At 67.0% G+C, this 57,671-nt stretch carries 52 protein-coding genes, 1 tRNA gene and 3 pseudogenes (2 of these 56 only partly in view); 33 read left to right on the top strand and 23 right to left on the bottom strand.

Features of this window, described 5'->3' with window-relative positions:
• From aceE to OG716_RS40465, 8 genes are all read left to right on the top strand, one after another.
• Positions 1-1,417 carry the final stretch of a pyruvate dehydrogenase (acetyl-transferring), homodimeric type gene (gene aceE / locus OG716_RS40500; RefSeq protein WP_327146668.1) on the top strand. The gene continues 1,466 nt to the left of window position 1, outside the view, so only the last 1,417 of its 2,883 coding nucleotides appear in the window; its start codon lies beyond the left edge, outside the window; the stop codon is at positions 1,415-1,417.
• 45 nt (positions 1,418-1,462) lie between these two features.
• Positions 1,463-2,761: a PucR family transcriptional regulator gene (locus tag OG716_RS40495; protein ID WP_405140264.1), complete on the top strand. Its 1,299-nt coding sequence runs from the start codon at positions 1,463-1,465 to the stop codon at positions 2,759-2,761.
• Positions 2,762-2,889: 128 nt separating this feature from the next.
• Positions 2,890-3,804 (top strand): ACP S-malonyltransferase, encoded by a 915-nt coding sequence (locus tag OG716_RS40490; protein WP_405135441.1) that lies wholly within the window; start codon positions 2,890-2,892, stop codon positions 3,802-3,804.
• A 117-nt stretch (positions 3,805-3,921) separates the two neighbouring features.
• Positions 3,922-4,221: a meromycolate extension acyl carrier protein AcpM gene (gene acpM / locus OG716_RS40485; protein ID WP_297616963.1), complete on the top strand. Its 300-nt coding sequence runs from the start codon at positions 3,922-3,924 to the stop codon at positions 4,219-4,221.
• 9 nt (positions 4,222-4,230) lie between these two features.
• Positions 4,231-5,481, top strand: a complete 1,251-nt coding sequence (locus tag OG716_RS40480) for a KasA/KasB family beta-ketoacyl-ACP synthase (RefSeq protein WP_355127080.1) — start codon at positions 4,231-4,233, stop codon at positions 5,479-5,481.
• A 179-nt stretch (positions 5,482-5,660) separates the two neighbouring features.
• Complete coding sequence (locus tag OG716_RS40475) at positions 5,661-7,091, top strand: acyl-CoA carboxylase subunit beta (protein WP_405135440.1); 1,431 nt, start codon at positions 5,661-5,663, stop codon at positions 7,089-7,091.
• A 123-nt stretch (positions 7,092-7,214) separates the two neighbouring features.
• Entirely contained in the window at positions 7,215-7,901 is a 687-nt protein-coding gene (locus tag OG716_RS40470; RefSeq protein ID WP_405135439.1) for a hypothetical protein, read from the top strand.
• A gap of 61 nt (positions 7,902-7,962) precedes the next feature.
• Entirely contained in the window at positions 7,963-8,937 is a 975-nt protein-coding gene (locus OG716_RS40465; protein WP_405135438.1) for an esterase/lipase family protein, read from the top strand.
• 7 nt (positions 8,938-8,944) lie between these two features.
• On the opposite strand, the gene OG716_RS40460 is transcribed toward OG716_RS40465, so the two are convergent.
• The 6 genes from OG716_RS40460 to OG716_RS40435 all read right to left on the bottom strand — a co-directional run bounded on the left by OG716_RS40460 (position 8,945) and on the right by OG716_RS40435 (position 15,731).
• Positions 8,945-9,358, bottom strand: coding sequence for a hypothetical protein (locus tag OG716_RS40460; protein ID WP_405135437.1), 414 nt, complete (start codon positions 9,356-9,358; stop codon positions 8,945-8,947).
• A 46-nt stretch (positions 9,359-9,404) separates the two neighbouring features.
• A complete protein-coding gene (locus tag OG716_RS40455) occupies positions 9,405-9,941 on the bottom strand; it encodes a DUF3145 domain-containing protein (protein ID WP_355127083.1) in 537 nt (178 codons plus the stop codon).
• A gap of 117 nt (positions 9,942-10,058) precedes the next feature.
• Entirely contained in the window at positions 10,059-10,871 is an 813-nt protein-coding gene (locus tag OG716_RS40450) for a serine hydrolase domain-containing protein (RefSeq protein ID WP_405135436.1), read from the bottom strand.
• Between the two features lie 10 nt (positions 10,872-10,881).
• Positions 10,882-12,312: an amino acid permease gene (locus tag OG716_RS40445; RefSeq protein ID WP_405135435.1), complete on the bottom strand. Its 1,431-nt coding sequence runs from the start codon at positions 12,310-12,312 to the stop codon at positions 10,882-10,884.
• A gap of 1,397 nt (positions 12,313-13,709) precedes the next feature.
• On the bottom strand, positions 13,710-15,218 hold the full coding sequence (locus OG716_RS40440; protein ID WP_405135434.1) for a DUF222 domain-containing protein: 1,509 nt from the start codon (positions 15,216-15,218) through the stop codon (positions 13,710-13,712).
• Positions 15,219-15,362: 144 nt separating this feature from the next.
• A complete protein-coding gene (locus OG716_RS40435; protein ID WP_405135433.1) occupies positions 15,363-15,731 on the bottom strand; it encodes a MerR family transcriptional regulator in 369 nt (122 codons plus the stop codon).
• 45 nt (positions 15,732-15,776) lie between these two features.
• Here OG716_RS40435 and OG716_RS40430 point away from each other — a divergent pair, with 45 nt between their 5' ends.
• From OG716_RS40430 to OG716_RS40420, 3 genes and pseudogenes are all read left to right on the top strand, one after another.
• The gene (locus OG716_RS40430) at positions 15,777-16,538 is read left to right on the top strand and encodes an alpha/beta fold hydrolase (RefSeq protein ID WP_405135432.1); all 762 of its coding nucleotides are present in this window, start codon (positions 15,777-15,779) and stop codon (positions 16,536-16,538) included.
• A 533-nt stretch (positions 16,539-17,071) separates the two neighbouring features.
• Positions 17,072-18,262 carry a serine hydrolase domain-containing protein gene (locus tag OG716_RS40425; RefSeq protein ID WP_405135431.1) on the top strand — a complete coding sequence of 397 codons (1,191 nt, stop codon included), beginning with the start codon at positions 17,072-17,074 and terminating at the stop codon, positions 18,260-18,262.
• 44 nt (positions 18,263-18,306) lie between these two features.
• A pseudogene (locus OG716_RS40420) lies at positions 18,307-19,323 on the top strand (agmatine/peptidylarginine deiminase); the annotation flags it as partial.
• Here the strand turns inward: OG716_RS40420 and OG716_RS40415 are convergent.
• A complete protein-coding gene (locus OG716_RS40415; RefSeq protein WP_405135430.1) occupies positions 19,320-19,916 on the bottom strand; it encodes a DinB family protein in 597 nt (198 codons plus the stop codon). The pseudogene OG716_RS40420 and the gene OG716_RS40415 overlap by 4 nt on opposite strands.
• Before the next feature lie 213 nt (positions 19,917-20,129).
• Positions 20,130-21,194 (bottom strand): phosphotransferase family protein, encoded by a 1,065-nt coding sequence (locus tag OG716_RS40410; protein ID WP_405140262.1) that lies wholly within the window; start codon positions 21,192-21,194, stop codon positions 20,130-20,132.
• 138 nt (positions 21,195-21,332) lie between these two features.
• Between OG716_RS40410 and pabB the strand changes: the two genes are divergently transcribed.
• Positions 21,333-23,435 carry an aminodeoxychorismate synthase gene (pabB, locus tag OG716_RS40405; protein WP_405135429.1) on the top strand — a complete coding sequence of 701 codons (2,103 nt, stop codon included), beginning with the start codon at positions 21,333-21,335 and terminating at the stop codon, positions 23,433-23,435.
• Positions 23,436-23,680: 245 nt separating this feature from the next.
• On the opposite strand, the gene OG716_RS40400 is transcribed toward pabB, so the two are convergent.
• Complete coding sequence (locus tag OG716_RS40400; RefSeq protein WP_405135428.1) at positions 23,681-24,166, bottom strand: hypothetical protein; 486 nt, start codon at positions 24,164-24,166, stop codon at positions 23,681-23,683.
• 125 nt (positions 24,167-24,291) lie between these two features.
• Between OG716_RS40400 and OG716_RS40395 the strand changes: the two genes are divergently transcribed.
• Entirely contained in the window at positions 24,292-26,187 is a 1,896-nt protein-coding gene (locus tag OG716_RS40395) for a TerD family protein (RefSeq protein ID WP_405135427.1), read from the top strand.
• A 238-nt stretch (positions 26,188-26,425) separates the two neighbouring features.
• Here the strand turns inward: OG716_RS40395 and OG716_RS40390 are convergent, their stop codons facing one another.
• A complete protein-coding gene (locus tag OG716_RS40390) occupies positions 26,426-27,214 on the bottom strand; it encodes a hypothetical protein (protein WP_405135426.1) in 789 nt (262 codons plus the stop codon).
• A 78-nt stretch (positions 27,215-27,292) separates the two neighbouring features.
• On the opposite strand from OG716_RS40390, the gene OG716_RS40385 reads away from it, so the two are divergent.
• From OG716_RS40385 to OG716_RS40375, 3 genes are all read left to right on the top strand, one after another.
• Positions 27,293-28,525 (top strand): MFS transporter, encoded by a 1,233-nt coding sequence (locus OG716_RS40385; RefSeq protein ID WP_405135425.1) that lies wholly within the window; start codon positions 27,293-27,295, stop codon positions 28,523-28,525.
• Between the two features lie 3 nt (positions 28,526-28,528).
• Complete coding sequence (locus OG716_RS40380; protein ID WP_405135424.1) at positions 28,529-28,903, top strand: ArsR/SmtB family transcription factor; 375 nt, start codon at positions 28,529-28,531, stop codon at positions 28,901-28,903.
• 200 nt (positions 28,904-29,103) lie between these two features.
• Entirely contained in the window at positions 29,104-30,717 is a 1,614-nt protein-coding gene (locus OG716_RS40375; RefSeq protein ID WP_405135423.1) for a flavin-containing monooxygenase, read from the top strand.
• Between the two features lie 61 nt (positions 30,718-30,778).
• Here OG716_RS40375 and OG716_RS40370 read toward each other — a convergent pair whose 3' ends face one another.
• The gene (locus OG716_RS40370; RefSeq protein ID WP_405135422.1) at positions 30,779-31,819 is read right to left on the bottom strand and encodes an alpha/beta hydrolase; all 1,041 of its coding nucleotides are present in this window, start codon (positions 31,817-31,819) and stop codon (positions 30,779-30,781) included.
• 219 nt (positions 31,820-32,038) lie between these two features.
• On the opposite strand from OG716_RS40370, the pseudogene OG716_RS40365 reads away from it, so the two are divergent.
• A pseudogene (locus tag OG716_RS40365) lies at positions 32,039-32,308 on the top strand (serine hydrolase); the annotation flags it as partial.
• Positions 32,309-32,371: 63 nt separating this feature from the next.
• On the opposite strand, the pseudogene OG716_RS40360 reads toward OG716_RS40365, so the two are convergent.
• A pseudogene (locus OG716_RS40360) lies at positions 32,372-33,073 on the bottom strand (BTAD domain-containing putative transcriptional regulator); the annotation flags it as partial.
• A 162-nt stretch (positions 33,074-33,235) separates the two neighbouring features.
• Between OG716_RS40360 and OG716_RS40355 the strand changes: the two are divergent.
• The 5 genes from OG716_RS40355 to OG716_RS40335 all read left to right on the top strand — a co-directional run bounded on the left by OG716_RS40355 (position 33,236) and on the right by OG716_RS40335 (position 37,226).
• On the top strand, positions 33,236-33,646 hold the full coding sequence (locus OG716_RS40355) for a PaaI family thioesterase (RefSeq protein WP_405135421.1): 411 nt from the start codon (positions 33,236-33,238) through the stop codon (positions 33,644-33,646).
• 92 nt (positions 33,647-33,738) lie between these two features.
• On the top strand, positions 33,739-34,815 hold the full coding sequence (gene mraY / locus OG716_RS40350; protein ID WP_355127098.1) for a phospho-N-acetylmuramoyl-pentapeptide-transferase: 1,077 nt from the start codon (positions 33,739-33,741) through the stop codon (positions 34,813-34,815).
• Between the two features lie 73 nt (positions 34,816-34,888).
• On the top strand, positions 34,889-35,869 hold the full coding sequence (locus OG716_RS40345; RefSeq protein ID WP_405135420.1) for an aldo/keto reductase: 981 nt from the start codon (positions 34,889-34,891) through the stop codon (positions 35,867-35,869).
• 158 nt (positions 35,870-36,027) lie between these two features.
• Positions 36,028-36,885 carry an Ig-like domain-containing protein gene (locus OG716_RS40340; RefSeq protein ID WP_405135419.1) on the top strand — a complete coding sequence of 286 codons (858 nt, stop codon included), beginning with the start codon at positions 36,028-36,030 and terminating at the stop codon, positions 36,883-36,885.
• Positions 36,886-36,944: 59 nt separating this feature from the next.
• Complete coding sequence (locus OG716_RS40335) at positions 36,945-37,226, top strand: hypothetical protein (RefSeq protein ID WP_405135418.1); 282 nt, start codon at positions 36,945-36,947, stop codon at positions 37,224-37,226.
• Between the two features lie 116 nt (positions 37,227-37,342).
• On the opposite strand, the gene OG716_RS40330 is transcribed toward OG716_RS40335, so the two are convergent.
• Positions 37,343-37,416, bottom strand: a tRNA-Ile gene (locus OG716_RS40330).
• Between the two features lie 184 nt (positions 37,417-37,600).
• On the bottom strand, positions 37,601-37,981 hold the full coding sequence (locus OG716_RS40325) for a DUF4234 domain-containing protein (protein ID WP_405135417.1): 381 nt from the start codon (positions 37,979-37,981) through the stop codon (positions 37,601-37,603).
• A 129-nt stretch (positions 37,982-38,110) separates the two neighbouring features.
• Between OG716_RS40325 and OG716_RS40320 the strand changes: the two genes are divergently transcribed.
• The 3 genes from OG716_RS40320 (at position 38,111) to OG716_RS40310 (ending at position 40,277) form a co-directional block, all read left to right on the top strand.
• A complete protein-coding gene (locus OG716_RS40320; protein ID WP_405135416.1) occupies positions 38,111-38,539 on the top strand; it encodes a nitroreductase family deazaflavin-dependent oxidoreductase in 429 nt (142 codons plus the stop codon).
• A gap of 208 nt (positions 38,540-38,747) precedes the next feature.
• Positions 38,748-39,773, top strand: coding sequence for a TerC/Alx family metal homeostasis membrane protein (locus OG716_RS40315; RefSeq protein ID WP_405135415.1), 1,026 nt, complete (start codon positions 38,748-38,750; stop codon positions 39,771-39,773).
• Positions 39,774-39,776: 3 nt separating this feature from the next.
• The gene (locus tag OG716_RS40310) at positions 39,777-40,277 is read left to right on the top strand and encodes a hypothetical protein (RefSeq protein ID WP_405135414.1); all 501 of its coding nucleotides are present in this window, start codon (positions 39,777-39,779) and stop codon (positions 40,275-40,277) included.
• A 602-nt stretch (positions 40,278-40,879) separates the two neighbouring features.
• On the opposite strand, the gene OG716_RS40305 is transcribed toward OG716_RS40310, so the two are convergent.
• The 9 genes from OG716_RS40305 to OG716_RS40265 all read right to left on the bottom strand — a co-directional run bounded on the left by OG716_RS40305 (position 40,880) and on the right by OG716_RS40265 (position 51,470).
• On the bottom strand, positions 40,880-42,646 hold the full coding sequence (locus OG716_RS40305) for an SDR family oxidoreductase (protein WP_405135413.1): 1,767 nt from the start codon (positions 42,644-42,646) through the stop codon (positions 40,880-40,882).
• Positions 42,647-42,666: 20 nt separating this feature from the next.
• Positions 42,667-43,776: a PDR/VanB family oxidoreductase gene (locus OG716_RS40300; protein WP_405135412.1), complete on the bottom strand. Its 1,110-nt coding sequence runs from the start codon at positions 43,774-43,776 to the stop codon at positions 42,667-42,669.
• Complete coding sequence (locus tag OG716_RS40295; RefSeq protein ID WP_297620541.1) at positions 43,773-44,678, bottom strand: metal-dependent hydrolase; 906 nt, start codon at positions 44,676-44,678, stop codon at positions 43,773-43,775. Before OG716_RS40295 ends, OG716_RS40300 begins: the two co-directional genes overlap by 4 nt.
• Positions 44,679-44,871: 193 nt before the next feature.
• Entirely contained in the window at positions 44,872-46,734 is a 1,863-nt protein-coding gene (locus OG716_RS40290) for an amino acid transporter (RefSeq protein ID WP_327146673.1), read from the bottom strand.
• A gap of 210 nt (positions 46,735-46,944) precedes the next feature.
• Complete coding sequence (locus OG716_RS40285; RefSeq protein ID WP_405135411.1) at positions 46,945-47,733, bottom strand: N-acetylmuramoyl-L-alanine amidase; 789 nt, start codon at positions 47,731-47,733, stop codon at positions 46,945-46,947.
• Between the two features lie 37 nt (positions 47,734-47,770).
• Positions 47,771-48,190, bottom strand: a complete 420-nt coding sequence (locus tag OG716_RS40280) for a MarR family transcriptional regulator (protein WP_327141397.1) — start codon at positions 48,188-48,190, stop codon at positions 47,771-47,773.
• The gene (locus OG716_RS40275) at positions 48,180-49,556 is read right to left on the bottom strand and encodes an MFS transporter (RefSeq protein ID WP_405135410.1); all 1,377 of its coding nucleotides are present in this window, start codon (positions 49,554-49,556) and stop codon (positions 48,180-48,182) included. The genes OG716_RS40280 and OG716_RS40275 overlap by 11 nt, the downstream gene beginning before the upstream one ends.
• Positions 49,553-50,380 carry a hypothetical protein gene (locus tag OG716_RS40270; protein ID WP_405135409.1) on the bottom strand — a complete coding sequence of 276 codons (828 nt, stop codon included), beginning with the start codon at positions 50,378-50,380 and terminating at the stop codon, positions 49,553-49,555. The genes OG716_RS40275 and OG716_RS40270 overlap by 4 nt, the downstream gene beginning before the upstream one ends.
• 100 nt (positions 50,381-50,480) lie before the next feature.
• Positions 50,481-51,470 (bottom strand): zinc-binding dehydrogenase, encoded by a 990-nt coding sequence (locus tag OG716_RS40265; RefSeq protein ID WP_405135408.1) that lies wholly within the window; start codon positions 51,468-51,470, stop codon positions 50,481-50,483.
• 316 nt (positions 51,471-51,786) lie between these two features.
• Here OG716_RS40265 and OG716_RS40260 point away from each other — a divergent pair, with 316 nt between their 5' ends.
• The 8 genes from OG716_RS40260 to OG716_RS40225 form a co-directional block, all read left to right on the top strand.
• The gene (locus OG716_RS40260; RefSeq protein WP_297620524.1) at positions 51,787-52,005 is read left to right on the top strand and encodes a hypothetical protein; all 219 of its coding nucleotides are present in this window, start codon (positions 51,787-51,789) and stop codon (positions 52,003-52,005) included.
• A 75-nt stretch (positions 52,006-52,080) separates the two neighbouring features.
• Positions 52,081-52,440 carry a hypothetical protein gene (locus tag OG716_RS40255; protein WP_297620521.1) on the top strand — a complete coding sequence of 120 codons (360 nt, stop codon included), beginning with the start codon at positions 52,081-52,083 and terminating at the stop codon, positions 52,438-52,440.
• A complete protein-coding gene (locus tag OG716_RS40250; protein ID WP_405135407.1) occupies positions 52,437-53,111 on the top strand; it encodes a hypothetical protein in 675 nt (224 codons plus the stop codon). The genes OG716_RS40255 and OG716_RS40250 overlap by 4 nt, the downstream gene beginning before the upstream one ends.
• A 233-nt stretch (positions 53,112-53,344) precedes the next feature.
• Positions 53,345-55,366: an ATP-binding protein gene (locus OG716_RS40245; protein ID WP_405135406.1), complete on the top strand. Its 2,022-nt coding sequence runs from the start codon at positions 53,345-53,347 to the stop codon at positions 55,364-55,366.
• Positions 55,363-55,818: a roadblock/LC7 domain-containing protein gene (locus tag OG716_RS40240; RefSeq protein ID WP_405135405.1), complete on the top strand. Its 456-nt coding sequence runs from the start codon at positions 55,363-55,365 to the stop codon at positions 55,816-55,818. The genes OG716_RS40245 and OG716_RS40240 overlap by 4 nt, the downstream gene beginning before the upstream one ends.
• On the top strand, positions 55,815-56,171 hold the full coding sequence (locus OG716_RS40235; RefSeq protein ID WP_327141406.1) for a DUF742 domain-containing protein: 357 nt from the start codon (positions 55,815-55,817) through the stop codon (positions 56,169-56,171). Before OG716_RS40240 ends, OG716_RS40235 begins: the two co-directional genes overlap by 4 nt.
• The gene (locus tag OG716_RS40230; protein WP_405135404.1) at positions 56,152-56,754 is read left to right on the top strand and encodes a GTP-binding protein; all 603 of its coding nucleotides are present in this window, start codon (positions 56,152-56,154) and stop codon (positions 56,752-56,754) included. The genes OG716_RS40235 and OG716_RS40230 overlap by 20 nt, the downstream gene beginning before the upstream one ends.
• Positions 56,751-57,671 carry the 5' portion of a cytochrome P450 gene (locus tag OG716_RS40225; protein ID WP_405135403.1) on the top strand. It continues 333 nt past the right edge of the window, so only the first 921 of its 1,254 coding nucleotides appear in the window; it begins with the start codon at positions 56,751-56,753; its stop codon lies beyond the right edge, outside the window. Before OG716_RS40230 ends, OG716_RS40225 begins: the two co-directional genes overlap by 4 nt.

The following is a 57,671-nucleotide window of genomic DNA, read 5'->3' as shown; positions in this document are numbered from 1 at the left end:
CCGGCGCGCGAACCTGGGCGGTTTCGTCCCCGAACGACGTACTGCAGCAAAGCCTCTGCAACTTCCGGGCGACGAGGCCTACCGCAGCGTCCGCAAGGGCTCGGGCAAGCAGAGCATCGCGACCACGATGGCCTTCGTGCGCCTCATGAAGGACCTGTTGCGGGACAAGGAAATCGGCAAGCGCATCGTGCCGATCATCCCGGACGAGGCCCGTACCTTCGGTATGGACTCGTGGTTCCCTTCGTTGAAGATCTACAACCGTAACGGTCAGTTGTACACATCCGTCGACGCCGAGTTGATGCTTGCCTACAAAGAGTCGGCCACCGGACAGATCCTGCACGAGGGCATCAACGAGGCCGGTTCCACCGCATCCTTCACCGCGGTGGGCACCTCGTACTCCACGCACGGCGAGCCGATGATCCCGCTCTACATCTTCTATTCGATGTTCGGATTCCAGCGCACCGGTGACGGTCTCTGGGCCGCCGCGGATCAGATGGCACGCGGATTCGTACTCGGAGCTACCGCCGGGCGAACCACACTGACCGGTGAGGGCCTGCAGCACAACGACGGTCACTCGCTGCTGCTGGCGTCCACCAATCCGGCGTGTGTCCCCTACGATCCGGCGTTCGCCTTCGAAATCGCCCACATCGTGCGGGACGGCCTGCGCCGGATGTACGGCGGCGGCGTCGGCACCACCGGTTATCAGGAGGCCCTGCCGGGCACCGATCCCGAGGCGCATTCGGTGCACCACGAGTTCGGCGGCGAGGACATCTTCTACTACATCACCCTCTACAACGAGCCCCAGCAGCAGCCGACCGAGCCGGAGAACCTCGATGTGGAGGGCCTGCTCAAGGGCATCTACCTCTACAAGCGCGGTGGCGAGGGCCAGGTGCGCGCGCAGATCCTGGTGGCGGGCGTGACGATGCCCGACGGTCTGCTCGCACAGCAGATGCTGGCCGACGAGTGGGGTGTGCAGGCGGACGTGTGGTCGGTGACCTCATGGGGTGAGCTCCGAAAGGACGCTCTCGCCAAGGAGATCGCCAAGCTGCACCACCCGGATGTCGATCCGGGCCTGCCGTACGTCACCAAGGCACTCGGCACGGCGGGACCGGCCTCGGGCCCGTTCGTGGCCGCCTCGGACTGGATGCGTGCGGTGCCGGATCAGATCCGCCAGTGGGTTCCGGGCACGTTCATCTCGCTCGGCACCGACGGTTTCGGATTCTCCGACACGCGTCCGGCGGCGCGCCGCGTTTTCAATGTCGATGCGGCGTCCATCGTGGTCGCGGCACTCGCCGGTCTGGCCGAAGCCGGAACGATCGACCAGGCCAAGCTGGTCGAGGCCGCTGCCCGCTACCGCATCGACGACGTCAACGCCGCGCCGAAGGCGGCACCCGGTACCGAAGGTGGCGACGCATAACGCACCATAAGCACTGTGGAACGTAAACCGCCGAGGCCGCGCCGGATCAACGAAGGCTCCTCAGAACACGAGGTCTACCTTCCCACCGGCGCGCTCTCGCCGAATCGGCAGACACGCGACCCACTACCGGACACCCTCCTCAAGCGGGTGAAGCAGTTCTCGGGTCGCCTGTCCACCGAGGCGGTCTCCTCGATGCAGGAGCGGTTGCCGTTCTTCGCCAATCTGGATGCCGCCCAACGGGCCGGTGTCCAGATGCTGGTGCAGACGGCGGTGGTGAACTTCCTGGAGTGGTTGCAGGATCCGGAGAGCGACATCAGGTTCAGTCTCGATGCGTTCCAAGTGATTCCGGACGATCTGGCGCGGCGCCTGACGCTGCGCCAGACCGTCGACATGGTCCGGGTGGCCATGGAGTTCTTCGAACAGTGGCTGCCGGCGCTGGCGCGCAACGACCGGCAGCTGGTGGCGCTCACCGAGGCGGTGCTGCGATACGGGCGTGAGCTCGGTTTCGCGGCCGCCTCGGTGTACGCCAGCGCCGCCGAATCGCGCGGCGCCTGGGATACCCGGCTGGAGGCCCTGGTCGTCGACGCCGTGGTGCGCGGCGATACCGGTCCCGAAATGCTTTCGCGCGCCGCGACTCTCAATTGGGATGCCAGCGCGCCCGCCACCGTACTGATCGGCACTCCCCCGAAAGATCAAGTGGCAGTGGTCGGTTCGGTGCACTCGGTGGCAGCCCGACACGGCCGCAACGCACTTGCCGTGGTGCAGGGTTCCCGCCTGGTGATGGTTGTCAGCGGCCATCTGGGCGACACTCTGTATCCCTCACCGTTCCTGGCCGATCTGCTCAGCGAGGCCTTCTCCGACGGTCCCGTGGTGATCGGCCCGACCACCCGCACCCTCGGTGTCGCACACATCAGTTCGGTGGAGGCGATGGCCGGAATGGAGGCGGTGGTGGGCTGGCGCAGCGCGCCGCGCCCGGTGCACGCGACGGAATTGCTGCCCGAACGAGCACTGCTCGGAGATCGTGCCGCGGTAACCGCCCTCAACGAATTGCTTGTGCTACCGTTGGCCGCTGCTGCGGGCGAGCTGTCCAATACTTTGGAGGCTTACCTGGACTGCGGCGGGGCCGTCGAGACCTGTGCGCGGCAACTGTACGTTCATCCAAACACCGTCCGGTATCGGTTGAAGCGCATCGCCGACATCACGGGCCGGGATCCGATGAATCCGCGCGATGCCTACGTGTTACGAATCGCCTCCACTATAGGAAGGCTGACTCGAACACGTAACGAATCGCACACTTCAGCCCCAGATGTTGCGTCCGTCACAGATCCCAAGGACGGGCTGTAACGCAATTCGCGAACCGGACGATCGGCTCGACTCACTTGCCCTTTTGTGGACACCTCACAAAAGACCCCCCAAAGCTTCATTCGCGCCGACATCTCGTGAGAGCGCCCTCACAGTGTTGTCTTAGAGACGTGATCGCGTTGCTTGCCCCAGGACAGGGGTCTCAGACACCCGGCATGCTCACCCCTTGGCTCGAACTGCCCGGCGCGGCTGATCGAATCGCGTTGTGGTCGAAGGCCTCGGGACTGGACCTGCTGAGGTTGGGTACCACCGCTACGGCCGAGGAGATCACCGATACGTCGGTGACCCAGCCTCTGGTCGTGGCGGCCGCACTGCTGGCGTTCGCGGAAATCCCCCCGGATGCACTTCCCGCGGATACGATCGTCGCCGGACACTCGGTCGGTGAACTCGCCGCCGCTGCCATCGCCGGAGTCATCTCCCCTGATGACGCGGTGGCCCTGGCTGCACTCCGTGGCGCGGAGATGGCCAAGGCATGCGCACTCGAGCCGACCGGTATGTCGGCGGTGCTCGGCGGTGACGAAGCCGCCGTGCTCGCCCGGCTCGAGGAACTCGGCCTGATCCCGGCCAACCGCAACGCGGTCGGCCAGATCGTGGCGGCGGGTAGGCTGGACGCGCTCGCGGAACTCGCGAGCAACCCGCCCGAAAAGGCTCGTGTCCGAGCCCTTCCGGTCGCCGGCGCCTTCCATACCGCGTTCATGGCACCTGCCCAGGACGCGGTGGCGGAGGCTATCGCCAGGATCGCTCCCAGCGAGCCGATCCGGGTATTGCTGTCGAATTTCGACGGTAAGCCGGTCACCTCCGGCCAGGATGCGGTAGACAAGCTTGCTGCCCAGGTCACCCGGCCCGTGCGCTGGGACCTGTGCACCGAATCCATTCGTACGGCGGGAGTTTCCGCAGTGGCAGAGTTGCCACCGGCGGGAACCTTGGTCGGCATTGCCAAGCGGGAGCTCAAGGGCACCCCGAATCTGGCGCTGAAGACCCCGTCGGACCTCCCCGCGCTGGCCGAACTCACCACCACGGACTAGCTTGACTCGCGGTCTTGCTTCGTCAACGGCGACGGGCACGGTGACTTTCCAGTGACCGGACCGCAAGCACCAGAAAAATCCCAACCATCGACATGAATTAAGAAGGGAGCCACCACAGTGGCCGCTCTGACCCAGGAACAGATCGTCGAAGAGCTCGGCAAGATCATCGAAGAGGTGACCGGTATCGAGCCCTCCGAGGTGACCATCGAGAAGTCCTTCGTCGACGACCTGGACATCGACTCGCTGTCGATGGTCGAGATCGCCGTTCAGACCGAGGACAAGTACGGCGTCAAGATCCCGGACGAGGATCTGGCGAGCCTGAAGACCGTCGGCGACGCGGTGTCGTACATCCAGAAGCTCGAGGCCGAGAACGCCGAGGCCGCCGAAGCCATGAAGTCCAAGTTCGGAAACGAGTAGGACCGACCTGTGACCACTCCTTCCACCTTGAATGGGAACTTCCCCAACGTCGTCGTCACCAGCATGGCGGCGACCACGTCGATCGCTGGTGACGTCGATGCGACGTGGAAGGGCCTCCTCAACGGCGAGAGCGGCATCGACGTTCTCGAAGACGATTTCATCGCGGAGTACGACCTTCCGGTTCGCATCGGCGGACACCTGAAGGTCGCGCCGGACACGCTGCTCACTCGGGTCGAGTGCCGGCGGATGGCTTACGTCGAGCAGCTCGCGACCGTTCTCGGTCGCGAGGTGTGGAAGAACGCCGGTTCTCCGGAGGTCGACCCGCTGCGTCTGGGTGTCGCTATCGGCACCGGTCTCGGCGGCGGCGACGCGCTCATCGATTCGGTCGACAAGCTGAAGAACGGTGGCTATCGCAAGATTTCGCCGCTGGCTGTTCAGATGGTCATGCCGAACGGTCCGTCGGCGGTTGTCGGTCTCGAGCTCAAGGCCCGGGCAGGAGTGATCACTCCGGTCTCGGCGTGTTCGTCGGGTTCCGAGGCAATCGCCAATGCGTGGCGCATGATCGTCATGGGTGACGCGGATATCGTTGTCACCGGTGGCGTCGAGGGCTTCATCGATGCGGTGCCGATCGCGGCATTCTCGATGATGCGCGCGATGAGCACCCGCAACGACGATCCGAAGGGCGCCTCGCGTCCCTTCGACAAGGATCGTGACGGCTTCGTCTTCGGCGAAGCGGGCGCGCTCATGGTCATCGAGACCGAGGAGCACGCCAAGGCTCGTGGCGCCACGATCCACGCTCGATTGCTGGGCGCGGGCATCACTTCCGATGGTTTCCACCTGGTCGCTCCCGATCCCACGGGTGACGGTGCGGCGCGTGCGATGACACGGGCGATGCAGACTGCCGGTCTGACCAAGCAGGACATCACCCACATCAACGCCCATGCGACTGCCACCCCTATCGGTGACGCCGCGGAAGCGAACGCGATCATCAAGGCCGTGGGCAACCACGCCTCGATCTACGCACCGAAGTCCGCCCTGGGCCACTCGATCGGCGCCGTCGGCGCGCTCGAGTCGGTACTCACGGTTCTGGCGATTCGGGACGGCATCGTCCCCCCGACGCTGAATCTGGAGAACCAGGATCCGGAGATCGACCTTGATGTCGTGCACGGCGAGGCTCGCCGTCAGGACATCCAGTACGCGATCAACAACTCGTTCGGTTTCGGTGGGCACAATGTCGCGCTCGCCTTCGGCCGGTACTGACGCACTGATGAACTAACAGGTTCACCATCAGCGCCGGTTTGTAAGACAGGTGGTCCCGGCGGGGACTCGGATCGAGAACCCGCACCCCTCTGGGTTCTCCAGCAGAATCCCCGCCGGGACTTCGACATTGGCAGCCGCTCTCTAGCGACCGCACTTCCTTAATCCAAGGAGAGTTTGCGATGACCATCATGGCTCCCGCGCACGCGGATACCGTGACCGATCCCCGTGACCCGCTGGGTCGGTTGCAGCGTTTCTTCGATCCCGGAACCGTTCTACCGCTGCACCCCCGCGACAAGTCCGGCGTGCTCGCCGCGATCGGTGAGGTCGACGGCGTTCGCACCGTCGCCTACTGCTCCGACGCGACCGTCATGGGCGGCGCCATGGGTGTCGACGGCTGCAAGCACATCGTCGATGCGATCGATACCGCGATCGACTCCAAGACTCCTGTTGTCGGCATCTGGCATTCGGGCGGCGCCCGGCTCGCCGAAGGTGTCGAAGCATTGCACGCTGTCGGCCTGGTCTTCGAGGCCATGGTCCGCGCGTCCGGCCTGGTCCCGCAGATCTCCGTGGTGCTCGGCTTCGCCGCCGGTGGCGCCGCGTACGGTCCTGCCCTGACCGATATCGTGATCATGGCCCCCGAGGGCCGTATCTTCGTCACCGGCCCCGACGTGGTCCGCAGCGTCACCGGTGAGAACGTGGATATGGCGACCCTGGGCGGGCCGGTCACCCACGGCAAGAAGTCCGGTGTCTGCCACATCGTCGCCAATGACGAGGCCGATGCGCTGCACCGCGGCCGTCGCCTGGTGTCCATGTTCGCCGAGCAGGGCGAGTTCGATCTCGTCGCTGCCGCGCACGGCGATGTGGATCTGAAGGCCATGCTGCCGGCTTCGGCCAAGCGCGCCTACGACGTGAAGCCGATCGTCAACGAGCTGCTCGACAATGTCGACGGCGAAAGCACTTTCGAGGAGATGCAGGGCGGATACGCCCGCAGCATCGTCACCGGTCTGGGCCGTCTCGGCGGCCGCACCGTCGGTGTGCTGGCCAACAACCCGATCCGCATGGGTGGCTGCCTGAACTCCGAAAGTGCCGAGAAGGCAGCGCGTTTCGTGCGCCTGTGCAACTCCTTCGGTATTCCCCTCGTGGTCATCACCGACGTTCCCGGCTACCTGCCCGGCGTCAGCATGGAGTGGGAGGGTGTGGTGCGCCGCGGCGCGAAGCTGCTGCACGCCTTCGCCGAAGCCCGCGTCCCGCGTGTCACCCTGGTGACCCGGAAGATCTACGGCGGCGCCTACATCGCCATGAACGCGCGCTCGCTGGGCGCCACGGCCGTGTACGCCTGGCCCGAGTCCGAGGTCGCCGTCATGGGCGCCAAGGCCGCGGTCGGCATCCTCCACAAGAAGGCCATCGCGGCCGCCCCGGAGGAGGAGCGCGAGGCCCTCATCGAGCGTCTCACCGCCGAGCACGAGCAGATCGCGGGCGGCGTCGAGCGCGCTGTCGCCATCGGCGTCGTGGACGAGATCATCGATCCGGCCAAGACCCGCTCCATCGTCGCCGCCGCACTGGCCGCGGCCCCGTCACGGCCGAGTCACCTGAAGAACATTCCGCTGTAAGTCCTTATGCGGCAACAACTGTGGGCGGTCTCCCCGGAGGCCGCCCACAGTTGCCGGTCCCTGCGGCTATCTTGCTTCGTATGCAGGACACCGAAGGCTATTCAGGACACCGAAGGCACTGCCGTGCGGCGTAAGCCGGTCGTGGTGACGGGATTCCATGAGCCGCAGCCCCTCTCGCTCGCCTGGGAGGACGGCGAACAAGCCGTGTGGGCCGCGATCGATCTCGACAATCGGAACTGGCGGATGCCGGGTGATTGGCAGAAGTCCATCGACAGCGAGCTGAAGTACCCCACCCCGAGCGGTATGCGGCTGTCCTACATCCTGGCATTGGCGCCCGGCGATATCGCCCTGCCCTATCTTCGCCGGCCGCCGTCGGTCAGCCCCGTGGTCCCGATTCAGCCGCTGTGCCGGCTGCTGGCCCGTTTCGGCACGGAGGCAATCGATTTCGTCCTCGCCATCGCGCAGACCAGACGGTCCTTCGTCCCCGCCGCCATGATGCCGATCACCGGATCGGCCATGACCCGGTGGATGGCCAACTGGCTGAACGGCAGGAACTACCACGAGTCGGCTCAGGCCTGGTTCGATCGCCATATCGACTGGGCCGCAGCGGATCTCATCGCCACCACACTCGGCAAGCCCGGCCGGGACCGAAGGTCCGCCGAAACCGCCTTGCGCACACTCGCACTCGTCGATGCCTATCGCGACCTGTTCCTGGCGGTGGCAGCGGATTTCGGACCGGCGGTGGCCGCGCCCATCACAGCGCTCCTCGACCCAACTGACCTCGAGAGCGGTATCGCCTTGTCAGTCTGACTAATCTCTTTGTGCCGCACGCCCATAGGCGCAGTGACGCGCGTCGCATAACTTAGGAAGCATGCGTTCTCTAAATTTGTGGCTCACGCCGCTCCTCGCGGTCCTCGCGGTGCTCGGTTACGGACCGGGCCGCGCCGCCGCCGAGCCGCCACCGTTCCATGTCCCCTGGGGGCCAGTCGAGAACCTGGCCGCGATCCTGCCGAATGTCGTCGACTTCCGCGGCACACCGCCCGGAACGAACGACTGGAGTTGCAAACCCACTGCGGCACACCCGGAACCGGTGGTCCTGGTCTCGGGCACCAGCGCCGGGCCCTCGCAGAACTATCGCTACATCGCGCCCCTGCTGGCCAATAACGGCTACTGCGTCTTCACACTGACCTATGGCATCGACCCGAACACCGTAACCGGCATGCTCGGCGGTCTCGCCCTACCCGGCAATGCCGATATGCGTGCGGTCGCCGCGGGCGAGTTCGCCCCTTTCATCGATCGAGTACTCGCCGCTACCGGCGCCGCCAAGGTCGATCTGATCGGACATTCGCAGGGCACCATCATGCCGCGCTGGTACATCCAATTCCTCGGCGGCGCAGAGAAGGTCGCCAAATCGGTGAATCTGGCTCCGCTGTGGGACGGCACTACCCTGTACGGACTGTCCGCATTGCTCGATGCGATGAAAGCAGCGGGGCTCGCTCCGCTGCTCAGCACGGTGGCAGGGGTTTTCAGCCACTCGGTGCTCGACTTCTTCAGGGGCTCGGACTTCATGAACGCGGTCAACGCGAACGACCCGTTTCCCGCGAGCATCGAATACACCGATATCGTGACCCGCTACGACGAAGCCGTTGTTCCCTACACCAGCGGGATTGCTCCGCCCGGCCCGAACATCACCAATATCGTCCTGCAGGACGCATGCCCGAACGACTTCAGCGAGCATCTCTTCCTGGCCGCCGATCCGATTGCGGGCCAATATATTCTGAATGCGCTCGATCCGGAGAACGCCCAGCCGATCGACTGCACCGGAATACCGCGCAACAGCGGCTAGCGCCGATTCACGAGTAGAGGCGGACCTTTTCGGCGGATTCGTTCTGGCTGGCGCACTCCTGGTAGGAGTTCGGGCTGCCCTGCCGCTCACCGCACACCCAGCGAATGTTGTTGACGGTGACGGGGATGTCGCCCTTGGGCTGGGCTTTGCGCGCGTCGCCGTAAGCATTGGTGACCGCGAGGGCAGTCGCGCAGAAGTCGGTGCCCTTGGTGGTGAGCGCGACAACCGAGAGACCGTTCACGCCGGGACCGCAGTCGACCGCACCATCGGAGGTGACCGTCGGATAGGCATTGTCGCTCGGCGCGGCACTGGACGGAGAGGGTCCCTGGATGGCCTCTTTGGTCGCAGGTGCGCCGTTGCAGGCCGCGAGACTGAGGGCCACGGCGCCGACTAGGGCGAAGGTGGCGACGGTGCGCCGCATGGGAGCTCCTTGATCGAAGGGAGGTGGGCCTGCCGTGCGGGGTGTGTCAGCCGACGTCGCGGCGCAGCCAGGTGACCTCCGCGCCGCCTTCGTCGCCGAGTCGGAGGGGTTCGAGTGCATCGTCCCAGGCGGTGCCGAGGGCGCGGTCGATTTCGGCGGCAATGTCGGTGGCGCTGCCCTGGCCGCGGCCGCGGGCCTCGGCGACGATGGCGCGCAGTCGCATCTCTCCGACCATGACGTCACCGCTGGCGCTGGTCGCGCCGTGCCACAGGCCCAGGCCGGGCACAAAGCTGTAGCGCTCGCCGTCGACGCCTTCGCTGGGTTCCTCGGTGACTTCGAAGGCGAGCACGGGCCAGTCACGCAATGCTCCAGCTAACCGACCGCCGGTACCGACCGGGCCGTACCAATCGGTGGTGGCCCGCAAATTCCCGGGGGCCGCCGGCTGCGCGGTCCAGCGCAGTTTGGCCGGGGCCTTGAGAGTCGAGGTGAGCGTCCATTCGATATGTGGGCACAGCGCGGCAGGCGACGAATGAATGTAGACAACACCAGACGTCGCGTCGGCGAACTGACTAGATCCGCGCACTACTAACACCTCCGGCTTCGACGGGTGCGTCTTCCCCAACGACCCTTCGAGCCAGCGTTGCCCGAGTGTACTGGAGTGCCCGGTGTTGCGTGTGTTACTTATTGTCCGTGTCGGATTTCAAGCAAACTCCGCGATCACAGCGTCACTGAACTTCGGCCACGCCACGCGCGCCCAGTCTCCGAAATTTTCGTCCGTCAGCGCGAGACACGCCATGCCGACTTCCGGATCGATCCACAGAAAAGTGCCGGATTGCCCGAAGTGCCCGTAGGTCCTGCCGGAATTCGCGCCACCGGTCCAGTGCGGGACTTTATGGTCACGAATTTCGAAGCCCAGACCCCAATCGTTGGGCCGCTGCGACCCGTAACCGGGAAGTACACCATTGCGTCCCGGGAACTGCACTGTGCTTGCCTCGGCGAGCAATTCCGCACTCAGAATAGCGGGGTTCAGCAATTCTTCGGCGAATCTTACGAGATCTGCGACCGAGGAGTTCGCCGCATGACCCGCCGGGCCGGCGAGCACCGACGATGCCATGCCGAGCGGCTCGAATACGCCCTCGTGCAGGTAGCGGTCGAACGGGATTCCGGTCTGCTGGGCCACGAAGTCCGCCAGGACCTCGAACCCGGCGCTGGAGTAGATGCGCCGCACGCCCGGTTCGGCGAGCACCTCGCTGGTATCGAAGGCCAGTCCGGAGGTATGCGCGAGCAAATGCCGCACGGTGGCGCCGGGCGGGCCCGCGGGCTGGTCCAGCTCGATCGCGCCCTCCTCCACGGCCACCAGGACGGCGTATGCGACAAGCGGTTTGGTCACCGAGGCGAGCCGGAACACCCGATCGAGGTCGCCCGCGGTATCCAGCACGCCCTTGCCGCGGACCACAACACCCGCCGCGGCATTCCGGACCGGCCACTCTCGAATCTGCTCCAGCGCTCGCACAGGAACGAGCCTACGAGTCGGCATGCACCGCGGCCGGCCGGGGCCGATTCAGCACGGACCGGCGGCGGCCGTAGGTGAAGTAGACGACCAGGCCGACCGCCGACCACAGCGTGAACGCCAGCCAGGTCACGCCGGGCAGATGTGCGAGCAGCCAGACGCACATGCCCACGCCGAGCAGCGGCACCACCGGCACCAGCGTCCGGAAGGTGCGCGGCAGATCGGGTTTGGTGCGGCGCAGCACCAGCACGCCGATATTCACCAGGCCGAAGGAGACCAGCGTGCCGATATTGGTGGCGTTCACCAGTTCGCCCAGCGGAACCAGCGCGGACAGCACCGCGACCAGGCCGCCGACAATGAGGGTATTGGTCGTCGGCACCCGCTTGGCGCCGACCTTGGACAGCACCGTGGGCATGAGCCCGTCACGGGACATGGCGACCAGAATGCGGGTCTGCCCGTACAGCACGGTCAGCACAACGGAGGCGATGGCGATCACCGCGCCTGCGGCCAGAATCGTTGCGGGCCAGCCCCTTCCGGTCACCTGCTCGAGGACGGTGGCCAGCGAGGCTCCGGAACTGCTCACATCGCCGACGCCGACTGCGGCGACCGCGGTGAGTGCGACCAGCACGTACATGAGGGTGACGATGCCGAGCGAAATGATGATGGCGCGCGGCAGATCCCGCTGCGGATTCTTGGCCTCCTCACCCGCGGTGGAGGCGGCGTCGAAACCGATGAAGGAGAAGAACACCATCGACGACGCCGCACTGATGCCCGCCACGCCGGCCGGGGCGAAGGGATGCAGATTCCCGGAATCGAACGCGGTGACCGCCACGACCACGAAGAAGACCAATACCGCGATCTTGATCATGGTGGTGACGGTGGTGACGCGCGCACTCTCCCGAACTCCGCCCAGCAGCACCACGGTCGCGAAGAGCACCACCACCGCCGCGGGCAGATTGACAACCCCGCCCGCACTGGGCGCGGAGGACAGCGCATCCGGAATCCGCCATCCGACGGTCGATCCCAGGAATTCGTTCAAATACGCACCCCACCCGACCGCGACAGCCGCGACCGACACCCCGTACTCCAGCAGCAGGCACCATCCGCACACCCAGGCGACAATCTCCCCGAGCGTGGCATAGGTGTACGAGTAGGCAGACCCCGAGACCGGCACGGCCCCCGCCAATTCTGCGTACGACAGCGCCGAGAACAAGGCCGCCAACGCCGCGACCGCGAACGAGATGACCACAGCGGGCCCGGCCAAGGGCGCGGCCTCACCGAGCACCACGAAGATGCCGGTGCCCAGCGTCGCACCGACCGACAGCGAAATCAGCGCAATGAGCCCCATACTGCGACGCAGCGCGGTGTGCTCCCCCTCCGACGTGAGCTGTTCCACCGGCTTGGTCCGCAGCAACGATGTGGCGATTCGAGGTAGTCGTGGCACGTTCCGGCACGCTACCCGGTCAATGCACCGAATTTCGAAAGCAGCACCCACGCCCCAGTAGCGTCGCGCAACCATTCGGCATTCCCACCCACACTCACACCGAGCACCGCAAACAGCCGCTACACCCGAGACAGCAAGACCCGCCACAGAAGATCGAGCCGAATGCCCGTCCCGTCGTTCTCAATCTCGAGAACAGGACCACAGCCGGTCGACCCCGCCGGTACCGCAGGTATCTCCTTGGCCCGGAAGGTCAATCGGGTACCTCTCCCGACGTGCCCAGCACGGCCATCTCGGGCTTTGCCCGCACCCCCTGCTGACCAACCCTGCCGGGGGAGGCAAGAAACCCAGGTGCACCGACCGTTTCGGCATAGAAACCGTCCGCTGCCGGGGATGGAACAGCGGGTCTCTCAGCGGCACAAAGGGTTATGGGGTCGGTGCCGCGCGGACACCTGCTGTGCGGTCCGGGAGAAGTCCTGTGCGCTGCCCGCTTCGGAGGGATTCGAGGCCGAGATAAGCCGGTGCACCTGGGTTGCTTGCGCCGAGGGGCGGTGGTGGGTTTCTGGGTGCGGGCAGGGCCCGAGATGGCCGTGCTGGTGACCTCGGGTAGGGGTACCCGGTTGACCTTCCGGGCCGAGGAGATACCTGCGGTACCAGCCGGGTCGACCGGCTGTGGTCCGGTTTCACAGACACCACACGAAAAGACAAGAGCCGAAAGACAAGGACGCCTGGAAACAAGGAATCGAAGAACAAGAACCCAGAAGGCCACGTCGGGCAACGGCGTGCAGCAGGAGCGGGAATCAGGCCGACAGGGGGGGCAGCGGCAACGACAACGGCAACGGCAACGGCACCGGCAACGGCACCGGCAACGGCACCGGCAACGGCACCGGCAACGGCACCGGCAACGGCACCGGCAACGGCACCGGCAACGGCACCGGCAACGGCACCGGCAACGGCACCGGCAGGGGCAGCGGCAGCGGGCAGCGGCAGCGGGCAGCGGCAGCGGGCAGCGGCAGCGGGCAGCGGCAGCGGGCAGCGGCAGCGGGCAGCGGCAGCGGGCAGCGGCAGCGGGCAGCGGCAGCGGGCAGCGGCAGCGGGCAGGGGCAGCGGGCAGCGGCAGCGGGCAGGGGCAGCGGGCAGGGGCAGCGGGCAGGGGCAGGGATGACTCGCGGTCTGGCGTGGTGGTGTGGTGGTGTGGTGGTGTGGTCCGGTGGGCGGGCAGAGTCGGTGCTGGCCCTCGGTGGTGTTGCCGCCCTGCGGGTACCCGTCCGGGGCGGGGAAACCTGTTGTCGCGGTCGGGTTGTCCTTGTTCGGCGAGCGAACCGGCCTGAAAGCCGATACGGCAACGACCTCCAGCACCGACAGGAACAACCTGCCGGTGACACCAGAGGCGGGGGAACCTATTGTCGCGGTGGGGATGTGACGACCCGGCCGAGCACCCGGTACCGCACCGGTGACAATCCCGAGGCACGACACACCCTGCGAGGCCGCAGCGACGGCGGAACCTCGGTCAACAACTCACCAGGGTGGTGCAGGTGATTGACCCGCGGCGTCCGGGACGGATCCACATGCGCCGGAGCGATCCACGCCGTCCGGCCCGGAAAATCCGAATCATCACCGAGTTTGATGGTCTTCCACCCGCGTGGCCCGTCCTTGACCAAGGCATGGCAGTGATCACACGCCAAGGTCAGGTTCTCGATATCGGTCGGGCCGCCCTTGCTGAACTCAGTCACATGATGGGCCGCGGCCATACTCGCCGGAGCGCTGCAACCCGGGCGGGTGCACCCGCGTTCGGTGGCGATCAACGCCAGCCGTTGTGCCGGGTTCGCCAACCGGATTTCCCCGATATGCAACGGCATCCCGTTCTTGTTCTTCACGAGCACGAACGTCTTGCAGTGGCGGGCCATCAACCGGAGGGCGTTCTCGACCGGGACCTGCCCACCGGTGGCGGTGGTGGCCACCCCCGCAGCGCGTTCGACATCCTCGATGCTCATCGTCATGATCGTGGAGACCGGCAACCCACGGTGCGATCCCAGCTTGGCGGGGTTGAAGTCCGGGTGCAACACCGCCAGCAACGCATCATGCTGGCGTTGGGCCTTGCTGCGCTCATCACGGGCCGCGCACGCCTCCAGCACATCCCGGGGCACCGGGTTGTCCTCATCCTCGGCCCACGGGCTTTCCTTGTCCGCCGGGTTGCACATCCCCGGACGCGCCAGCTTCGCCATCACCGCATCGAACGCCGCACGAGCATCCGGGGTGAGCTCGACAGTCAGGGTGGACATCAGGTCATAGCGTTGCGGGCTCAGAACCGCACTGCGCTGGTTCTGCCGATCCGCGTCCTCGGTCAGCTTGCCGTCCGGGTCCAGGAAACCCAGGATCATCTCCCCGATCCTCGGCAGATGCGTCGGATCCAGGGCACGCGCCTGGAAGGCGAGTTGCTTCTCGGCGTAGGCGCGGGCTTCGGGAGCGACCTTGCCGGGCAACCGGTTCATCACCTGCCGGATGACCCGCACATGATCGAGCGAAATCGCCCCCTCGTCCAGGGCTTGGGCCGAACACGGCAGCACCGGGGCCGGGTCGGGCTCGTCACCGACGCGATGCCACACCGCGAGATCCTCCGCGCTACGCCACCGGTTGATCGCATCCCCGTGCGAGATATGCAGCACCGCTTGCAAATACAACGCCGGGCTACCGGACCCGTTGAGAGCGGGCAAAGACCGGGCGCAGGCTTGCACGATCAGATCCCGTTGCACCGACGCCAACCGGCGAGTGCAGGTCTCGATCTGCTGCATCAACGCCACGATCTCGTTGTCCGGCACAGGAATCAAAGGCAGAGTGGTGAGGGATTCGACCGCAGCGGCCAGCGCTTGCGCACCGGTCGCGATTGCGGTTTCTCCCCCTGATTCCATGCCTCTATTCTACTCCCGGAAAACAGACCCGGAAAGGCGAATTCCGTTGTGATATAAGGCTATTCAGACTATCCAATCTTTACCATTCGCCGCCCATCGTCCTGTCTCTTCTCGTTTTCTTCCTTCTTCTCCAGGCATCTTTTGTCATCTGTCCTCCCCACCCCGGACCGGAAAATGTCGGGTCAATAGTTCACGTTGGTGCCGGAGTTCGGCGATCTGGTTGTCGAGGCGAGTCAGTCCGTCCTGTGCGACCTTTCGGGAGTGGTCGCAGTGCAGGTAGCCGGCAGCGGTGGCGCAGGGGAGCAGTTCGCGGATGGCGCGGGTGGGGAGTCCGGCGTCGAGGAGTTCGCGGATTCGGTGCACTCGTGAGGTGGCGGTGTGGTCGTAGGTTCGGTAGCCGTTCGAATCACGTTGGGGGACAAGCAGTTCCTGCTCCTCGTAGTAGCGCAGCAGGCGGGCGGGTACGCCGGTGGCGCGCGACAGTTCGCCGATCAGCACTGTGATCCCCTGCACATCGAATTGACCTTCACACTCATGTGAATCCTTAACGTCGCTGCTATGACGAACATTTCACTCTCGACCACAAGTACCGGCTCCGGCCCCGCGATCGTGCTCGCGCATGGTGCGGGCGGCGGTGTAGCGGCCAATTTCGGGTCGCTGATCCCGGTGCTGGCCGAGCACCACACTGTGATCGGCTCCGACTATCCCGCCGACGGCACTGTGCTGGACCTCGATGCGCTCGCCGATGCACTGGTCGCCGAGGCGGTCGGGGCGGGAGCCGCGGAGTTCAGCATTATCGGATTCTCTCTCGGCGCGGCCGTCGCGGTGCGTGCCGCGGTCCGGCACCCTGAGCGAGTGCGCGGCCTGGTGCTCACTGCCGGGTTCGGGCGCGCCGACAGTCGGACGCAGGTGATCGCCGATCACTGGCAGCGAACTCTGGCAGCCGATGACCGCGAAGGCTTCGCCCGCATCGTGCTGCTGACCGGTTTCAGCGCGGAGTTCGTGAATGCCCTCTCCCCCGAACAGGTTTCGGCAGTTCTCGGAGAGATCGCCGCCACTGTTCCCGGCGGCACCGCCGCCCAGGCAGCCTTGGTCGCCACTGCCGATGTCACCGCGGATCTGGCGCATATCGCCGTACCCACCCTCGTTATCGGCCTCACCGGCGATCTCCTGGTCGATCCCGCCAATGCCCGCCGACAGGCCGCGGGCATCCCCGCCGCGGAGTATCTCGAACTGCCCGGCGGCCACGTCGTCATGGTCGAACACCCCGAGCTCTGGCACACGGCGATCACCGAATTCCTCGCCCGCCAGGAAGCGTGAGCACGGGCAAGCACTCACCGTCGGCGGTCAGCTCGCCTTCGCGAACACGTGCGCCAGGCAGCCACGGCCAGTTTCGTCGCGGGCCACAGCAGACTCGCCTTCGCAAACAGGTGTGCCGGGCAGGCACTGCCAGTTTCGTCGCGGGCAGCAGCAGACTCGCCTTCGCGAACCTGCGCGCCGGCAGGCACGGCCCGTGTTGTCACGGTCGGCGGCGGACTCGACTTCATGAACCTGTGCGCCGGGCACGCACCTCCGGTGTTGTCACAGTCAGCGGCGGACTCGACTTCATGAACCTGTGCGCCGGGCACGCACCTCCGGTGTTGTCACAGTCAGCGGCAGACTCGACTTCATGAACCTGTGCGCCGGGCACGCACCTCCGGTGTTGTCACAGTCAGCGGCAGACTCGACTTCATGAACCTGTGCGCCGGGCACGCACCTGCGGTGTTGTCACGGTCAGCAACGGATTCGCGGGCGTGAGCCCGGTGTGCCGTCCGCACGGCAGCGGGTCTCGCCCGGCTAGCATCGGATGCACCATGAGTGAGCAGGTCACGGTCCACGGTCAGGTGGACAGCGGGTTCGGCCCGGTAGCGGATGCATTTCGGCGCAATTTCGAGCAGCACGGGGAGATCGGGGCTGCGGTCGCCGTTTATGCCGGGGATCGGCCGGTGGTGGATCTGTGGGCGGGGTCTCGTGATCGCAAGCGCAGGCTGGGGTGGGAGCGCGACACCATGGCCCCGGTGTGGTCCTCGACCAAGGGGATGACGGCTTTTGTAGTGGCATCGGCGGTTTCGCGGGGGCTGCTCGATTACGAGGCGCCGGTGGCGAAGTACTGGCCGGAGTTCGCGGCCCACGGCAAGGAGTCGATCACCGTCCGGCAGCTGCTGGATCATCAAGCCGGACTGGCGGCGCTGGACCGGCCGGTGCGCCTGCGGGAGATGGCCGATCTGGACGGCCTGGCGGTGCTGCTGGCGGATCAGAAACCGCTGTGGCAGCCGGGAACTCGGCAGGGCTATCACCCGATCACCGCGGGGCTTTACCAGGGTGAGCTGATTCGCCGGGTCGATCCGGCGCATCGCACGCTGGGCCGGGTGTTCGCGGAGGATTTCGCCGCGCCGCTGGGCCTGGACTTCTATATCGGCCTGCCGGAAGAGATCTCGCTGGATCGGGTGGCCACGCTCTCGGCGACTCAGGGCCTGGACATTCTCAAGTACGAGCGGGATCTGCCGCTGCGCATCGGCGCTCAGCTGTACGCCAAACGCGGGCTGTCCTTCCGTGCCTTGAACAGCCCGCAGGTCGGTGCGCCCGCGCGGGCCACGCGCCGCGAATTCCTGGAGGTCGAATCCCCGGCCGCGGGCGGTGTGGGTACCGCGCGCTCCCTGGCCCGGGTCTACGGCGCGGCGGCGGGCGATACCGGAGAACTGCCGATCGACTCGGACCTGTTGCAGCGCTTGGCCGCCGCCGAGACCGCGCAGGACGTCCCGGCCGATGATCTGGTCCTGCTCACCCGGAGCCGGTATCACCTGGGCTTCCGGAAGTCCTGCGGCAGTTTCCGTTTCGGCGCCGACGCGCGTGCGTACGGCACCACCGGTTACGGCGGCTCGTTCGGATTCGCCGATCCGGCAACGGGTCTCGGCTTCGGCTACACCATGAACCGGCTCGGCATGGCCGTCCTCGACGATGTCCGGGCCCGCAATCTCCGTCAAGCTCTGCGCCGCTGTCTCTGACCGCTCCCGGCCGGGAGCGCGACCACCTGATGTGAGGAGCGATTTCGATGCCCTGGGAGATGCCCGACGAAGGCAGGCCGCACCGGCGCACCTGGATGGCATTCGGTGCGAGCGAACGGGTCTGGACCGCCGACCTGCTACCGCTGACGCAGCAGACCCTGGCGAATATCGCGCGCACCATCTCCCGCTTCGAGCCGGTGGCCATGCTGGTGCGCCCGGCGGAGCTGGAGCTGGCGCGAAACCTGCTGGGCCCCGGTATCGAACTGTTCGAGGCTCCGCTGGACGATCTGTGGTTGCGCGATTCCGGCCCGACCTTCGTCGTCGATCCGGACGTGCCCGGAGCCAAAGCCGGCGTCGACTTCAATTTCAACGGCTGGGGCGGCAAACAGGAGCACAGCGAGGATGCGCTCGCAGCCAGCCTTGTCACCGCGCACGCCGGTGCAGACGCCCTGCACACCGAACTGGTGCTGGAGGGCGGCGGCATCGAGGTCGACGGTGCGGGCATGGCGATCCTCACCGAAAGTTCTGTGCTGAAGGACAATCGGAATCCGGACTGGACCAAGCCGGAGGTGGAGCGGGAGCTGCAGCGACTGCTGGGCATCGAGCGGATTCTGTGGCTGCCGGGCATCGCGGGACGCGATATCACCGACGGGCACACCGATTTCTACGCGCGCTTCGCCGGGCCCGGTGTGGTGGTGGCGGGGCTGGAGAACAATCCGGACGCGTACGACTACGAGATCACCCGCATCCACCTCGACATACTGCGGGAGTCCAAGGATCTGTACGGCCGGCCGCTGCACGTCGAGGTGATCGAGGGCCCGAATACCGTGCGGCCGGAGTGGGTGGACGAGGATTTCGCGGCGGGCTACATCAATTTCTATCTCTGCAATGGCGGGGTCATCGCACCGCAGTTCGGTGACGAACCCGCCGATGCCGCCGCCCAGGCCACGCTCGAACGGCTGTATCCGGATCGCGAGGTGGTGCAGATCGAGATCGATGCCATCGCGGCCGGCGGTGGCGGCATCCACTGCACCACCCAGCAGGAACCTGCGGTGCGTTAGGTCGTTGCGGCGCTGCGCTTCTCGACGTCGTGGGCGTGGTGCACCACATCGTGGGTGAAATAGCGCGCCAGTGATTCCACGGTGAACAGCGAACCGTTGCTGCGTTTGGCGGGCCGCTCGCGCTCGCCGGCGGCAACGGATTCGAATGCGCGAGAAGTGGTTTCACCGGCGGCGCGCAGTTCGGCGGCGACCTGTGCCGGGTGCTGCGCGCCGTAGTTCTCCGCGAGCGCGGTGACGTCCTGATCCCAGTCGGCGAACACGGGAATGCCGGAATCGTCGACGACGACCGAGGTGTCGTATCCGCCGATCGGCGGTCCGGGGCGCGCCGAACCGGTGCGGGTGATGTCGAGGCGATGCTCGAAGATGCGGCACACATCGCGGACATGTGCGGCGTACTCGAGCGGCGACCAGGTCGAATCATCCGGCCGCACTGCGGCATTCGGACGATCGAGGGCGGCGGCCAGTGCGGCGGCGCTCGCACGCACCCGCCCCGGGATCGACTCGTACGTGATGGTGTCCGGGTCGAATCCGCATTCGGCGCAGGTGCGTTCGAGCACCCAGGTCCAGTCCTTGGCATCGGGAGCGATCGGCATGCCCATGAACCTAATGTGGCAATAACTTACCGTCCACCAACATTCAGCCACCCGTCGCCAAATTAGCGACAAATGCGCCAGACCTGCGCAGCGGTGCCGCGCGGAACACCCCACCGCAGTTGACTCCGGATCGTTACGCGTAGCACCAGACAGCCATCTGGTGCAGGACGACGCCCCGCCCGCGCGATGCGAATGGGGCGCACCCGCACAAGCTCACTCCATCAACTGATGCGCCAGATCGAACAGCTCCAGCGTGATCGCGTGCAGGAAATCGCCGACCTGCTTGGGCGCCTTGCCCGCACACGCGCGCGCATGCGTGCCCTCCAGCACGATGCCGAGCTTGAAGCAGGCCAGCACCGTGTACCAGGTGACATTGCTCAGATCGCGGTCGGAGAACTTGCCGTAGTGCGCGATCATCTCCTCCGGCGTGGGCAGCCCGCCGACCGCGCCGAGGGTGCCGATGAGCGCCGAACCGGTGGTGCCGGGGCGCGGCCGGGTCGCGATCTGCCAGCCGAGGTCCAGCAGCGGGTCGCCGATGGTGGACATCTCCCAGTCGACGAGGGCCGCGACCTGCGGGCCGTCGTAGGAGAACATGATATTGGCCAGATGGCAGTCGCCGTGCAGGATGCCGGCTTTCCATGCGGCGGGCCGATTGCGGTCCAGCCAGGCGCCGACGCGGTCGACGCCCGGAATCTCGGGCCCGGGGTAGCCCTCGTTGACGCTGTAGGACTCGAGTTCCCTGGTCCAGCGCGGCACCTGCCGTTCCAGGAAGCCCTCGGGCTTGCCGTAGTCGGCCAGGCCGAGCGCCTCGTGATCGAGCGAGCCGAGCCGGGCGATGGCCTCCACCGCGGACAGGCCCATCTGCCGCCGGATCTCCGGATCGCCCGCGTGCAGGTCCGGCAGTTCGGTCTGCGGATTGAAGCCGATGATCGGCTCCATGAGGTAGAACGATGCGCCGATGAGGGATTCATCCTCGGCGGCGGCGATGACCTTGGGCGCGCGCACGCCGGTGCCGTCGAGGGCGCCGAGTATGCGGGATTCGCGGCGGATGACATTGTTGCTGGCGGTGCGCAGATGCTTGGGTCCGCGCCGCAGGACGTAGTCCTGCCCGCCTCGGCGGAACTGCAACATGACGTTCTGGGTGCCGCCGCCGAGCGGTTTCACCCCCTCGAATTCCCCGCTGGGCAAGCCCTGCTCATCCATCCACTTCCCGACGACTGCGAAATCGACGAGGTCGCGATCAACATCGACCGGCTGCACTTCAGACATGCCCCACATTGTGCCGTAACCGTCCAGTGCAACTGAAGGCATATGCCAGCACAAGTGGCGCGCGCCTCGTTCACGCAGGTCAGGCATGACTATTCGAGCGCGGTGGTGCGCGGAGCACGCGCGGCGGTGGCGTAATGTGCCTGCCAAATGCGCACGCTGCTGATCGACAACTACGACTCGTTCACCTACAACCTGTATCAGCTGATCAGTGAGGTGAACGGGGTGGAACCCGTGGTCGTGCGCAATGACGAGGCGGCCGAGCTGTCGGCGCTGGATCTCGAATCCTTCGACAATATCGTCATCTCCCCCGGTCCCGGGCGGCCCGATATCCCTCGCGATTTCGGCATCTCCGCCGCGGTGATCGCACACTCGAATCTGCCGTTGCTCGGAGTGTGCCTCGGGCATCAGGGCATTGTGATCGCCGCCGGTGGCCTGGTCACTCCGGCGCCGCAGGCCCGGCACGGCTTCCCGGACCGTATTACACACGACGGCCGCGACCTGTTCGCCGATGTGCCGCAAGACTTCACGGCCGTCCGCTATCACTCGCTGTGCGCGGCGCGGCCGCTGCCGCAGGAGCTCGAGGTCACGGCGACCACCTCCGACGGCGTCATCATGGGTGTGCGGCACCGGACCCGGCCGCAGTGGGGTGTGCAGTTCCATCCCGAATCCATCGCGAGTTCGCACGGGGCGACGCTGCTGCGAAACTTCAAGGCGCTCACCGCCGCTCACGGTGGGTCGCGGCGGTTGCGCGGGGAGACGGTGACTGTTCGACCTTCGCCGAATGAAACCCGCACTCCCCCGGTCGATTACACGGTCGAGCAGACGGTCGTGGAGCGGGCCGTGGATGCCGAGGCGATATTCCTGCGGCTGCACCGGGATTCGCCGACGGCGTTCTGGCTCGACAGTGAGCATGTGGAGCCCGGGCTCGATCGGTTCTCCTTCCTCGGAGACGCGTCGGGGCCGCTGGCCGAAACGGTGCGATACCGGGTCGGATCCGGGCAGGTGGAGGTCGAGTCGGCGGCCGGGCGGCGGATCGTGCCGGGCGGAGTACTGGACTATCTATCCGATGAGCTACGGCGGCGGCGGATCGAATTCCCGAATGTGCCTTTCGATTTCGTCGGCGGCTATGTCGGATACCTCGGCTACGAGATGAAGTCCGAATGCGGGGCGAGCGCCGCGCACCACGCAGCCACCCCGGATGCGCAGTGGCTCTTCGTCGATCGGCTGATCGTGGTCGATCACGAGGCGGGCCGCACCCACCTGCTGAACCTGGCCGAGCCGGATTCCCTTGCCGCCGCGCAGGATTGGCTGGCGACCACGCGCACCCTCGTGGAAACCCTTCCGAACTGGGAAAATCCGCCGGATCTCGAATTGCGCGCCGAGGAACGCACGGTGGCCCCGCTGCTGACGCGGGGCCGGGAGCGCTATCTCGCCGATGTGCGCGCCTGCCAGGACCAGTTGCACGCGGGCGAGTCCTACGAAATCTGCATTACCGACAGCGCGTATCTGCCCGCCGACAGCGACGGTCTGAGCGTCTACCGCACGCTGCGCCGCTGTAATCCCGCGCCGTACGCGGCTTTCCTGCGCTTCGCCGATCTGGAGGTGGCGTCCGCCTCGCCGGAGCGCTTCCTCAAACTCGATCGCGCACGCACCGTGGAGAGCAAGCCGATCAAGGGCACCGCTCCACGCGGCGATACGCCCGCCGAGGACGAGCAGCTCGCCGCCGAACTCGCGCGCAATCCCAAGACCCGCGCCGAAAACCTGATGATCGTCGACCTGCTCCGCAATGATCTCGGCCGCGTCTGCGAGGTCGGCTCGGTGCATGTGCCCAAGCTCATGGCCGTCGAGACGTATACGACACTGCACCAACTGGTTTCGACGGTCCGCGGCACGCTGCGGCCCGGGCTCGGCATTATCGACTGCCTGCGCGCCTGCTTTCCCGGCGGTTCCATGACCGGCGCACCCAAACTCCGCACCATGGAGATCATCGACGACTTGGAAACCGAGGCCCGCGGCATCTACTCCGGCACCATCGGCTTCCTCGGCCTCGGCGGCACCGCCGACCTCAACATCGTCATCCGCACCGCGGTCCGCCACAACAACCGCTGGCGCATCGGCGCCGGCGGCGCCATAGTCCTGGACTCCGACCCCGAGGACGAATACCAGGAAATGCTCTGGAAAGCCGCCACCGCCCTCCGCGCCCTCCCCGGCCTGGGCATCACACCCCCAACCCCACTCCCCTCCGCCTGACCCACGCCTCGGTTTCATGATCACCAGGAACTGACGCAGGTCTCCTCTCGGCGAATGCCGCCACCATTTCCTGGTGACCGCCTACCTCCGCCCCCGGTGCGGTCTTTGCGGGCGCGGCAGGCTCGAGCGGCTTCCCCGACGAGCACGCCCGGTGCCGGTCAGCAGGTTCGGATCAGGCTCGCGGTGTGACGACTGCTCTCGGACAGCAGCGCCGAGTGGAGGGGCCGAAAGCGGCCGAGGCCCTGCTACTTGCCGCCGCGGCGGGGTTTGGGTCGGGGTGGTTCGGGGGTGTCGCGGGTGCCTGCCAGGCGGGTCAGGAGCGAGATACCGGGGAGTTTGTCGAGGCGGGAGAGGGCTTCTTCGCCCAGGGCGGTGAGCGATTCGAGGCGCGTGAGGAGGCGGTCGTAGGCGACGAAGGCGGGTTCGGCGAGGGCCAGGGTGCGGTCGAGGCGGTCGATGGTGGAATTGAGGCGTTCGACTGCGGTGGTGAGGTTTTCGATGAGGTCGGGTAGCTGAGCGGCCAGTTGGATGGAAGCCGGCGGGAGGCGGACGGCGGTGTCGAAGGCCTGGGTGGCGGTGAGTTGTGCGGAGTCGAGGGCTTGGCCGGCGGCGGCCTGAGCGGCATCGACGGCGGCCTGGGCGGCGGCGAGTACGTCACCGACGGTGGGGACTCGCGGGGGCTGGGGTTTGCCGCGCGGTGGTTGGCGGCCGGGGTCCTTGGGTGTGGTCATGATTCCACTGTGCCGCAGGTTCAGTACCGCGGCCGCAGGTTCGGTACCACGTGGATCAGGTGTCGGACCGGGTGGTCTTGCGGGCCGCGGAGGGTGTCGTAGCCGCGTGGCATAGTTCGATCACAATGAAACTCACCGAGGGTGGCCATGCGCCGGTTCCGACATCGCTTCTGACGGTTGTCCTTTCGTGGCAATCCGATCACGAGGTCGATGCGCACGCCTTGCTGCTGTCGAACGCCGGGCGGGTCAGATCGGACCGGGATTTCGTCTTCTTCAACAATCCCCGGCACGTCTCCCAGGCCGTGACGGTGGATCCGGAGCCCGCACCCGGCACCGCGCGCCTCTCGGTCTCGCTGCCGCGCACCGAATCCGAGGTCGAGCGCATTGTGATCACCGGCTCGGTGGCGAGCTCCTTCGCGGAGGTCCCGGGGCTCATCCTCACGGTGTTCGACCACAACCGCCCGGTCGCCTGGTTCGAGATCGCCGCCGAACCGGTGCGGGCCATGATGTTCGGAGAGTTCTACCGCAGCCACGGGCACTGGCAGTTCCGTGCCGTCGGCCAGGGCTGGACGAGCGGATTGGGCGGCATCGTCACCGAATTCGGCGTACGTGTCGACGACCCCGGCGAGCCCGCACCGGCAACCAGCCCGGATCGGCAACCACCCGGTACGAACGGACAGGCGCACGACGCGAGCGGGCAGACACTCGGCGCAGGCGCGCAGGCCGCGCGCTCTCCGGGCGCAAGCACGCAGGCGCTGGGAGCTGCCGGGCGGACGCACTCGGGGAGCGGGCCGAGTTCGGGTGCGGCCAGGCAGAACCTGGGCGGGCAGACACACGGTACGAGCGGGCTCATCTCGGATGCGGCAACGCAGACACCGGGTGCGGGCCGGTCGCGGCCGGCGCGGCGCGGGTTCTCGATCGAGCGTGAGGTCCAGCCTGAGCCCCCGCGATTGCCGCCGGATCCGGAACGGGCGGACTGGCATCCGGACCCGGAGGGTGCGGGGGTGCTGCGCTGGTGGGACGGTACGGAGTGGACCGCGGCCACGCGCTCACAGCTGATCGCCGATGCGCGCCATTGCCCGCGTTGTGGGCGGGCGCGGCGGTGGCGGGTATTCGGCGGAGCGGCGCTCTGCCGGGATTGCACGGATCAGGTCGAGCAGTATCTGTCGTCCTGGCGCGGCCGGGCCGAGCGGGTGCTGCGTTCCACCGGGCCGAAGGGTGCTGACTGGGAGGCGCTGTGGGCCGGGCTGCGCTATCAGCGGATCGATGCGAACCCGGCGCGGGCGGCGTTGCGGCCGGTCGCGCACGATCACGTGGAGCGCCTGGTGGCCTTCGCTTTCGCGGACGGCAGCATCGACGAGCAGGAGATGGACGCCTTCGACGCGGCCGTCACGGCGCTGACGCTGGACGGCCCGCTCATCGAGGATCTGCGCCGCCGTATGCAGCGCGGCCGCATGCTCACGCGCCTGCGCGCGGGCGAACTGCCGGTGCTCGGCGCGGCGGGCCTGCATTTGGATCCCGCCGAACAGCTGCACCTGAATGTCGCCGCCATCCATATCCGCCAGCTCTCGCGCGGCCCGAAGCTCACCGAGGGCCGCCTGATCTGCAGCAATAAGAAGCTCCGCTTCACCGGCCCGGACACCGGCACCGAAATGCCTTGGACGCGTGTTGTTTCGGTGATCGCGGAGAGCGGCCGCGTAGAGGTCGCCGCCACCTCGGCACGCGGCGGCGCGATCTTCGAGGTCGCCGATCCCGATCACGTGGCCGCCACCATGGAGGGCGCACTACGGGTAGCCAAACGCCTCGCACTCACGCCCGGCCGCCGCGACACCCGCACCATCGGCCAGGACATCAAAGCGCAGGTGTGGCAGCGCGACGGCGGCAGATGCGTGGAATGCGGCGACAGCCACTACCTGGAATTCGACCACATCATCCCGCTCAGCCGCGGCGGCGCCACCAGCGCCCCCAACCTCCAAATCCTCTGCCGCGCCTGCAATCGCGCCAAGGGCGCTCGCATCTGACGGCACGTTTCGGGCGGTGCGCGACACTGCGCTCCGCCTCGACGCCGATGGCGAGGTGGAGCCGATCCGGAGTGCTGTGGTGCAGCGGGCCGGATAGGCGACCTGACTCAATCTTCGGCGCGCGGGAGCGCCGGCGGTATCCGGAATCCCCCGGAGAATCCCCGGATTCCCGAACCAGGGTGCGGATCACCATCCGCGACAACCGATTCCGGTGCGGTGGCCGGTTGCGCGGCAGCGATCAGTTGCGGCTGACTCGGACTACTGCGGGTTCGGCGCAGAACTGGGTGTCTGCTTGGGTGGGAGTCAGGCCGGTGGTGGCCAGGCCGCCGGAATCTATTACGGCGCAGGTGGTTCCGGCTACTTTGCCATTGCCGTCGTCGATCGGGCGGACCTGGGCGGTGACGATGGGGGTGAGGTCGTCGGCGGCGAATTTCCAGAATTCCACGTCCCAGCTGGCATATTCGGCGCGGGCCGAGACTACGACGTAGCCAGTGGCCGAGGTGTCTATGCCGATTCCGGCGAGTTCACCGGCGCGGTGGTACTCGAGGGAGTCCCCGTTGGCGTGGTAGACGGCGTAGCGCACATTGGCGGTGGCCAGGAAGATCGGGATGACGAGTTCGTCGCGGCCGTTTCCGTCGAGATCACGTAATTTCGGTACCGCGCCCGGGGCATCGGCTTCGGGTTCGACCAGGGTCTGCACGAACGCACCGCCGGAGTCGAGCAGGGTGACAGTGGTGACGAGGTGCGCCGGACTGCCGGTGTGCCGGATTTCGAAGGTGACGCCGGCGGGATCACGGGATTGCAGCTGGCAGTCGGCAGGCATTGCGGCGGTACCGATATCGCCGCAGGGCGGCAGTTCCGAGGCGGGTTCGGGCGGCGCTTCCGCCGGCGGGGCGGATGAGGTCTCCGGCACAGATGCGGTCGTCTCGGCCGTGGATGCGGGCACGTCGGCCGGGTGCGATGAGCAGCCGGAAATGAGCAGTGTCGAAACCGCGGCCACGGAGCAGACCGCGAAATTCCTCACCATGGGGCGAGAATAGTCGCCCACTGGCGGATAACCGACAACATGTGCACAACTGCGCACCTATTGTCATATAGTGGGGTCGTGCTCGCCGTCCTACGCCATACCCGGTTCCGGCGATTGTTCACCGCCCAGGTCGTCGCACTGATCGGCACCGGCCTGCTCACGGTGGCACTGGGCCTGCTGGCATATGACTTGGCCGGAGCCCATGCGGGCGCGGTGCTCGGTACCGCACTGGCGGTCAAGATGGTGGCGTATGTGGCTGTGGCGCCGGTGATTTCGGCGCTCACCGAGCGAGTGCCGCGCACCACGCTGCTGGTGTCCGCGGATGTGACGCGGGTAGCGATCGCGCTCGTACTGCCGTGGGTGACACAGACCTGGCAAATCTATGTCCTCATCGCGCTGCTGCAATCGGCGTCGGCGACATTCACCCCGGCCTTCCAATCGGTGATCCCCTCGGTGCTGCCGGAGGAGGAGCAGTACACCCGCGCCCTGTCCCTGTCCCGCCTGGCCTACGATCTGGAATCGCTGCTGAGCCCGATTCTGGCGGCCGCCGCGCTGACAGTGATCAGCTATCACCTGCTGTTCGTCGGCACCGCCGCGGGTTTCGTGGCCTCGGCCGTGCTGGTGCTCACCACGCGACTCCCCCGGCTCACCTCGGACCGGCCCGAGCCGCTGTGGGAGCGGATCACCGGCGGCGCCCGGATCATGCTGGATCGCCCCGTCCTGCGCGGCCTGCTCGCCATGAATCTCGCAGTGGCCGCCGCGACTTCGATGGTCGTCGTGAATACCGTTGTGTACGTGCGCGATCGGCTCGACGGCTCGAATACCGGGGTGGCACTCGCCCTGGGCTGCTTCGGATTCGGTTCCATGGTGGTGGCTCTGGCACTGCCCCGCGTGCTCGCGAATATCCCGGATCGCCAGGTCATGATGACCGGATGCCGCATTCTCCCCGCCGGGTTGGTCGCCGCGGCGGTGATTCCTCTGCTCGGCCCGGTCGCCGGCGCCGGCCTACTGGCGGTGACCTGGGCGGTGCTGGGCGCGGGCACCTCCATGATCAATACACCCTCGGCCCGGCTCCTGCGCGCCCAGTCGGATTCCGATTCCCGCACAGCCGTTTTCACCGCGCAGTTCTCGCTCTCGCACGCCTGCTACCTCCTGACCTATCCCGTCGCGGGCACCCTCGGCGCGCTGGCGGGCCTGCCGATCACGGCGGTGGCGCTGGCGGTGATCGCTACACTGGCTGCTACGACGGCTGTACGCATGTGGCCCGTGTCCGCGCCCGCGGACAGTGAGGCGGTAGCGGCGGAAAGGTGAGCGATGGCGAGCAAGCGCGACGCACAGGCATTGCCCGCCGCGCGTTCCAGCCTCGCCCACCCCGTAGAACCGGATCCGGCGCGCCTCGATGCCGCCACCGCGACCTTCCGCATGCTGTCGGATCCCACCCGCCTGCATATCCTCTGGATCCTCGCGAATGCCGAAGCCGACGTCACCGCCCTCACCGAGGCCTGCGGCGCCTCCCGCACGGCGGTCAGCCAGCACCTGGCCAAACTCCGCTTCACCGGCCTGGTCGTCACCCGCCGCGACGGCCGCCGCATCATCTACAGCATCCGCGACGGCCACCTCTCCCGCCTGATCCGCGAGGGCCTCAACCACGCCGATCACATCGTCACCGGCGAACCCACCCACGAATAGGGCGATCAAGCCGACACTGTCCGATCTGTCTGGCGAATAACCGCCTGTCCGAGCAGCCGTTCGTCGGCAGCGTCCGCTCGCTGCGGCCTTGATCGCCGGACCGTGGCTCCTGGTCAGTGGGACGAGGGGTCGCGACCAGCCGCTGTCGGCCCGACGATATGCCTATTCGAAATAGTTGTGGACGAGTCGAGAGGGCACGCATGTTTGCCAGCGCCGAGCAGGCCAGTCAATACGATGTGATCATCATCGGCGCCGGATTCGCCGGACTCTACGGCGTCCATCAGGCGGCCCGGGCCGGTCTGAACGTGCTCGGCCTGGAGGCGGGCGAGGATGTCGGCGGCACCTGGTTCTGGAACCGCTATCCGGGCGCACGCTGCGATGTGGAGAGCGTGGACTACTCGTACTCGTTCGACGAGGAGCTGCAGCAGAGCTGGACGTGGACCGAGCGTTTCGCGGCGCAGCCGGAGATCCTCGCGTACATCAATCACGTCGCGGACCGATTCGCACTGCGGCCGCGTTACCGCTTCAACCAGTCGGTGACGGCAGCGCACTTCGATGACGAATCCTCGACCTGGACTGTGCATTCCGCCGCCGGTGACGAATTCCGCTCCCGCTTCGTGGTTTTCGCCACCGGCTGCCTGTCCGCGCCGATCAAGCCGAATATTCCGGGCGTGGAAACCTTTGCGGGCGAGGAGCTTTTCACCGCCCGCTGGCCCGAGGAGGGCGCGTCCCTGGCCGGTAAGCGGGTCGGTGTCATCGGCACCGGCTCCTCCGGCATCCAGGTCTCGCCGATCATCGCCCGGCAGGCCGAGGCGCTGACCGTCTTCCAGCGCTCCGCCAATTTCAGTGTGCCCGTGCCGAACCGGCCGTGGACCGCCGAGGAGCAGGAGCAGATTCGCGCCACCTACCCGCAGCGGCGCGCCAAGTCCTACTACGCTCCCGCCGCCACCCCGCACCCCAGCCTGCAGACCAAGGCGCTGGAGTTGAGCGCGCAGGAGCGCGAGGAAGCCATGGAGGACCGCTGGAACGGCGGCGGCGTGCTGTTCAACAAGGTCTTCCCCGATCAGAACAGTGATATGGCCGCCAATGACCTGGTGCGTGATTTCGCCGTGGCGAAGATCCGCGCCAAGATCGACGATCCGGTGGTGGCCGATGATCTGATCGCCACCGATCATCCGATCGGCACCAAGCGCATCTGCACCGACTCCGGCTACTACGAGATGTTCAACCGGCCGAATGTCACGCTGGTGAACCTGCGCCGTGAGCCCATCGAGGAGATCACCCCCACCGGCATCCGCACCGCGGACAAGTTCATCGAGATCGACACCCTGGTCTACGCAACCGGATTCGACGCCATGACCGGTGCGCTGCTGCGCATCGATATCCAGGGTGCGCGCGAATCGCGGCTGCGCGATACCTGGGCCGACGGTCCGGTCACCTACCTGGGCTTCGGCGTCCACGGTTTCCCGAACATGTTCAGTATCAACAGCGTCGGAACCCCGTCGGTGATGGCGAATATGGTCCTGCATTCCGAGCAGCAGCTCGATTGGGTGATCGACCTCATCGAACACTGCCGCGCACAGGGCATTCGGCAGGTCGAGGCCCGGGAGGAGGCCGCGGCCAAGTGGACCGATCACCTCATGGAGGTCGCCGAGGGCACCCTGTTCGTCAAGGCGAACTCCTGGTACATGGGCGCGAACATCGAGGGCAAGAAGCGCGTATTCATGCCCTACATCGGCGGTTTCGGCAATTACCGCCGCTTCTGCGACGAGGAACGCGATAACGGCTACCCGAGTTTCGAACTCACCGCATAGCGAAAGGCGCGGCCGCGGTCGGCATCCCCACCGACCGTGGCCGCACCGCTGAACCCCGAATTCAGTTGGCGGGCAACCCCAGTCCGGCCGCGAGCACCGGCCACGAATTCTTCAGATCATCCTGCCAGTAGCCCCAGGAGTGGGTGCCGGTCGGCGTGAAGTTGAAGGTGGCGGGAATGCCCAGCTGACCCAGCTTGGCCTGCAGATTGTGCGAGCAGTAGTTGGTGGCGGCCTCCAGCGCGCCGCCGAGGGTGGTCTGATTCACCACTCCGCCGACACCCGGCAGGGTGTGCGGACCGTTCAGCGTGTCCCACGGCCCGGGCAGGCCGGAGCCGCTGGAGATGTAGAGATTCATGCCGCGCAGCTGGTCGGCGTGCACATAGGGATCATTGGCCGCCCACATCGGATCACCTTTGGGCCCATACATATTCGCGGAATTGCCCCCGCCGGCCGCGACCACCAGATTCACGGCGTTGTAGCCCACCGGATCACTGATCTGCGCGCACCCGCTGTAGGAGGCCACCGACTGGTAGAGCCCCGGCGCGGCGATCCCCAACTGCAGCACCGAGGTGCCCGCCATGGACAGTCCGGCAATCGCATTGCGGCCGTTGGTGTTCAGCGCCTTGTCGACGAGCGGGGGCAACTCCTGGGTGAGGAAGGTCTTCCACTTGTTCACGCCCAGTGTGGGATCCGCGTCGCGCCAGTCGGTGTAGTAGCTGAATCCGCCGCCGACCGGCTGCACCACAGTGACGTTCTTGTCCGAGAGGAAGTTCAGCGCATCGGTCTGCCGCTGCCAGGTGGCGGAGTCCTCGCCGCCGCCCGCGCCATTGAGCAGATAGAGCACCGGGCTCGGCGCGGAGGTGCCGGCCGGACGCTGCACATCGACCTCGATGTTCTTGTCCATGGCGGCCGAGTAGACCTGCAGCTTCACCGTGCGGGCGTCGGTCGACTCGCTGGAGGCGATGTGCGAACCGTCCGTCGAGATGCCGCCGGCGCGCAGGGCAACCCCGGATGCTGCGGAGGCAGTACCCGCGGCGACTGGTAGCAGGACGGTTGCGGTCAACGCGAGAACCACGCCGCCCCAGGTCTTCGACAATCGCACGCCGGATATCTCCTCAGTAGATGACTAATTCTGATCGGCAGATTTTCACACTGCCCTAGTTCACTGAGCATTTGCTAGCTCTCTCCTGAAGAGGGGCTGAGAGAAGCCTCCGACCAGTGCCGATACCCCGCTGATCGGTGCTGTCAGCGGGCCTGTCAGCGCTGTCGGCGCACTGTCGGCCTGCTGTCAGCGGCGCTCGGCAATCTGGTTTCAGACCGGATGAGCGGCCGAAAACGAGAGCCGCACACCGAACACAGGAGAGGTACTGCAATGTCGAACATCGCACTGTCGAACATCGAAGCTTCGTCGGATATCGAAGCTTCGTCGGATATCGCGCTGTCGGAGATCGTCGAAGCCACCGCCACCGAATTCGGAATCCCGGGCGTCACCGTCGGCATCTGGGTGGACGGCCGCGAGATCTTCGCCTCGCACGGCGTGACCAGCATCGAGAACCCGCTGCCCGTCGACCCGGACACGCTCTTCACCATCGGCTCGATCAGCAAGAGCTTCACCGCCACCGTGCTCATGCAGCTCGCCACGCAAGAGCGCGAGATGGGTGTCCCGCAATTCCGCCGACGGGTCGATGCCGAGCTCATCGCCCAGCCGCTCCCGCATGCCCTCGTACACCGCCAGCGCATCGGATTGCCGCCCAGCCGCGGCCAGCGCCCGCATGCGCAGCGCCGCCAGCCGCTCACTCAGCGGATGTTCGGCCCCGGCGACCTCCAGATCCGCGAGAATGTCTGCGTAGCGCCCCAATTGGAGTTCGGCCGCGAACCGGTCCTCCACGGCCGCCGCCCGCAAATCGTCCAGCCGAGCCGCGACAACCTGCACGAACGGCGCATCCTGCACATCCCCGAGCACCGGCCCCCGCCACAATTCCAGCGCCTCGCCGAGCAGCCCGGCCGCAGATTCCGCCCGCCCGGCCGCCGACTCCCGCCGCCCCCGCTTGACCAGCTCCTCGAACCGCTCGGAATCCACCTCGACCCCGGGCAGCCGATACCCACCGGCCGTGAGCTCCACCGTCCCCGCCTCGCGCAGGGCGCGCCGCAACCGCGATACCAGGGCCTGCAGCGCACCGGGCGCGTCACCGGGCGGCTCCTCGCCCCACAGCCCGTCGATCAGCGCCGCCGCCGCCGACACCGTCCCGCCCGCCCGCCTCGAGCGCGAGCCGGGCCAGCAGCATGCGCACCCTGACCCCGCCGATCTCGATCGGCGCCCCCGTATCCGTCGACGCCTGAACCGGCCCCAGCACATCTACCCGCACCCGGCGAGTCTCGCAGAATCGCCGACCACTCCGATACTCGCCGCGTCGGACCTCTGTGCGGTGCGGCCTCCTACCCGCTGCCGCCGGTCTCCGCCCCGGCATTACCCCCGGGGTAATCGCGGCGCGGCACCTCATGCGGCAGAGTCGAACCCATGACCGAAACAGCATTGGATCCGATCGGAACCGAACTCTTCAGCACCATGCCGTTCGCCGATCGTCTCGGCATCGAGGTGCTCGAGCACGGACCCGAGCAGGTCCGCAGCCGCCTGGCCTGGGACGAATCCCTGTGCACCCTCGGCGGCGGCATGCACGGCGGCGCGCTGATGGCGCTCGCGGATTCCACCGGCGCGGTCTGTGCCTTCCTGAATCTGCCGGAGGGCAAACAGGGCACCACCACCGTCGAGTCCAAGACCAATTTCCTGCGCGGTGTGCGCTCGGGGTACGCCACCGCCACCGCGCGGCCGCTGCACGCCGGGCGCAGTTTCATTGTCATCGAGACCGAGATTCGGGATGATGCGGGCAAACTGGTCGCCAAGGTCACGCAGACGCAGGCCGTGCTCTGAGGCCCGCATCTCGGTGAGCCGAACCCGCCTGTGAACCGCCTCGGGGGCTGCGGATAGCGTCAGAGCAATTGTTCGCGGCACGAGGTGGGTAGATGAGGCAGATCTTTTTCGCGGTCCTGATCGCATTGGCGGTGTCGATCACACTGACACCGCTGTTGATCAAGCTGTTCGCGAAAAGGAATGTCGGGCAGGAGATCCGGTCGGATGGTCCGGCCAGTCATCAGGCCAAGCGCGGTACGCCGACGATGGGCGGCATTGCCATCATCATCGGCATGTGGGCCGGTTATCTGGGCTCGCATCTGATCGGAATTCGTTATGACTCAGAGGGTTTGACCGCCTCCGGGCTGCTCGTCCTCGGCTTGGCGACGGCGCTCGGCGTGGTCGGCTTCCTCGACGACTTCATCAAGCTGTACAAACACCGCAATCTGGGCCTGACCGCCAAGGGCAAGTACCTCGGACAGCTCACCGCCGCCATCGTCTTCGGCGTCCTGGCGCTGCGTTTTCCCAGCAATTCGGGCCTGACCCCGGCGAGCCGGCACCTGTCGTACGTCCGCGACTATCCGTTCCTGTCCTTCGGCATCATCGTGTTCCTGGTGCTCGTGGTCTTCCTCGTGATCGCCTGGTCGAACGCGGTCAATATCACCGACGGCCTCGACGGCCTGGCTGCCGGATCGATGGCGCTGGCGCTGGGCGCGTACGTCATCGTCACCATCTGGCAGTACACCAATGCCTGCTCGATCAAGCCCGGCGTCGGCTGCTACACGGTCCGCGATCCACTCGACCTGTCCCTGGTGTGCGCCTCCGGCGCCGCGGCCTGTATCGGCTTCCTGTGGTGGAATGCGGCCCCCGCCAAGATCTTCATGGGCGATACCGGTTCCCTCGCCCTGGGCGGCCTCATCGCCGGCATTTCCATCACCACCCGCACCGAACTTCTCATGACGGTCATCGGCGCTCTGTTCGTCGCGGAAATCCTCTCCGTCGCTCTCCAGATCGCGGTCTTCAAGGCCAACCGCACCCGCCTGTTCAAGATGGCCCCCTTCCACCACCATTTCGAACTGAGCACGTGGCCGGAAACCGCGGTCATCATTCGCTTCTGGCTGCTGGGCGGCATTGCGGCCGGTGTCGGCCTCATGCTCTTCTACGGCGAACACCTCGCCGCCACCAGGTAACCCATCGACGCGCCGATGGCACCCATCGGAATTCCTATTTGTGCGATCTCCACGCCGTCAGCACGATGGGGGCATGCAGCAGCATCAGCTCGGCAGCGAATTGACCAGTTCCGCAATCGGTTTGGGATGCATGGGTTTCTCCCAGGGCTACGGCGCGACCGATGACGACGAGTCTGTCACCGCGATCCACACGGCGATCGACGCCGGCGTAACCCTTTTCGACACCGCCATGAGCTACGGCAGCGGCCACAATGAGCGGCTCCTGGCCCGCGCCCTGCGAGATGCGGGCGAACAGGTCCGAGTAGCAACAAAATTCGGCATCGTCCGCACCGATTCCGGTGTCCGCCTGGACGGCAACCCCGCCCGCGTCCGCGAATACTGCGACGCATCACTGCAGCGACTCGACCGCGACGTCATCGACCTCTACTACCTGCACCGCATCGACCCCGAGGTACCGGTCGCCGAAACCATCGGCGCCATGGCCGAATTGGTAGCCGCGGGCAAAGTCCGCCACCTGGGCGTCTCCGAAGCAACCCCGGCACAGCTGGCCGAGGCCGCCGCCGTCCACCCCATCGCCGCAGTCCAATTCGAATGGTCGATGCTCTGGCGAGAGCCCGAACACGATATCGTCCCCACCGCCCGGAAACTCGGCATCGGCCTCGTCCCCTACAGCCCCCTCGGCCGCGGTCTGCTCACCGCCACCCTGGACCCAACCACCGTGGCCACCAGCGACTTCCGCCGCAACGACCCCCGCTTCCGAGGCGACCACCTGGAAAACAACCTCACCCAGGTAGCCGCCCTCCGCGACCTGGCCACCCGCCTCGACATCACCGCCGGCCAACTGGCCCTGGCCTGGCTCCTGGCACAGGGCCCCGACGTAGTCCCCATCCCCGGCACCCGCCGCCCCACCCGAATCCTCGAAAACGCAGCCGCCGCCGACGTCGCGTTGTCCCCAGCCGACCTCGAAGACCTGGAAAAGCTCGTCTCCCCCGAGTCCTGGACCGGCGACCGTCAGTCCTTCGCCGCCCCCGGCACAACAAGATCAACCAGCTGACTTCGGGGGCGGGCAGCGGCACTCACAGAAACTGAATTGCAATCATTTCAGATTCTGGTCCGCCGACCAGTTCACCGTGATGTAATCACGCCGAACTCGGGTGCGGAAACCCTTCGACGACCGTGTCAAGGGACATCAGAGGTTTGTGGGAGATGCGAATGATGGACAGCAATATGCGGCGGGCAGCCGGTGTGGTGGCCGCGATCGCGGTAGCGGGCGGTCTCGCGGTGACGCTGATCCCCGGCACGGCCGTGGCCGCATCGGGAACGGTCACCTGGACCGACGGGAGCAGCAAGTTCACCCGAACGGTCTCGGACACCACCCCGATTGCCGGCGAGACCATCACCGTCACGACGATGTTCGAGCGGACCGGCATTCCGGTGGAGTACATCTACTCGATCGCGGACGCGCACCCCACCTGCCTGACTCCGGTCGCGGGCTCGGCCACGATGGGCGGCGATCAGGTCTCGCTCGACACCTCGGCCGCGGGCACGGCCAGCGCCTCCTTCAGCGTCATCAAATACCCTGTGTACCCGAATATCTCACCGAAGTCCCAGACCTTCTCGGTGCAGTACACGGTGGGCGTCAACTGCGCCCGCGACACCCCGCTGCCGACCTCCATGAGCTACAACGGCTCCCTCGGCGCCGGCAACTACACCGATAAGGGCCCGGCTATCACCGTGTCCAGCGACGCCGTCTCGACCACCACGCTCGCCCCCGTGAGCGGCCTCCAGGTCAACACCGCCACCACCCTGCGGGCGAGCGTCTCTCCTGCGGCAGCGGGCGGTACCATCGAGTTCAAGGCGGGTGACCAGGTTCTCGGCAGCATCCCCGTCGCCGCGAACGGCACCGCCTCGATCGGCTGGACTCCAGGCGCCGCGGGCACCTACAACATCACCGCCACCTTCTCCGGCCGCACCGGCGTCGCCGGCTCCACCACGACCCAGGCGGTCACCGTGGCCGACGTCACGACCACCACCACGACGCCCCCCAAGCCCAGCACCGGCTCTTTCTGATCGTCACACCCGGCACGCCATGACCACCGCGGTCGCGGGTACTCCGCGACCGCATCGTCGTGCCGCGAATTCCGTTGCAGCCCATCGCCTTCATCCTCAAGAAGGCCAAGATCCACGGAACCTGCCGACTGGCCGAGGGCACCGACATCACCGGCAAACACGTCCTGATCGTCGACGCCGTCGTAAACACCGGCGGCCAAATCGCCCCCTCCGCAGCCGACCTCCGCCCCCTGGGCGCCACCATCACCCACGCCCTCTGCGTCATAGACCGAGGCCGCAGCGGCCGCACCACCCTGGCCGCCCGCGGGGTGGAGCTGCTGAACCTCCTGACACTGACCTGATCCCGAAATACCGGACCACCCGCGTCGACGACGCGCACAATCCATTCGTATTCCCAAAAACCGCGTGCGAGAAGAAGACTCGCGGTAGCGGTCCGGGGCTGAGCAGAGGCTGTAAGTGGGGCGGGCGGGGCTCGAACCCGCGACCAATGGATTATGAGTCCACGGCTCTAACCGACTGAGCTACCGCCCCTGACCGCGGCGGTGCGCTGCGGGCCTCGCGATGCTACCGCGAGGGTTGGGGGGATGCCTAGTGGACCCCCGGGTTTCCACGGTGTCGTAGGTTGGGGTGCGGAAGACCCCCGGCGGGGATGGCGCCGGGGGGCTTTCGGTTGCGGTGGCTCGGCCCGAATCGGGCGGGGCAGGGCGGGTTTCGGTCATGCGGTGAAGCGGTCGGCGATCTTGTTGAGTTCGAGCTGGTAGTAGAGGATGCCGAGGCCGAAGACGAAGTTCAGGAGGAAGCCGAGGACCGGGTTGCAGGTGCCTTCGAGGCCGGCGGCCTCCTGGGATTCCTTGATGCGGGTGCCGGTGCGCCAGAAGCTGATGAGGGCGGCGATACCGGTCCAGGACAGGAAGATCATCACCAGGAGCGGGCCGGCGACGGGCGCATCCGGGTCGCGGCGCAGTTCCGCCATCTCCTCGTGGATCTTGTAGTACCAGACCAGGAAGTAGATGCCGAGCGTGATGAGCGGCCAGACGAGCCACACCAGTACGGCATTGCGGTTCTTGATCGGGGAGGCCACGAGGGCAGTGTTCATTTCTTCGATCCTGTTGTTGTCGAACGGAATTGGAGACTCCGGCAGCGCGAGCAAGCCCACCGTATCGGCGGCTTCATGATCAGATCGTGAACCGCATAGGCTGGCGTTGACCGCGCAACAGGAGGAACCATGGCGAATCTGTTCGTGAACGTGCTTCGAGGCCACCAATGGCTCTACGAGAACACCGGCGGGCTGGTCGGGCACCGGCTGCTCTTCGGCAATCCGACGCTGCTGCTGCGGACGGTCGGCCGCAAGACCGGGCAGCCGCGCACCTCGGCGCTGACCTATGCCAAGGACGGTAAGGACTACCTGGTGACCGCATCCAATGGCGGCTCCTCGAAGCCGCCGGGCTGGCTGGCGAATGTGAAGGCCGCGCCGGAGGTCGAGATCCAGGTCGGCACCACCAAGATCCAGGTGACCGCGCACCCCACCTATCCGGACGGTCCGGACTACGCGCGGCGATTCGCGCTGGTCGACAAGGTCAACGGCGGCCGGTACGCGGAGTATCAGAAGAAGACGTCCCGGCCGATCGCGGTGGTCGTACTCAGCCCGCGTTAGCCCCGGATGGCCGCGCCGGGTGACCACGCACACGGCGCGGCTTGTTGGACAGGTGAGTTAAGGGTCGGCTATCCTCTGCGGCGAGGGGAGTACTTCCCAAGAATCATTCCGGTCAGTACGGATTGCGCCATCGCGATCCCCGGGTGGTTGCCCGAGGACACGGGTGAAGGAGACCTCAGGCGGTTTTTCCTGCCCGAGGAGGTCCTGAATGAGTCCCGACTTCGCACTATTCGCAAGTCCCGCGGTAATCCACACCATCGGCACACCGTGGTTGTGGGGCGGCACCATCGCCGTCGTCCTGGTCCTGCTGGTCATGGACTTCGCGATCACCCGCCGCCCGCACGAAGTGTCCATGCGCGAGGCCATCGGCTGGACCGTCTTCTATATCGCCCTGCCGATCGCGTTCGGCATCTTCCTGTGGGCCGGCCACGGCTCGACCACCGGCATGGAATTCTTCACCGGATATCTGCTGGAGAAGTCGCTGTCGGTCGACAACCTCTTCGTCTTCATGCTGCTGCTGTCGGCTTTCGCGGTCCCGGCCGCGCTGGCGCAGCGAGTCCTGCTGTACGGCATCGCCGGAGCGCTGGTGCTGCGCGGCATCTTCATCGCACTGGGCGCCGCGGCCCTGGCCACACTGGACTGGGCGTTCCTGCTGTTCGGCCTGATCCTGCTGGTCACCGCCGTGAAGCTGCTGGCCGATGCGGCGGGCGGGCATGAGCAGGAGGTCGACGTTTCGTCGATGAAGTCGGTCAAGCTGATGCGCCGGTTCATGCCGGTCACCGACGATTACCAGGGCACCCGCATGACCGTCCGGCAGGCCGGTCGCCGCGCACTCACCCCGCTCGCCCTGGTGGTGGCCGCGGTTATGGCCACCGACCTGGTCTTCGCCGTCGACTCCGTCCCCGCGGTATACGGCGTCACCGGTGACCCGTTCCTGGTGTTCGCCACCAACGCCTTCGCGCTACTCGGTTTGCGCGCACTGTATTTCGTGCTGCACGCCGCGCTGTCACGACTGGTGCACCTGGCCTACGGCCTGGCCGCCATTCTCGCCTTCATCGGCGTGAAGCTGGTGCTGCACTGGGCGCACGGCATCTGGAGCGGCGTGCCCCAGATTCCCACCGCCGCTTCGCTGGTGTTCATCGTGGTGGTGCTGGCGACGGTCACCTTGACCAGCCTGCGCGCAACCCGCGGAGAACAGCGGCATGCGGGCGAGGAGCCCACTGTCGTACCGTGAATCATGGTGCTGCGACGCTTCCGGCGTCCACGACTCGATGAGCTGAACCGAGTCGTGGACGCCCTGGAACTCCCCGAGGCCGTCTTCAAGACCTGCCCCTGGCAGCCGCGCGAACTGGTGGAAACCGGTCTGCGGCAATGGCTTCGCTGCTGCGGAGCCGCCATGCGGGAGGACCGGATCATCGGGATGCCCTCGCACGCGGTGGATGAGGCCTGGCACGGCCTCATCCTCTGCACCAGGAGGTACGCGATGTTCTGCGACAGCGCGTACGGGCGGTTCCTGCACCACTTCCCGGACGGTGAGGGCGTACGCGGAGCAGCCGCCGCGGCCGATCCCATGGCCAATCAATTGGGACGCACCGTAGTGGCATGGTCGCTCGTGGCGCGGCCGGGTGAGCAGTGTGTGCTGTGGAATCTGGATTCGGTAGTAGGAGTGGACACCCCGTGGGGCATTCCGCATGAGCGGGTCACGGCTATCGAGCAGGCGTTGGCGGCCGAGGCCTGAACCTCGGCCGCTCCCCTCCGCCGGAGACTCAGCCGCCGCCTCCGCCACATCCGCCGCCCCCACCGCAACCGCCGCCCCCGCAACCGCCCCCGCCACAGCCGCTCCCTCCCCCGCACCCGCTGCTCCCCCCGCCGCAGCCGCTGTGGCCACCGCCGGTCCCACCACCGCCGCCACACGAACCCGAATAGCTGCCGCCGGAAATCCCATGGCTCCAACGGTTTCCACTGGAGCTGCGACTACTCGTGCCGCCGCCGAGCCCGACGAACAGCATGGCGCCAAAGAAGATGATCCCGAGCACGACCGTCACAACAATCATCGGACTGCCTCCTCGCCGCTGCCGCCGGCAGCTTCGCGCTATAGCCGAAAGCTACTGGCCCCCCGATTACTTCGACAGCCCCCTCAATTCGGGGAAGTCCTCCTGGTGTGAACCACATATCCGCTGGGTACAAAACGCCCGCGCCACCACAGCGACGACCACGCAACCACGGCGGCGACACCCGTAGCCGGGATCACCCCCGCGCACATCCGCGGGCCAGGACTGAGACAAGTGTGCCCCCTGCGGATATTCGCAGGGGGCACATGCTTATTCCGAAGGCACGCGGCTACGTCAGCTTCACCCGCGCCGCGAAGAAGCGAGCGACGGTCGGCGCGAAGCGGTTGAACCTATACTGCAACCACGCCTCGGGTGTCACCGGCACGATGTCACGTCCCTGTTCGACGGCCTTGACGATCTGCGCCGCGACCTTCTCCGGCCCGTAGCGGCGCGCCGCGTAGAGCTTGTCGAAGCGCTCCTGCTTGGCTGCCTCCTCCTCGGCGGAAACACCCGAGAATCGAGTGGTGGCAACAATATTCGTGTGCACGATGCCGGGGCAGATGGTGTGCACGCCGATGTTCTTGCCCGCCAGTTCGGCGCGCAGGCAATCGGAGAACATGAACACCGCCGACTTGCTGGTGGAGTACGCCGAGAAACCACGCTGCGGGGTGTACGCGGCCATGCTGGAGAGATTCACGATATGACCGCCGAGCCCACGCTCGGCCATGGCCTTACCGAACGCCCGGCAGCCATTGACCACGCCGTACAGATTGATATTCAGCACCCGATCGAATTCGGCTGCGGGAGTGTCGAAGAAGTCCCCCGCCTGCCCGATCCCCGCATTGTTGATGAGGATGTCCGGCACACCGTGCGCGGCGATCACCGTGGCGGCGTGCTCATCGACGGCCTCCGCGGAGGATACGTCCAGCTGGTACGCGTGCGCCGTACCGCCTTCGCGTGCAATGAGTTCCACCGTCTCCTTGGCGGAGTCGAGGTTGATATCCGACAGCACCACCTCCGCACCGCCCCGCGCGAATGCGAGCGCGGTCTCACGGCCGATGCCACTGCCACCGCCGGTGATGACCAGCAGCTGGTCCTCGAATTTCCGCTGCTCCCTGCCGACTTCGGCCCGGCGCAGCGTGCGCGGAGCATCCCCGGTGCGCAGCGAATCGATGAGTTCGGCGGTGGAGGTGGCCAGCAGCTCGGGATGCGAGAACGGCAGCCAGTGCCCGCCGCCGACCTCACGCCGGTACAGGTTGGGCGCGTACTCCTTGGTGTCGGCGTATCCGGCCGGCCGCACCGCAACATCGCGGCGAGCGATGATGAGCTGCACCGGAACCTCGGTGCGGCGATCCCGCGGACCGGCCATGCGCTGCACGATATTCGCCCGGTAGATGCGCATACCGTCGAAGAAGTCGCGCCGGAACTCGGGCCCGAATTTGATGTTCTCCGGCGAGGTGTCGTTCATCAGCCCGACAAACCGCGACCACACCTTCTCGGTGCCCAGCGGGCGCAGCACCACCTTCGGCAGCCCGGGCGTCATGAACAGGCCGGTGTAGGCCGAGGACAGCAGCTGGGTGAAGGGACCCCACACCTTGCCGCGCGAGAGATCGGCGCGCACCCAGGCGCCCATGTGGTCCAGGTTCGGCCCGGACACCGACGTGAAAGACGCTACGCGCGTGGCGGCTTCGGGCTCGCACACCGCCTCCCACATCTCCACCGAACCCCAGTCGTGCGCCAGGATGTGCACCGGCTCATCGGGGCTCACCGCCTCGGCGACGGCGAAGAAATCGGCGGCGAAATGTTCGAGCCGGTAGTCCTCGGTGCGATCGGTACGCGTGGAGCGACCGTGCCCGCGGGTGTCATAGGTGACCACGTGGAAGCGGTCGGCCAGCAGCGGCACCACCCGATCCCAGAGGTGATTGTCATCGGGCCAACCGTGCACCAGCACAACAGTTTCGGCAGAGGGCTCACCGTATTCGTAGACGGCGATATCGAATTCGCCACTGCGCACGATGCGCTCGGCGGCGGCAATGACGGTCGGTTGATCGGTCACGAGGTTCTCCTGAGCGGGTGTCACAGGTCCAGGACCAAACGGTCGCCGGCGCAACGGGATACACAGATGAGCATGTCGCCGGCGGCCCGTTCACCGTCGGTGAGCACGGTGTCGCGGTGGTCGACCGCACCGGCGAGCGTATTGACCTTGCAGGTACGGCAGAAGCCCTGGCGGCACGAATACGGGCTGTCGGGGCGAACCTTGAGCACTTCCTCGAGCACCGACTTGTCGGCGGGAATGTCGATGACCTCGCCGGTGCGCGCGAGCTGCACCTGGAAGGCGGCGCCGTTCACCACCGGCGGCGGTGAGAAGCGCTCGGAATACAGTTCCACGCCCGGCATCTCGCGCACCGAGTCGGCAATGGCCTGCGTCATGACCACGGGTCCGCAGCAGTAGACGGAGGTATCGGTCCCGACGCCGGCCAGCAACTCGGCGGCGGTGGGTATGCCGTGCTCGTCATCGGTGCGGATGGTGACGCGATGCCCGAAGGATTCGACCTCCGACAGGAACGGAATGGTGTCGCGACTGCGCCCGGCGTACACCATGGTCCACTCCACGCCGAGCCGGTGCGCCATCCGCACCATCGGCAGGATCGGGGTGATGCCGATACCGCCCGCGACGAAATGCACTCGCGCGGCGGAGGATCCGTAACCCGGCAGCACGAAGGGGAACGCATTGCGCGGCCCGCGCACCGTCACCGGTGTTCCCACGGTCAGCGAATCGTGCACCTCGAGCGATCCGCCGCCGCCGTTCGGTATGCGGCGCACCGCGATTCGATAGGCGTGCCGATCCGCCGGATCACCGCACAGCGAGTACTGCCGCACCCGCCCCGACGGCAGTTCGAGATCCAGGTGCGCACCCGGCCGCCATTCGGGCAGCGCCCGCCCGTCGGCCGCGGTGAACATCAGGCTGATGACATCGGTGTCGTGCGCTTCCACCCGGCGCTGCACCAGCACCAGCGGCAGCCGCCGATCATCGACGCGGGCGGGCGGTTCGTGCCGGTTCACCAGGGTGGTCCAGCGCAGCCGGGTCTCCGCGATGGCATCGAGCACGCGGGTGGCACGGTCGGAACGCCCCTTCCCGTACAGATCGAGCGGCGGCTGCGCGGGAACCGGCCGGCTCCCGCTCACGAGGCCATGGCTCGGGCAGCCGGCGACTGCGCGAGGTAGGCGATGGCCTGCGCGCTCGAACCCACGGGCTCGGGGGTGTATCCGGGCTTGAAGGTGGACAGCGCACTGATCAGCAGCGACGGAATGCCCGGTACCGCACCCCGCCACATGGACGCGAAGATCCGGGCGACCAGTACCGGATACCGGTGATTGGGCAGCGACGGATCCTGATGCACCAGATACTTGGTGCCGCGCAGCAGTAGTGCGATGAAGATCGGGAAGACGATCAGCATGAGCGCACCGCGCCGCAGATATCCGACCCCGAAGTACTCGGCCACATCGTGCGCGACCATGCGGTGTTCGACCTCTTCGGCCCCGTGCCAGCGGAACAGATCCAGCATCTGCGGGTCGGCGTCGAACTTCTCCAGATCGGCATTGAGCACCCAGTCGCCGAGGAAGGCGAAGAAGTGTTCGAGCGTGGCGATGACGCCGAGCCGTTCCACCAGCACCTGCTGCTGGGCGGCCGCGGAACCCATCTCACGGTGGCCGAGGGTCTTGCGGAACAGGTATTCCGCCTGTCGCACAAACGGTTCCACATCGATCCCGTGCGTGGCGAGGACCTCTTCGAGCGCGCCGTTATGGCTCTCGGCGTGCATGGATTCCTGGCCGATGAAGCCGATCATGGCCTCGCGCAGCTTCTCGTCCCGGACGAGTTCGAGAGCTTCCCCGTAGGTCACCAGGAACATGCGCTCGCCCTCGGGCAGCATCATGCTCAGCGCGTTCAGCACATGGGAGGCGATCGGTTCGGCGGTCATCCACACCGGGGCGGTATTGGACCAGTCGAAGTGCACGTTCCGGGCGTGCAGGGCTACCTCACCGGGTTCGGTCACCGGCCGGCGGCCCAGTTTCGGAAGTAGCTTCATCGATACTCCTGATGTCGAGTTCTTGACAGCGTTGTCGGTGACCCGGGTGAGCAGACCCACAGTCGCCTGTTGCTTCGTGAGCGTAGCAATATTCTACGCGTACATGAAACCCACGGTTACAGCTAAAATGCGAACAAGTTGAGAACGGCCCCGCTGCACAGTGCGTCAGCGGGGCCGGGCGGGTTCTGGGAGGTCAGCTGTCGACGTGCACGTGCGGTCGCTGCGACCGGCGGGGCACGGCCCGGCGCAGGATCTCCCGCGTCACCGGAGCGACCTCACCCTCGCCGAAGAACATGAACCGCATGAGGTTGGTCAGCGGATTGCCCTCGGTCCATTCGAAATACACGTGCGGCGGAGCGCCGGTGCGATCGCGAATAGCCAGCAGGATGGCGGCAATGCAGTTCGGCACGGCCGCGGCCTCGACCGAAAGAATGTGGTACTGGTCCACATCCACCTCGGTCACCAGCAATTCGGTGCTGAACTCCGAGGGGTCGCGCACGATGACCTCGAGGAAGAGGATCGGCTCCTCCGCCGGAATATGGCTCTCGCGCCGCTGATCGGCTTCCTTCTCCGCGTACTCCTCGGGCTCCCGATTGTCGATATCGTGCGTGACGATGCGGACCTCGCCGCGCGCGGCCAGATCGTCGATCATCTGCCCGGCCTTCTCGTCGAAGGTCACGTGCACGGCCCGCAGTTCGAAGGCCCGGCGGAAGCGGGAAGCGAAGGACACCACCAGGATCGCCAGAATGAACAGCAGCGCCAGCTGCGCGCCCTCCGGCTTCTCGATCACATTGTCGATGGTGGTGTAGACGAAGATCGCCGACACCACACCGAACGCGAACACCCGCGACCGCTGCTTCTTACGCGCCGCCGAGAGCGTCACCGCGACCGCCGCCGAGGTGATGAGCACCAGCACACCGGTCGCGTACGCCGCGCCCTGCGCATCGACACTGGCGTTGAAATACCAGGTGATACCGAACGAGACCGCCGCGAAAACCAGCACCAGCGGCCGGATCTGGCGTGCCCACTCCGGCGCCATGCCGAAGCGCGGCAGATAGCGCGGCACCAGATTCAGCAGGCCCGCCATGGCGGAGGCGCCGGCGAACCACAGGATGGCGATGGTGCTGATGTCGTAGACGGTGCCGAAACCATTGCCCAGATACTGATGCGCCAGATACGCGAGCGCGCGGCCGTTGGCCGGTCCGCCGTCCTTGAACGCATCCTCCGGAATCAGGATGGTGGTGATGAAACTGGTGATGATGAGGAAGCCGCTCATGATGAACGCGGCCGTGGTCAGCAGTTTGCGCGCGCCGACAATGCGCATGCGCGGGAATTCCTCGGTGTCCTCCGGGCAGCCCTTGATCTGCGGCATGACCGCCACACCGGTCTCGAATCCCGAAAGACCAAGTGCCAGTTTCGGAAACACCAGCAGCGCGACGCCGATCATGGCTATCGGACTGCCGTGCTGCGCGGTCAGCGCATGCGTCCAGTCCGTGACCATGGACCCGTGCTCGGCCACCTTGACGATGCCGACCACCGACACCACCACGTTCAGCGCCAGATACACCCCGACCAGGACGACCGCGATGCTGATGGCCTCACTGAAGCCCTTGAGGAACACCGCCGCCAGCAGCGCGAGCAGCACCAGCGTGATGATCATGTTCTGGTCGTGCAGGAAGCCCGGAACATTCGGGTTCTCGACAATATGCGCCGCGCCGTCGGCCGCCGACAGCGTCATGGTGATGGTGAAGTCGGTGGCCGCGAAACCCAGCAGCACCAGAATCAGGATCTTGCCCCACCAGTTGGGCAGGAAGTTGGCGAGCATGGCGATCGAGCCGCCGCCGTGCGGACTCTCCTTGGCCACGCGCCGGTAGACCGGCAGCGCGCCCAGCAGTGTGAGCGCCACCAGCACCAGAGTCGCCAGCGGCGAAAGCACGCCTGCGGCCAGCGCCGCGATACCGGGCTGATATCCGAGCGTCGAGAAGTAGTCGACACCGGTCAGGCACATCACCTTCCACCAGGAATGCTGATGTTCCTTGGGCGGGCGTTTGGTCATGGGCCCGGGTAGCTGGGAGTGCCGCTCCCCCGCGTCCTCGAGCAGCCAAGCCGCGAATCGCGAGCGTGGCTGTACGTCGGTCGTGGTCAACAGAGTCCTCCCCGGAACCCATGTGTCCGGTTTCCCGGAGTCTGCAATGACCTGGTCAATGTACTCACGACATAAACGACAGATTTACACCCCGCGCCGTGAGTCGCGCAGACCGTTGTGCTAGCCGATGTACGCCGTGATCGCGTCCGCGAGGGAAGCCGCCAATCGGGCACGCCCGTCCGGGGATTCGAGCATGGCGATATCACCCGAATCGCGCATATTGCCGCACTCGACCAGCGCGGCCGGGACCGTGGCGAAATTCAGCCCGGCGAGGTCCGCGCGCGGGTCCAGGCCATGGGAGCCGACATAGTTGGATTCGGTGAAACCCTTGCCGTCCAGACCGTCTCGCAGCGCGGTAGCCAGCCGGATCGACGGATCGCCCTGCGCGTCATTGACCGCGGGCGAGGAGTAGGCGACGTGGAACCCGTGGTCACCCTCGGGAGCGCCATCGGCGTGAATGGATACGACCGCCGCCGCACCGACCCGATTGCCGAGCGTGCCGCGCTCGTCCACACACGGCCCCCAGCCGGTGTCGTTATCGCGGCTCATGACCACCTGGATGCCGCGTGCGGTCAGCAGATCCCGCACCTGCTGCGCCAGCACCCAGTTGAATTCGTGCTCGCTGTACCCGTCATTGGCATTGGTGCCGGTGGTGTTGCAGGGCTTCATCCCGCCGCGCCCGTCCGGAACCTGCGCGTTGATCTCATCGGGATGCGCACCGCCGCCGCCATTGTGGCCGGGATCGAGGACCACGATCCGGCCGGCGATCGGAAAGACCGGCAGCGCGGGCCAATCCATGGCCGGACGGTGCTGCACGGGGGTCGGCACGGCCGCGGACCCCGTTCCCCCCGCCGCGATCAGTAGTGCACCGCAGATGGCCGCCGTCGATTTCCAGTGTCGGTTGCGCACCCGGCCCACCCTACGGGCCGAATGGCCCACCGGTGGGTCACTCTTCGAGCTTGCGCAGCAGATCCGCGAGTGTGCGCAGTTCCGCCGGGGTGAGGGCGGCGACGGGCGGCGGCGCCGGATCGGGCGTGGCGAGCACTTCGGCGACCGCCTCCTGCCCGGCCCGGGTCAGCGACACCAGTTTGCAGCGCCGATTGGTCGGATCGATTTCGCGCACGACCAGACCGCGTTCCTCCAGATCGTTCACCGCGACCGTGGCCGCGGGCGCGTCCAGGGTGGCGGCATAGGCGACCTGCTTCACCGACATCGGCCCGGCGGCCAGGCGCCGCAGCACTCGAATTCGACTGAACGGCAGTCCTGTTCGCTCTATCACCGCCCGCCGGTAGGCGTCGCGGCTGTCCATCACCAGATGGGTGAGCTGTCGCCACACCTGGTCCGGTGTGGGTGTGTCATCCGGCATGAGCGGGGACCTTCTGTTCGAGCAGCGGGGCGACGCGATCGCGGGTCCGGTATGCCCACGAGGTGTTCGCGGCGACTCCCAGCATGGGGATGGTGACGGCGAACATGGCGATCGTCCACCACAGCCCCGAACCGGTGAGCGCACCACACAGTGCCACACCGAGACTCACCCCGACCTGACGACTGGTCGAGGCCACCGCGGCAGCGGCCCCGGCGCGATCGAGCGGCATACCGCTCACCGCGGCCGTGGTGATGGGTGCGTTGACCATGCCGAAACCAATGCCGAACAGCGCGAACATAATGATCAGCTGCCACACCGGGGTGTCCGGCGCGAGCCGGGTCAGGCCGATCGCGGCGACGGTCATGAAGGCGCCGGCCGCCAGCAGCGAGGGCCGGGTGCCGTACCGGCCGACCAGCCGGCCCGACAGCGGCGAGAAGATGAGCATGCCCAGCGCCATCGGCAGGTACAGCAGACCGGTGTGCACGGCCGAGAAGCCCCGCACCCCTTGCAGATACAGCGAGACGTCGAAGAGGAACGCGCCCAGCGCGGCGAAGGCGGCGACCGCGATGACGGTGGCGGAGGTGAACGGGAAGCTGCGGAAGAAGCGCAGATCGATGAAGGGCGAGGGGTGGCGCGACTCGTGCCAGAGGAAGCCGACGAGCGCCACGGCCGTCACGGCGAACATGACCGGCTTCTTCTCGATCAGGCCGAATACCAGCGTGAACATAATGGTGATGGCCAAAGCCTGTCCGGCCCAATCCATTCCGCGGTATTTGGCCGACTTGGATTCCGGCACGAAGAGTGTGGTCAGCACCAGCGCGATCGCGACGATCGGCAGATTGACCCAGAACACCGACTGCCAGCCCAGCGAATCGATGAGCACCCCGCCGACCAGCGGGCCCATGGCCGTCGAAATGCCGACCACGGCGCCCCAGACACCCACGGCGCGAGCACGTTCCATGCGCCCGGTGAAGACGGTGGTGATGATCGACATGGCGACCGGGTTCAGCATGGAACCGCCGACGGCCTGCAGAAACCGGGCGCCGATGAGGAAGTCGATACTGGGCGCCAGGCTGCACAGCAGTGAGCCCACCGCGAAGGTGAGCAGGCCGACGCGGAAGATCCGCTTGCGGCCGAAGCGGTCGGCGGCCGCGCCCGAGAGCATGAGCAGGCTGGCCAGGGTCAGGGTGTAGATGTCCACGATCCACTGCAGCCGGTTGAGCCCGGCGCCGAGATCGTCCCGAATGGTGGGGATGGCGACATTCACGATGGTCGCGTCCATCGACGAGATCAGCAGGCTGAGACAGCAGGTGACCAAGATCAGCGTCTTACGCTGCTTGCTGAGTTCCCCGACAGTTGTAATCACACAACGATTGTGAAACTAAAACTATCCAGCCGCAAGCCCGGGATAACGTGCAACAGCTCACGCCCCGGCGCCGGCACCGTCTCGTCGAGCATGGTGTTCACCGCTCCGAGCACATCCTCGGTCTGTTGCTCGGGCGTGCCGTAGGTGTGGGCGGTGATCGCGAAGCCCGGGCCGAACGAGGCGGACGACACCTCCGGCACCCCGGTATCCGACCAACCCCACTTGGTGCCCTGCACCCGGGGCAGGCGTGCGGTGCCCCAGTCCTGCCTGGTGCCGTCCGCGGCGACCTCGCCGGGCTCGCGCATCCAGGTGAGGATGGGGCTGTCCGGATCCGAGCGCAGTTTGGCCACCAGGAATTCGGACACATCGGCGGTGCTCGTCGAGGAGTTGCCCCACTCGGCGGCGCTGTGCGTGGCGGTGAGCCCGTACTCGGCGGCGATCTCATCGATGGCATGCGGATATTTCGTGTCGATAGCGTCCGCGGCGGCATTGTCGGAGTAGCGAATCATGCGCTCCCCCAAGTCTTTATCGCCCGCGGACGCGTCGCCGTGGCGCAGCGCGAAGTCGATCAAATACAGCTTGGCGAGCGATAGCGCGCTGACGCTCTCGGACTCATTGGCCGTGCCCCAGGCCAATCCGGGCACCACCGAGCGCACGGAGATCGCGGTGCGGGCGGGAACCTGCCCCGGCGCCGGCACCGGCACGCTCGGCTCGGCCGCCGCGGTGGGCCCGACGCAGAGGCACACACCCGCCGCGAAGGCGCCGATCAGCCCTGTCCATTCGCGCGGCCCAGTCCAATCGCGCAGCCCTGTCCAATAGCGCACAGCTACCTCCGGGTCGAGCCCCACCCGGCTCCCAGCTTGCCCGCCGATTAGAGCGGGAGCTGGGAGAACAGCCTCGACACGCCGAGCGCCGCGCCGACTGTCAGACCGTGAGGATGGTGCGACCGGAGGCGGTGCGGGCCTCGATGGCGGCATGCGCGGCGGACGCCTCGGCCAGCGGGAAGCTCTGGCCGATGACCACTTCGAGCCGCCCGGCCGCCACCTCCGCGTGCGCCCGCTCGTGCAGCGCCGGCCAATCGACATCGCTGCCGGTGAGTTCGAACAGCGAGACCACCATGATGTCCTGCGCCGCAGCCGCTTCGGCATCGATCTGCGCGAATCCCCCGGCGGCATTGCCGTATCCGATGATCCGGCCGCCCGGGACGGTGACCGCCGAGGCGGCCGCGCCGATCGCACCGCCCGCACCGTCGAGCACCACCTGCACACCGCCGGTACGCACCCGCACCTGATCCACCCAGTCGGGCTGCGAGTAGTCGACCACCTCATGCGCACCGAGTCGTTGCGCCAGTGCGAGTTTGGCCGCACCGCGCGCCGCCGCGATGACCCGCGCACCCGCCGATCGGGCGAGCTGGATCAGCAGTGTGCCCAAACCGCCTGCGGCAGCGGTGATCAGCACCCACTCGCCCGGCTGAATGGCGGCCCGATCGGTGACCGCCATCACGGTGCGGCCGTCATGGGCAAGGGCCACAGCCTGTTCCAGGCTCAATTCCTCGGGCACGACCGCGAGGGTGCCGACCTTGGCGAGGGCCTTCTCGGCGTAACCACCGGTCGGGGTGCCGCCACCGATCCCGCTGGCGGCGGTCGGCGTGGCCACCCGCTTGCCGATCCATGCCGGATCGACCTCCGGCCCGACCGACTCCACCACGCCGGAGATCGCGCCGCCGGGCACGAACGGCGGTTCGACCGGGAAGAAGTCCTTGGCCCATCCGCTGCGCAGCAGGGTATCGAGGAACATCACGTCCGCCGCGGCGACGGCGACCACCACCCGGCCCGGACCGGCCACCGGATCGGGCGCCTCGTTCACCGTCAGCACCTCGGGTCCACCGAAAGTCTTCGCTTCGACAACTCGCATTGTTCTGCCTCTCTGGTTGTTTCGCTCGGACACCAGCCTCCGACCTCGACAAAGGTTGAGGTCAAGTCGCGGCGTCGGCATTACGCGCAGAGCGAACCTCCGCCGAACTACATCTGACGCATGGCGAACCACATACGCCCGGACGGCGGGTCCGGTGTGCTCAGCACAACAACGATGTTTGCCAAGCCACTGACCTTGGGCTCTACCGAGCCCGGCAGTGAAGGTGAGTCATTTTCGAGTCAAACATCCTTGACTACGACTCAGCAATTCGCCTACGGTTTGCCTCGAACCCCGGCACCCGCGGAAGGAATCCGAGATGACCACGCAGCAGTACCTCGAACAGGTCCGCGCGGCCACCGATGCCCGAGAGGCCGCCAAACAGGCGGCGCAGACGGCAGACGACCTCTGGCGCAACAAGATCAAGGAGGCGACGGTCGCGGGCGCGCGCGTCTTCCTCATCGCCAAGGCCGCCGGCGACATCACCACCTCCCGCGTCTACCAAATCCGCGACGGCGTGCGCACCGGCAGTCGTTAGCCGGCCGGTCGGCCGCGACTCGGGACCCCGGTCACGTGTCCCGAACTCGAGGCAGCCGCATGCGACAATGACACCGTGCATGAGCCGTTGAAACAGTGGGTCGAGGAGCTGACGGGGGGCGACAGCACCCGGGCGATGGCCGTGGTGACAGGTATCCCGCAGGCCACCCTCGCCCGGCATCTGACAATGGCGACGCCCCCGGTGGAGACCCTGATCGAGATCGCCCGCGCCTACAGCGCCAATCCGGTCGAGGTGCAGGTGGTAGCCGGCATCATCACCGAAGCCGAGGCACAGCGCGCCGGGTCCGGCAGCGCGATCCGGCAGGCGAGCACCCGGCAATTGCTCACCGAGTTACTGCGCCGGGATAAAGAGGAGAACGACTCGCCGCGTCGCAAACCCTCCCGCGGCGAGGCCGGCGCCAGGCTGTTCCAGTGAACAACGCCGTTCCGCTGCTGGCCGCGCTGCTGGCCGCCACCGCCGCGGCGGTGCGCGCACCGCGCTGGCGGAATCCCGTATCCCGGCCATTGACGCTCGGTGTGGCGCTACTGGCGGTGTGGGCACTGCTGCGCGCGCCCGCGGTCAACCGCTGGGGCGACGATCTCACCACGTCGGCAACACAATTGGAGCGACTGCCCGGGCTGATCGCCGATGTCTCCCTCGTGGCGGCCGGGGTGCTGCTCGCCATAGCCGTCGCCCAGGCATGGGGGCGTTCCGGATTGATCAGGGCGGCGTACTCGGCACTGGCCGCCGTCGAAGTCGTACTTCTCGCGACCTACGACCCGTTCGACGCGCCCGAATGGGTGCTCACCGCGCAGAAGTGGATCATCGCCGGAGCCGTAACCCTCGGCAGCGCGGCGATATTCGCGGCGGCCTGCATTACCTATCGCGCCCTGCCGTCCCGGCTGCGCCTGCCCATGGCGGTATTCATGCTGGGCGGGCTGCTCGGCGTGACCGTCGGCATCGTCCGGGGAGTTGTCCTGCTGCTGCCCGATGTTCACCTCGGCGACTCCTGGGCCGTCCTGGGCAGTCTCCCGGTCTACGCCTTCGCGATAGGGTCGCTGATAGCAGCTGCTCGCACCCGCCACGCCACTACTACCGAGAAGTAGCGGACCAAGAGTGAGACGGCATCCGGTGCTGTAGCAGCCTGGATCCCAGATCACCGAGAACCCCTGCTGTACAGCGGATTGCCGATACCGGAAGTTCGTCCCAACTATCGGGACCGACCTTTGCCAGGCCGGTTTCCCTCAGGTAGCGCCAACCTTCCGAGCCGCCTATGCTCGTCCGCTAGATCCGAATCCGCTTGCCGGTCCCCACTTTTCACGTGTGCGGAGCCGCTGGCGTGCTCGATCCCACCGCGGTGCCTGCCGTGGTGAACGTGAGTGCGGAAGTGCAGAGCTTGTCGGAGTCATCGAATCCCCCAGGCGGCGAGCCGAATACCGTTCGGGGTGCGCGGCTGCCGTTCGGGACGCTGTCGGCCGGTGCCGCGGCGGCCGTCGCGGCGGTATGCGTCGCGGTCTTCACCGCGCCCGGCGATATCCGGATCGCGGTGGCGATCAGCGCGAGCATTGTCGCCGTACTGCTGTGCGCGGCAACCACCGCGGCGGTGTACTTCCGCGCCCAGATCGGGCGGGAGCGACAGCTCGCCGCCCTGCGGGTGGAGCAGGCCGAAGCCCGCACCGCGGCGGTCATCGCCGAGGCCGAGGCGCGACTGGCGGACGGCCACCGTCGGATTCAGGCCATTACCGAGGCCGGCGCGGAACAGGCGCGCGAGACCAAGGACAGCGATAACCGGCTGTCGGCGGCCATGGCGGCCTTCGCCGGTGCGGCCGGGCGGATCCAGGCCATGAGCACCAGCATGCTGGCCGAACTGCGCGAAATGGAGCATCGGCACGCCGATCCCAAGGTCCTCGCCGATCTGCTGGAACTGGATCACCGCACCGCGCAGGCGGGCCGGCTGGCCGACAGCATCGCGGTGCTCAGTGGTTCGCGCTCCGGTCGGCGCTGGGCCAAACCCATTGCCATGGAATCGATTCTGCGCGGCGCCATGGGCCGGGTGGCGGGGTATCAGCGGGTGCGAATGCGGGCCGTCGCCGAGATCGCCATTGCCGGACATGCGGCCGAGGGCATCATGCACGCGCTGGCCGAACTGCTCGACAATGCCTGCAATTTCTCTCCGCCCACCACCGAGGTGCACGTCTACGCGGCGGAAGTCCCCGCGGGCGTGGTGATCACCATCGAGGACAGCGGCCTGGTGATGAGCGAATCCGCCCTGCGCCGAGCCGAACTCACCGTTTCCGGCCGGGGCGAACCCGGAGCCACCGGCGCCGAACCCACCGGGCGCGGCGGCCGCTCGCGCTACAGCGGAGCCGGCTCCGACCTCTCCTCACTGTCCGGTACCCGCCTGGGCCTGGCGGTTGTCGGCTATCTGGCCCGCAAACACGATCTCACCGTCTCCTACCGCCCCTCCGCCATCGGCGGCACCGCCGTGGTCGTGGTCGTCCCCCGCGAACTCACCACCCGCCTGGACCGCACCCCCGGCTCCCTCGCCGCCATCCCCCTGCCCGCCCGGAATCCCGGTGCGGCCACCGGCCGCTCCGCCCTCACCAGCGCCGAACCGGCTCGCCCCGCCGCGCTGACCAGCCTGGAACCCGGCGGCCCGGCCACCGCACATCCCAGCGCGGTTGCCACCCGTTCCGGCGCGGGGACCGCCCTGCCCGGCGGAGAGGCGGCCCGTACCGGCTCGGCACCGGCCCTTGCCAGTGGAGACGCGGGCACCGGGCCGAGCCTCAACACCACGGATTCGGCCCGGCCCAGTTCGCCGCCGATGTTCACGAATTCCGGCCCCTCCCACCCCGCACATACGGAGACCCCGTACCTCCCGCCCGCCTTCACCAGCCGCGAACCTGGTCGACGCGGCGCGGCGGCCGAATTCACCGGCGGCGATTCGGCCGGACCGCGCACGAGTCCCGGCATGCGGCGCATCGATGCCTTTCTCGCCGAGGCCGATTCCGCGCTCTTCGGCGTGAACAGCGCGAGTGCCGTCAATGCCCTGGCGTTTCCGGAGGGGGCGGCCGGGTTCTCGGGCAGCACTTCGGTTTTGGGCGACCGGCCGATCGAGGCGGCCGTGGTGGACGAGAATTCTCCGGCCTCCACCGCGTCCGGGCTCCCGAAGCGCCGGCGCGGTCAGACGCTCGCGGCCGTGCATCCCGAGGGGTTGGCCGCGCTGCACGATCCGGCGGGCCCCGCCCATTCCCGACCGGTATCCCCGTCCGCGCTGGGCGCTTTCCAGCGCGCGGTGAACGGGCGCGAGAATGCCAGTGCCGCAACCCCTTCCCCGTCCGCCTTGGAGACCGATAAATGACACTGTCCGCAACTCAGCTGGGCTGGCTGCTGGAGCAACTGCTCACCCGTACCCCGCGCGCCAGGCATGCCCTGCTGCTGTCGGGTGACGGCCTGAAGATCTGTCACACCCCGGAACTGGGGAACGACAGCGCCGATCAGCTGGCCGCGATCGCCGCTGGTATTCAAAGCCTTTCGCACGGCGCCTCCGTGGAGTTCGGTGACGGCCGCGGGGGTGTGCGCCAGTCCATGACCGAGTTCTACGGCGGCATTCTGTTCATCGTCGAGGCCGGGGTGGGCGCGCATATCGCGGTGGTCGCCGCGGAGGACGCCGATGCCGGACTGGTCGGCCACAATATGCGCGAGCTGGTGGAGCAGCTGGGCGAACACCTCGCCGCCGCACCGCGCACCCGCGACACCTCCGGCGCGCAGGCGCGCGATACCGTGGCGCCACGAGGAGCGGGCGTGTCGTGACCAGGCCAGACGAGGATCCGGACCGGCTCTACACGCTGACCGGCGGCCGCAGCAGCCCGGATTCCGACGCCTTCGATCTCGTGACTCTTGTTGTCAGCGAGAGCGATCCGGCGCCGGGCATGCAATCGGAGCATGCGGCCATCCTCGAGATCTGCCGGGCGCCCACCGCCGTCGTGGAGATCGCGGCGGAGCTGCGGCTCCCGGTCGGCATAGTCACGATCCTGCTGTCGGACCTGTTGCACGCGGGCCGGATCACCGTGCGGCATCCGCGGCACAACCCCGCCACGCAATGGCATTCGCTGCCCGACACCACCACCCTGGAGAAGGTGCTCGTTGGACTCCGCAACCTTTGACCCCCGGCCGGCCCGCGCCGACGCACCCCTGCACGCCTCGGCCAGCCAAGGCCTCAAGATCGTCATCGTCGGCGGTTTCGGCGTCGGCAAGACGACAATGGTGCGCGCTGTCAGCGAGATTCGGCCCCTGGATACCGAGGCCACCATGACCCAGGTCAGTGTGGGCGTCGACGATCTGGCGGGCGCGCCGGGCAAATCCACCACCACCGTGGCCTTCGACTTCGGCCGCATCACCATCGACGCCGAGCATGTGCTGTACCTGTTCGGAGCGCCCGGACAGGAGCGCTTCTGGTTCCTGTGGGACCGGCTGTTCACCGGGGCGCTGGGCGCCATCGTGCTGGTGGATCAGCGCCGAATCGCCGACTCCTGGTACGCCATCGACCGGCTGGAGCATCAGCGCACCCCGTTCATCGTGGCGTGCAACAACTTCGGTGAGTCCTACCGCCCCGCGGAAGTTCGCGAGGCGCTGGATCTCGATCCGCACGTGCCGCTCATCGATTGTGATGCCCGCCACCGTGATTCGTGCAAACAGGTGCTGATCACGCTGGTCGAGTATCTCTACACCCCGGAGAACGTGCGATGACGCCGACCGATCGAGGGTACTGCCCCGTCCAGCCGGGCGCGGTGCTGCTGGGCGGCCCCCGGTTCCAGGCCGACCCGCATCACCTCTACAACGATATGCGGCGCGAACACGGTTCGGTGGTCGCCGTCGAACTCCCCGGCGGCGTACCCGCCTGGCTGGTCATCGGCTATCGCGAAATGCATCAGGTCACCAACAGTCCCGAACTGTTCCCGCGTGATGTGAGCCTGTGGAATCAGTGGGGCAATATTCCGGAGGACTGGCCGCTGCTACCCATGGTCGGCCAGCCCATGCCGTCCATCTATTTCACCGCCGGGGCCGAGCACCGCAGGCATCTGGCCATGGTCGAACCCGCGCTCGAATCGGTGGATCCGTTCGAATTGCGCCGCGTCTGTGAGGATTTGGCGGATCGGCTGATCGACGGCTTCTGTGGTCGCGGTACCGCCGAACTGATGGCCGAATTCGCCGAACCGCTACCGGTGCTGGCGCTGGGCGCACTGCTGGGACTTCCGAAAGAGGAAGGGCCGCATCTGGCCTGGAGCATGAAGGTGATGGCCGACGGCGGCGCCGATGCCCAGGGCGCGCACCTGCAGTTCATGGGGCATATGCAGCGGCTGGTGGCCATGAAGAAGGCCGCGCCGGGCGATGATCTGGTCTCGCGCATGCTCGCCTATCCCACACCGTTCACCGATGAGGAGTACGTCAACGACCTGATGGCGATCACCGCCGCCGGTCATCTGACGACCTCCGACTGGGTCGGAAACTCGGTGCGGCTCATGCTCACCGACGATCGCTTCGCCGCCGCGCTGGGCGGCGGCCGGCGCAGTATCAGCCAGGCCATGAACGAGGTGCTGTGGGAGGAGGGCCCGACCTCCATTCTCGCCGGGCGCTGGGCCGCCCGCGACACCCGGCTGGGCGAC

Source organism: Nocardia sp. NBC_01388 (genome assembly GCF_045040085.1).
Classification (GTDB): domain Bacteria; phylum Actinomycetota; class Actinomycetes; order Mycobacteriales; family Mycobacteriaceae; genus Nocardia.
Note: the sequence above shows the minus strand (reverse complement) of the source record. Positions and strands in the feature narration are given on the sequence as shown.

Bases quoted from the DNA above. Each gene is read 5' to 3' on its own strand.
- OG716_RS40475 (WP_405135440.1), top strand. From the start codon at position 5,661: ATGACCATCATGGCTCCCGCGCACGCGGATACCGTGACCGATCCCCGT.
- OG716_RS40465 (WP_405135438.1), top strand. From the start codon at position 7,963: ATGCGTTCTCTAAATTTGTGGCTCACGCCGCTCCTCGCGGTCCTCGCG.
- OG716_RS40460 (WP_405135437.1), bottom strand. From the start codon at position 9,358: ATGCGGCGCACCGTCGCCACCTTCGCCCTAGTCGGCGCCGTGGCCCTC.
- OG716_RS40440 (WP_405135434.1), bottom strand. From the start codon at position 15,218: ATGGAATCAGGGGGAGAAACCGCAATCGCGACCGGTGCGCAAGCGCTG.
- OG716_RS40430 (WP_405135432.1), top strand. From the start codon at position 15,777: ATGACGAACATTTCACTCTCGACCACAAGTACCGGCTCCGGCCCCGCG.
- OG716_RS40425 (WP_405135431.1), top strand. From the start codon at position 17,072: ATGAGTGAGCAGGTCACGGTCCACGGTCAGGTGGACAGCGGGTTCGGC.
- OG716_RS40415 (WP_405135430.1), bottom strand. From the start codon at position 19,916: ATGCCGATCGCTCCCGATGCCAAGGACTGGACCTGGGTGCTCGAACGC.
- OG716_RS40410 (WP_405140262.1), bottom strand. From the start codon at position 21,194: ATGTGGGGCATGTCTGAAGTGCAGCCGGTCGATGTTGATCGCGACCTC.
- pabB (WP_405135429.1), top strand. From the start codon at position 21,333: ATGCGCACGCTGCTGATCGACAACTACGACTCGTTCACCTACAACCTG.
- OG716_RS40400 (WP_405135428.1), bottom strand. From the start codon at position 24,166: ATGACCACACCCAAGGACCCCGGCCGCCAACCACCGCGCGGCAAACCC.
- OG716_RS40395 (WP_405135427.1), top strand. From the start codon at position 24,292: ATGAAACTCACCGAGGGTGGCCATGCGCCGGTTCCGACATCGCTTCTG.
- OG716_RS40390 (WP_405135426.1), bottom strand. From the start codon at position 27,214: ATGGTGAGGAATTTCGCGGTCTGCTCCGTGGCCGCGGTTTCGACACTG.
- OG716_RS40380 (WP_405135424.1), top strand. From the start codon at position 28,529: ATGGCGAGCAAGCGCGACGCACAGGCATTGCCCGCCGCGCGTTCCAGC.
- OG716_RS40375 (WP_405135423.1), top strand. From the start codon at position 29,104: ATGTTTGCCAGCGCCGAGCAGGCCAGTCAATACGATGTGATCATCATC.
- OG716_RS40355 (WP_405135421.1), top strand. From the start codon at position 33,236: ATGACCGAAACAGCATTGGATCCGATCGGAACCGAACTCTTCAGCACC.
- mraY (WP_355127098.1), top strand. From the start codon at position 33,739: ATGAGGCAGATCTTTTTCGCGGTCCTGATCGCATTGGCGGTGTCGATC.
- OG716_RS40345 (WP_405135420.1), top strand. From the start codon at position 34,889: ATGCAGCAGCATCAGCTCGGCAGCGAATTGACCAGTTCCGCAATCGGT.
- OG716_RS40340 (WP_405135419.1), top strand. From the start codon at position 36,028: ATGATGGACAGCAATATGCGGCGGGCAGCCGGTGTGGTGGCCGCGATC.
- OG716_RS40325 (WP_405135417.1), bottom strand. From the start codon at position 37,981: ATGAACACTGCCCTCGTGGCCTCCCCGATCAAGAACCGCAATGCCGTA.
- OG716_RS40320 (WP_405135416.1), top strand. From the start codon at position 38,111: ATGGCGAATCTGTTCGTGAACGTGCTTCGAGGCCACCAATGGCTCTAC.
- OG716_RS40315 (WP_405135415.1), top strand. From the start codon at position 38,748: ATGAGTCCCGACTTCGCACTATTCGCAAGTCCCGCGGTAATCCACACC.
- OG716_RS40310 (WP_405135414.1), top strand. From the start codon at position 39,777: ATGGTGCTGCGACGCTTCCGGCGTCCACGACTCGATGAGCTGAACCGA.
- OG716_RS40295 (WP_297620541.1), bottom strand. From the start codon at position 44,678: ATGAAGCTACTTCCGAAACTGGGCCGCCGGCCGGTGACCGAACCCGGT.
- OG716_RS40290 (WP_327146673.1), bottom strand. From the start codon at position 46,734: ATGACCAAACGCCCGCCCAAGGAACATCAGCATTCCTGGTGGAAGGTG.
- OG716_RS40280 (WP_327141397.1), bottom strand. From the start codon at position 48,190: ATGCCGGATGACACACCCACACCGGACCAGGTGTGGCGACAGCTCACC.
- OG716_RS40265 (WP_405135408.1), bottom strand. From the start codon at position 51,470: ATGCGAGTTGTCGAAGCGAAGACTTTCGGTGGACCCGAGGTGCTGACG.
- OG716_RS40260 (WP_297620524.1), top strand. From the start codon at position 51,787: ATGACCACGCAGCAGTACCTCGAACAGGTCCGCGCGGCCACCGATGCC.
- OG716_RS40240 (WP_405135405.1), top strand. From the start codon at position 55,363: ATGACACTGTCCGCAACTCAGCTGGGCTGGCTGCTGGAGCAACTGCTC.